The organism is Rhodobacter calidifons, from assembly GCF_011174775.1.
Classification (GTDB): domain Bacteria; phylum Pseudomonadota; class Alphaproteobacteria; order Rhodobacterales; family Rhodobacteraceae; genus Tabrizicola; species Tabrizicola calidifons.
Genome location: NZ_JAANHS010000002.1, coordinates 108,984 through 166,040, shown reverse-complemented (window position 1 = coordinate 166,040; position 57,057 = coordinate 108,984). Strand labels below are relative to the sequence as shown.

At 66.9% G+C, this 57,057-nt stretch carries 51 protein-coding genes and 1 pseudogene (2 of these 52 running past the window's edge); 14 read left to right on the top strand and 38 right to left on the bottom strand.

Translation table 11 applies throughout. The features are described from left to right. The 3 genes in view from xdhC to xdhA are tightly spaced (each overlapping or abutting the next) and all read right to left on the bottom strand, a layout consistent with a single transcriptional unit that may run on beyond the window. Nucleotides 1-731, bottom strand: partial view of a xanthine dehydrogenase accessory protein XdhC gene (gene xdhC / locus G8O29_RS03315; RefSeq protein ID WP_166401799.1) — the 5' portion only. The gene continues 226 nt to the left of window position 1, outside the view; 731 of the gene's 957 nt are visible here — the first part of the coding sequence; its start codon is at nt 729-731; its stop codon lies beyond the left edge, outside the window. Further along, on the bottom strand, nt 724-3,138 hold the full coding sequence (gene xdhB, locus G8O29_RS03310; protein ID WP_166401798.1) for a xanthine dehydrogenase molybdopterin binding subunit: 2,415 nt from the start codon (nt 3,136-3,138) through the stop codon (nt 724-726). The genes xdhC and xdhB overlap by 8 nt, the downstream gene beginning before the upstream one ends. Then, nucleotides 3,135-4,508 carry a xanthine dehydrogenase small subunit gene (gene xdhA / locus G8O29_RS03305; RefSeq protein WP_166401797.1) on the bottom strand — a complete coding sequence of 458 codons (1,374 nt, stop codon included), beginning with the start codon at nt 4,506-4,508 and terminating at the stop codon, nt 3,135-3,137. Before xdhA ends, xdhB begins: the two co-directional genes overlap by 4 nt. Before the next feature lie 244 nt (nt 4,509-4,752). Here xdhA and dnaE point away from each other — a divergent pair, with 244 nt between their 5' ends. The 3 genes from dnaE (at nt 4,753) to pheT (ending at nt 11,586) form a co-directional block, all read left to right on the top strand. After that, a complete protein-coding gene (gene dnaE / locus G8O29_RS03300; protein ID WP_166401796.1) occupies nt 4,753-8,298 on the top strand; it encodes a DNA polymerase III subunit alpha in 3,546 nt (1,181 codons plus the stop codon). A 79-nt stretch (nt 8,299-8,377) separates the two neighbouring features. Then, the gene (locus G8O29_RS03295) at nt 8,378-9,109 is read left to right on the top strand and encodes a heparan-alpha-glucosaminide N-acetyltransferase (RefSeq protein WP_166401795.1); all 732 of its coding nucleotides are present in this window, start codon (nt 8,378-8,380) and stop codon (nt 9,107-9,109) included. A gap of 59 nt (nt 9,110-9,168) precedes the next feature. Then, the gene (gene pheT, locus G8O29_RS03290) at nt 9,169-11,586 is read left to right on the top strand and encodes a phenylalanine--tRNA ligase subunit beta (RefSeq protein WP_166401794.1); all 2,418 of its coding nucleotides are present in this window, start codon (nt 9,169-9,171) and stop codon (nt 11,584-11,586) included. A 75-nt stretch (nt 11,587-11,661) separates the two neighbouring features. Here the strand turns inward: pheT and G8O29_RS03285 are convergent, their stop codons facing one another. From G8O29_RS03285 to panB, 10 genes are all read right to left on the bottom strand, one after another. Beyond that, on the bottom strand, nt 11,662-12,333 hold the full coding sequence (locus tag G8O29_RS03285) for a DUF1523 family protein (protein WP_166401793.1): 672 nt from the start codon (nt 12,331-12,333) through the stop codon (nt 11,662-11,664). 12 nt (nt 12,334-12,345) lie between these two features. Beyond that, nucleotides 12,346-12,624, bottom strand: coding sequence for a hypothetical protein (locus G8O29_RS03280; protein WP_242678857.1), 279 nt, complete (start codon nt 12,622-12,624; stop codon nt 12,346-12,348). After that, complete coding sequence (locus G8O29_RS03275) at nt 12,624-13,973, bottom strand: DUF6638 family protein (protein ID WP_166401792.1); 1,350 nt, start codon at nt 13,971-13,973, stop codon at nt 12,624-12,626. The genes G8O29_RS03280 and G8O29_RS03275 overlap by 1 nt, the downstream gene beginning before the upstream one ends. Continuing rightward, nucleotides 13,970-14,587, bottom strand: a complete 618-nt coding sequence (locus G8O29_RS18775; protein ID WP_166401791.1) for an endonuclease domain-containing protein — start codon at nt 14,585-14,587, stop codon at nt 13,970-13,972. The genes G8O29_RS03275 and G8O29_RS18775 overlap by 4 nt, the downstream gene beginning before the upstream one ends. A 16-nt stretch (nt 14,588-14,603) precedes the next feature. Continuing rightward, nucleotides 14,604-15,332, bottom strand: coding sequence for a hypothetical protein (locus G8O29_RS03265; protein ID WP_166401790.1), 729 nt, complete (start codon nt 15,330-15,332; stop codon nt 14,604-14,606). Nucleotides 15,333-15,429: 97 nt separating this feature from the next. After that, nucleotides 15,430-17,358 (bottom strand): AAA family ATPase, encoded by a 1,929-nt coding sequence (locus G8O29_RS03260; protein ID WP_166401789.1) that lies wholly within the window; start codon nt 17,356-17,358, stop codon nt 15,430-15,432. A gap of 105 nt (nt 17,359-17,463) precedes the next feature. After that, a complete protein-coding gene (locus G8O29_RS03255; protein ID WP_166401788.1) occupies nt 17,464-18,591 on the bottom strand; it encodes a hypothetical protein in 1,128 nt (375 codons plus the stop codon). A gap of 130 nt (nt 18,592-18,721) precedes the next feature. Continuing rightward, nucleotides 18,722-19,792, bottom strand: a complete 1,071-nt coding sequence (locus G8O29_RS03250; RefSeq protein WP_166401787.1) for a coiled-coil domain-containing protein — start codon at nt 19,790-19,792, stop codon at nt 18,722-18,724. A 270-nt stretch (nt 19,793-20,062) separates the two neighbouring features. Next, complete coding sequence (panC, locus tag G8O29_RS03245) at nt 20,063-20,902, bottom strand: pantoate--beta-alanine ligase (RefSeq protein WP_166401786.1); 840 nt, start codon at nt 20,900-20,902, stop codon at nt 20,063-20,065. Beyond that, a complete protein-coding gene (gene panB, locus G8O29_RS03240; RefSeq protein ID WP_166401785.1) occupies nt 20,899-21,729 on the bottom strand; it encodes a 3-methyl-2-oxobutanoate hydroxymethyltransferase in 831 nt (276 codons plus the stop codon). Before panB ends, panC begins: the two co-directional genes overlap by 4 nt. Nucleotides 21,730-21,884: 155 nt before the next feature. Here panB and G8O29_RS03235 point away from each other — a divergent pair, with 155 nt between their 5' ends. After that, nucleotides 21,885-22,226, top strand: a complete 342-nt coding sequence (locus G8O29_RS03235; RefSeq protein WP_166401784.1) for a cupin domain-containing protein — start codon at nt 21,885-21,887, stop codon at nt 22,224-22,226. Between the two features lie 158 nt (nt 22,227-22,384). On the opposite strand, the pseudogene G8O29_RS03230 reads toward G8O29_RS03235, so the two are convergent. Then, nucleotides 22,385-23,107, bottom strand: a pseudogene (locus G8O29_RS03230) (L,D-transpeptidase); the annotation flags it as partial. Nucleotides 23,108-23,391: 284 nt separating this feature from the next. On the opposite strand from G8O29_RS03230, the gene G8O29_RS03225 reads away from it, so the two are divergent. After that, nucleotides 23,392-23,646 (top strand): GlsB/YeaQ/YmgE family stress response membrane protein, encoded by a 255-nt coding sequence (locus G8O29_RS03225; RefSeq protein WP_166401782.1) that lies wholly within the window; start codon nt 23,392-23,394, stop codon nt 23,644-23,646. Nucleotides 23,647-23,681: 35 nt separating this feature from the next. On the opposite strand, the gene G8O29_RS03220 is transcribed toward G8O29_RS03225, so the two are convergent. Beyond that, the gene (locus G8O29_RS03220) at nt 23,682-24,890 is read right to left on the bottom strand and encodes an aminopeptidase P family protein (protein WP_437440796.1); all 1,209 of its coding nucleotides are present in this window, start codon (nt 24,888-24,890) and stop codon (nt 23,682-23,684) included. Nucleotides 24,891-25,293: 403 nt separating this feature from the next. On the opposite strand from G8O29_RS03220, the gene G8O29_RS03215 reads away from it, so the two are divergent. Beyond that, the gene (locus G8O29_RS03215; RefSeq protein WP_166401780.1) at nt 25,294-26,343 is read left to right on the top strand and encodes a P1 family peptidase; all 1,050 of its coding nucleotides are present in this window, start codon (nt 25,294-25,296) and stop codon (nt 26,341-26,343) included. A 35-nt stretch (nt 26,344-26,378) separates the two neighbouring features. On the opposite strand, the gene G8O29_RS03210 is transcribed toward G8O29_RS03215, so the two are convergent. The 11 genes from G8O29_RS03210 to G8O29_RS03160 all read right to left on the bottom strand — a co-directional run bounded on the left by G8O29_RS03210 (nt 26,379) and on the right by G8O29_RS03160 (nt 37,441). Beyond that, entirely contained in the window at nt 26,379-26,819 is a 441-nt protein-coding gene (locus G8O29_RS03210) for a molybdenum cofactor biosynthesis protein MoaE (protein WP_166401779.1), read from the bottom strand. 2 nt (nt 26,820-26,821) lie between these two features. Next, the gene (gene moaD / locus G8O29_RS03205; RefSeq protein WP_166402083.1) at nt 26,822-27,067 is read right to left on the bottom strand and encodes a molybdopterin converting factor subunit 1; all 246 of its coding nucleotides are present in this window, start codon (nt 27,065-27,067) and stop codon (nt 26,822-26,824) included. Further along, nucleotides 27,067-27,732: a CDP-diacylglycerol--glycerol-3-phosphate 3-phosphatidyltransferase gene (gene pgsA / locus G8O29_RS03200; protein WP_166401778.1), complete on the bottom strand. Its 666-nt coding sequence runs from the start codon at nt 27,730-27,732 to the stop codon at nt 27,067-27,069. Before pgsA ends, moaD begins: the two co-directional genes overlap by 1 nt. Nucleotides 27,733-27,839: 107 nt before the next feature. Next, complete coding sequence (locus G8O29_RS03195; RefSeq protein ID WP_166401777.1) at nt 27,840-29,135, bottom strand: M16 family metallopeptidase; 1,296 nt, start codon at nt 29,133-29,135, stop codon at nt 27,840-27,842. Then, on the bottom strand, nt 29,132-30,481 hold the full coding sequence (locus tag G8O29_RS03190) for a M16 family metallopeptidase (RefSeq protein WP_166401776.1): 1,350 nt from the start codon (nt 30,479-30,481) through the stop codon (nt 29,132-29,134). Before G8O29_RS03190 ends, G8O29_RS03195 begins: the two co-directional genes overlap by 4 nt. A 93-nt stretch (nt 30,482-30,574) precedes the next feature. Beyond that, nucleotides 30,575-31,105, bottom strand: a complete 531-nt coding sequence (locus G8O29_RS03185) for a DUF3035 domain-containing protein (protein WP_166401775.1) — start codon at nt 31,103-31,105, stop codon at nt 30,575-30,577. Nucleotides 31,106-31,167: 62 nt separating this feature from the next. Continuing rightward, a complete protein-coding gene (lspA, locus tag G8O29_RS03180) occupies nt 31,168-31,674 on the bottom strand; it encodes a signal peptidase II (protein WP_166402082.1) in 507 nt (168 codons plus the stop codon). Nucleotides 31,675-31,676: 2 nt separating this feature from the next. Next, nucleotides 31,677-33,263, bottom strand: coding sequence for a bifunctional phosphoribosylaminoimidazolecarboxamide formyltransferase/IMP cyclohydrolase (gene purH, locus G8O29_RS03175; RefSeq protein ID WP_166401774.1), 1,587 nt, complete (start codon nt 33,261-33,263; stop codon nt 31,677-31,679). Nucleotides 33,264-33,275: 12 nt separating this feature from the next. After that, the gene (locus G8O29_RS03170; protein WP_367890118.1) at nt 33,276-35,009 is read right to left on the bottom strand and encodes a heparinase II/III family protein; all 1,734 of its coding nucleotides are present in this window, start codon (nt 35,007-35,009) and stop codon (nt 33,276-33,278) included. Nucleotides 35,010-35,156: 147 nt separating this feature from the next. Continuing rightward, nucleotides 35,157-36,308 carry a saccharopine dehydrogenase family protein gene (locus G8O29_RS03165; protein ID WP_166401773.1) on the bottom strand — a complete coding sequence of 384 codons (1,152 nt, stop codon included), beginning with the start codon at nt 36,306-36,308 and terminating at the stop codon, nt 35,157-35,159. Nucleotides 36,309-36,391: 83 nt separating this feature from the next. Further along, nucleotides 36,392-37,441, bottom strand: coding sequence for a saccharopine dehydrogenase (locus G8O29_RS03160; RefSeq protein ID WP_166401772.1), 1,050 nt, complete (start codon nt 37,439-37,441; stop codon nt 36,392-36,394). 151 nt (nt 37,442-37,592) lie between these two features. Between G8O29_RS03160 and rfbC the strand changes: the two genes are divergently transcribed. The 4 genes from rfbC to rfbA are packed head-to-tail and all read left to right on the top strand — an operon-like array spanning nt 37,593 to nt 40,898. Beyond that, nucleotides 37,593-38,153, top strand: a complete 561-nt coding sequence (gene rfbC / locus G8O29_RS03155; protein ID WP_166401771.1) for a dTDP-4-dehydrorhamnose 3,5-epimerase — start codon at nt 37,593-37,595, stop codon at nt 38,151-38,153. Continuing rightward, entirely contained in the window at nt 38,150-39,187 is a 1,038-nt protein-coding gene (gene rfbB, locus G8O29_RS03150; protein ID WP_166401770.1) for a dTDP-glucose 4,6-dehydratase, read from the top strand. Before rfbC ends, rfbB begins: the two co-directional genes overlap by 4 nt. Beyond that, on the top strand, nt 39,184-40,029 hold the full coding sequence (gene rfbD, locus G8O29_RS03145; RefSeq protein WP_166401769.1) for a dTDP-4-dehydrorhamnose reductase: 846 nt from the start codon (nt 39,184-39,186) through the stop codon (nt 40,027-40,029). The genes rfbB and rfbD overlap by 4 nt, the downstream gene beginning before the upstream one ends. Further along, entirely contained in the window at nt 40,026-40,898 is an 873-nt protein-coding gene (gene rfbA / locus G8O29_RS03140) for a glucose-1-phosphate thymidylyltransferase RfbA (RefSeq protein ID WP_166401768.1), read from the top strand. Before rfbD ends, rfbA begins: the two co-directional genes overlap by 4 nt. A 68-nt stretch (nt 40,899-40,966) precedes the next feature. Here the strand turns inward: rfbA and G8O29_RS03135 are convergent, their stop codons facing one another. The 6 genes from G8O29_RS03135 to G8O29_RS03110 all read right to left on the bottom strand — a co-directional run bounded on the left by G8O29_RS03135 (nt 40,967) and on the right by G8O29_RS03110 (nt 47,874). Continuing rightward, complete coding sequence (locus G8O29_RS03135) at nt 40,967-41,194, bottom strand: formate dehydrogenase subunit delta (protein WP_166401767.1); 228 nt, start codon at nt 41,192-41,194, stop codon at nt 40,967-40,969. After that, a complete protein-coding gene (fdhD, locus tag G8O29_RS03130; protein WP_166401766.1) occupies nt 41,184-41,984 on the bottom strand; it encodes a formate dehydrogenase accessory sulfurtransferase FdhD in 801 nt (266 codons plus the stop codon). Before fdhD ends, G8O29_RS03135 begins: the two co-directional genes overlap by 11 nt. Beyond that, the gene (gene fdhF, locus G8O29_RS03125) at nt 41,981-44,857 is read right to left on the bottom strand and encodes a formate dehydrogenase subunit alpha (RefSeq protein ID WP_166401765.1); all 2,877 of its coding nucleotides are present in this window, start codon (nt 44,855-44,857) and stop codon (nt 41,981-41,983) included. The genes fdhD and fdhF overlap by 4 nt, the downstream gene beginning before the upstream one ends. Before the next feature lie 85 nt (nt 44,858-44,942). Next, a complete protein-coding gene (locus G8O29_RS03120; protein ID WP_166401764.1) occupies nt 44,943-46,448 on the bottom strand; it encodes a formate dehydrogenase beta subunit in 1,506 nt (501 codons plus the stop codon). Then, a complete protein-coding gene (locus tag G8O29_RS03115) occupies nt 46,445-46,903 on the bottom strand; it encodes a formate dehydrogenase subunit gamma (RefSeq protein ID WP_166401763.1) in 459 nt (152 codons plus the stop codon). The genes G8O29_RS03120 and G8O29_RS03115 overlap by 4 nt, the downstream gene beginning before the upstream one ends. Nucleotides 46,904-46,992: 89 nt before the next feature. Next, the gene (locus tag G8O29_RS03110; RefSeq protein ID WP_166401762.1) at nt 46,993-47,874 is read right to left on the bottom strand and encodes a LysR family transcriptional regulator; all 882 of its coding nucleotides are present in this window, start codon (nt 47,872-47,874) and stop codon (nt 46,993-46,995) included. 60 nt (nt 47,875-47,934) lie between these two features. On the opposite strand from G8O29_RS03110, the gene G8O29_RS03105 reads away from it, so the two are divergent. The 4 genes from G8O29_RS03105 to uvrC all read left to right on the top strand — a co-directional run bounded on the left by G8O29_RS03105 (nt 47,935) and on the right by uvrC (nt 51,839). Next, nucleotides 47,935-48,726, top strand: a complete 792-nt coding sequence (locus tag G8O29_RS03105; protein ID WP_166401761.1) for a S49 family peptidase — start codon at nt 47,935-47,937, stop codon at nt 48,724-48,726. After that, nucleotides 48,727-48,912, top strand: a complete 186-nt coding sequence (locus G8O29_RS03100) for a hypothetical protein (RefSeq protein ID WP_166401760.1) — start codon at nt 48,727-48,729, stop codon at nt 48,910-48,912. It abuts the gene before it with no gap. Continuing rightward, nucleotides 48,909-49,682, top strand: coding sequence for an SDR family oxidoreductase (locus G8O29_RS03095; RefSeq protein ID WP_242678856.1), 774 nt, complete (start codon nt 48,909-48,911; stop codon nt 49,680-49,682). Before G8O29_RS03100 ends, G8O29_RS03095 begins: the two co-directional genes overlap by 4 nt. A gap of 300 nt (nt 49,683-49,982) precedes the next feature. After that, nucleotides 49,983-51,839, top strand: coding sequence for an excinuclease ABC subunit UvrC (gene uvrC / locus G8O29_RS03090; protein WP_166401758.1), 1,857 nt, complete (start codon nt 49,983-49,985; stop codon nt 51,837-51,839). Nucleotides 51,840-52,136: 297 nt separating this feature from the next. On the opposite strand, the gene G8O29_RS03085 is transcribed toward uvrC, so the two are convergent. From G8O29_RS03085 to G8O29_RS03060, 6 genes are all read right to left on the bottom strand, one after another. After that, nucleotides 52,137-53,138 carry a 4-hydroxyproline epimerase gene (locus G8O29_RS03085; protein ID WP_166401757.1) on the bottom strand — a complete coding sequence of 334 codons (1,002 nt, stop codon included), beginning with the start codon at nt 53,136-53,138 and terminating at the stop codon, nt 52,137-52,139. 30 nt (nt 53,139-53,168) lie between these two features. Continuing rightward, on the bottom strand, nt 53,169-54,401 hold the full coding sequence (locus G8O29_RS03080) for an NAD(P)/FAD-dependent oxidoreductase (RefSeq protein WP_166401756.1): 1,233 nt from the start codon (nt 54,399-54,401) through the stop codon (nt 53,169-53,171). Nucleotide 54,402: 1 nt separating this feature from the next. After that, entirely contained in the window at nt 54,403-55,362 is a 960-nt protein-coding gene (locus tag G8O29_RS03075) for a dihydrodipicolinate synthase family protein (protein ID WP_166402080.1), read from the bottom strand. A gap of 82 nt (nt 55,363-55,444) precedes the next feature. Beyond that, a complete protein-coding gene (locus tag G8O29_RS03070; RefSeq protein ID WP_166401755.1) occupies nt 55,445-56,146 on the bottom strand; it encodes a GntR family transcriptional regulator in 702 nt (233 codons plus the stop codon). Nucleotides 56,147-56,347: 201 nt separating this feature from the next. Beyond that, the gene (locus G8O29_RS03065) at nt 56,348-56,791 is read right to left on the bottom strand and encodes an EVE domain-containing protein (RefSeq protein WP_166402079.1); all 444 of its coding nucleotides are present in this window, start codon (nt 56,789-56,791) and stop codon (nt 56,348-56,350) included. Then, nucleotides 56,788-57,057, bottom strand: partial view of a YciI family protein gene (locus tag G8O29_RS03060; protein ID WP_166402078.1) — the 3' portion only. 3 nt of this gene lie beyond the right edge of the window; the window shows 270 of its 273 coding nt (coding positions 4-273); the start codon falls outside the window, past its right edge — the gene reads right to left on this strand; the stop codon is at nt 56,788-56,790. The genes G8O29_RS03065 and G8O29_RS03060 overlap by 4 nt, the downstream gene beginning before the upstream one ends.

The following is a 57,057-nucleotide window of genomic DNA, read 5'->3' as shown; positions in this document are numbered from 1 at the left end:
AGCCGGTGACACAGTTCCAGGTCCAGCGCATGGGAAAAGGTCAGCACCAGATGCTCGGCATCCGGCGGCACGTGATCCGCCAGCACCGCCGGATCGCGCGCCGGAACCACCGTCACCCCGTCCGGCACCCCCTCCGGAAACCGCTCTGCCGCGACATCCACCCAGGTCAGCGCGATCCCCGGCAAGGGCGCCAGCACATTGACCAGGGCCCGCCCGACATGCCCCGCGCCCCAGACCCAGACCTGCCGCTCCGCCTCCGCCACCGGCTCCACCAGCCAGCCGGCCACCAGCCCCGGCGCGGGCCGCACCCCTTGCCCCCGCGCCGCCGCCAGGACCCGCTTCACCGCAAGGGGCATCTCGCCCACACCCCGCGCGACCACACCCGCCACGGCTTCCGGCACCGCTTGGAACACCTCGGTCCACAGCACCACCGCCCCGCCGCAGCACTGGCCAAGGCTCGGCCCCAGCGCGACCCGCTCGACCGAGGGCGCCTCCCTCCCCCCTCCGTGGGGGAGGGATGGGGTAGGGCGGCCAGCCAGCATCAGACGCGCCTTCGCCGCCGCCTCATACTCCAGCGCCCCGCCGCCGATCGTCCCCGACTGCCCCTGATCCCAGACCAGCATCGACGCGCCCACCTCGCGCGGGCTCGATCCCTCGACCCCCGCGATCACCACCCGAGCGACCCGCCCATGCGCCCGGATCGCCTCTGCCAATGCCGCAAGGTCAAACACAGCCCTCGACCCTCCTGACCGCCATCAGCACCCGTTCCGCCGTCGCCGGCGCATCCAGCGCCGGATAGACCGACCCATCCCCGCAGGCCGCCACCGCATCCGATAGCGCATAAAGCGCCGAGATCCCCAGCATGAACGGCGGTTCCCCCACTGCCTTGGACTTCCCGACCGAATCCTCGCGGTTAGGCCGCCCCCACAGCGCCACGCGGAAATCGCGCGGCCGGTCCGAACAGGCCGGGATCTTGTAGGTGCTGGGAGCATGCGTCATCAGCCGCCCCTTGCCATCCCACACAAGCTCCTCCGTCGTCAGCCAGCCCGCGCCCTGCACATAGGCCCCTTCGACCTGCCCGATATCCAGGGCAGGGTTCAGCGAGGTCCCCGTGTCGTGCAGCAGATCGGCCCGCAAAATCCGGTTCTCCCCGGTCAGCCGGTCGATCACCACCTCGGTCACGGCTGCCCCGTAGGCGAAATAGTAGAACGGCCGCCCCGTCCCCTTCACCCGGTCCCAGATGATCTTCGGCGTCGCGTAATAGCCCGTGGAGGACAGGCTGACCCGCGCCTGATAGGCCCAGGCCACCACCCGCGCCCAGTCATAGACCTCGCCCGCGACCTTCACGGTGCCATCCACGAACCTGACCGTCGAAGCCTTCACCTGATGCTTCTCGGCAATGAACTCCGCCAGCCGCCCGCGGATGGTCTCTGCTGCCGCCTTCGCCGCCATCCCGTTCAGGTCGCTCCCAGAACTCGCCGCCGTGGCCGAGGTATTCGGCACCTTCCCCGTGTCCGTCGCCGTGATCTTCACCATCCCGACGTCCAGCCCGAAGACCGAGGCCGTCACCTGCGCCACCTTCTGGAACAGCCCCTGTCCCATCTCGGTCCCGCCATGGTTCAGCGCGATGGACCCGTCCTGATAGACATGCACCAGCGCCCCGGCCTGGTTCAGCCAGGTCAGCGTGAACGAAATCCCGAACTTCACCGGCGTCAGCGCGATCCCCCGCTTCAACACCGGAGACCGCGCATTCCACGCCGCAATCTCCGCCTTCCGCGCCCGGTAGTCGCTGGTCCGCTCCAGCTCGGCCACCAGCTCGTGCCCGATGAAATCCTCCACCGGCATGTGATAGGGCGTGGTCTGCACCCGCCCGTCCGGCGGCAAGTCATGCGACCCGACAGGGCCCGCCGCACCGCGAGACGTCAGATCCGCCCCACTCCCTGCTTTCATCTGTCCGGAAATATCCCGGGGGTCCGGGGGCTGGCCCCCGGGGTCTCCCATCCCGCGATAGAAGTTGGCCTTGCGCACCTCCAGCGGCTCTCGCCCCAAGACGAAAGCCACATGGTCCATCACCCGCTCGATCCCCACCATCCCCTGCGGGCCGCCAAAGCCCCGGAAGGCCGTGGCGCTTTGCGTGTTGGTCTTCAGCCGGTGGCTCTCGATGCGGATGTGGGGCAGGTGATAGCAGTTGTCCGCATGCAGCATCGCCCGGTCCGCGACCGGCAGGCTCAGGTCCTGCGACCAGCCGCAGCGGAAGAGATGCGTGAACTCCAGCCCCAGAATCCGCCCCTCCTCGTCCACCCCGGCGCGATAGACGATCCGCAGATCATGCCGCTTGCCCGTGATGACCATGTCGTCATCCCGGTCATAGCGCATCCGGCAGGGCCGCCCCGTCAGACGCGCCGCCACCGCACAGGCAATCGCCAAGGCGTTCCCCTGCGATTCCTTCCCACCGAACCCCCCGCCCATCCGGCGCACTTCCACCCGGACCGAGGACATCGGCAGATGCAGCGCATGGGCCACCTTGTGCTGCACCTCGGTCGGATGCTGGGTCGAGGAATGGACGATCATGTCGCCCCCTTCCTGCGGGATCGCCGCCGCGACCTGCCCCTCAAGATAGAAGTGCTCCTGCCCCCCCACCTCGAACGATCCCTCGACGACGCGCGGAGCCGCCGCAATGGCCCGCGCCGCATCGCCCTTGGCCCAGATGACCGGCCCCTGCTCGAACCGGCTGTTCGCCGCCAGCGCGTCATCGACGGTCAAGAGCGCGGGCAGTTCGCGGTAAGAAACCTTCCCCAGCCGCGCCGCCTTGCGCGCCGCCAGATGGCTTTCGGCCACGACCAGAAAAACCGGCTGCCCGACGTAATGCACCTTGCCCACGGCCAACAGCGGCTCGTCATGCGCCGAAGGGCTGCAATCCGGCATGTCCGGCAAGTCCTCCGCCGACAGCACCGCCACGACCCCCGGAGCAGCCTTCACCGCCGACAGGTCGATCCCCGTGATCTCGCCATGCGCGACCGAGGACAGCCCGAAGGCCAGATGCAGCGCATTGGCCAAGGGCAGGTCGTCCACATAGCGCGCCTGCCCGGTCACATGCAGGGGTGCCGCGTCATGCGGCAGGGCTTTCCCCATGCTCATCGCGCCACCTCCAGCACCGAAACCGGCACGCCGTTCAGATCATGGAAATACCGCCGCAGAAGGTTCTGCGCCGTGAGCATGCGATAGGCCGCGCTGGCCCGCATGTCGCTCAGCGGAGTGAAGTCCCCCGCCATCGCCTCGGCCGCCGCGTCCATCGTCGCCTCCGTCCAGTCACGCCCGATCAGCGCCGTCTCCGCGCGGATGGCGCGCTTCGGCACCCCGGCCATGCCGCCAAAGGCGATCCGGGCGGATGTCACCACACCGTCCGTGACCGTCACGTTGAAACACCCGCAGACCGCGCTGATGTCCTGATCGAACCGCTTGGAAATCTTGTAGCACCGCAGCGCCGGGGCGCTTTCCGGGAACGACACTCCCGCCACGAACTCTCCCGGTCGCCGGTCCTGTTTGCGATAGTCGAGGAAGAAGTCCTCCAGCGGCATCGACCGCATCTCGTCCCCCCGCCGCAGATGCAGCGTGGCCCCCAGGGCGATCAGCGCCGGCGGCCCGTCGCCGATGGGCGAGCCGTTGGCGATATTGCCCCCGATCGTCGCCGCATTGCGCACCTGCACCGACGCATACCGCCGCAAAAGCTCGGCGAACGAGGGCAGCCGGTCCTTCACCGCCTCGCGCAGCGCGCTGATCGTCACGCAAGCGCCCACATGCAGGCTGCCCCCGCGCACCTCGATCCCCTTCAGGTCCTCGACGCCCGATAGGAAGGCCACCGGAAACTCCCGCAGCTGCTTCGTCACCCAAAGCCCCACATCTGTCGCCCCGGCCACCAGCACGGCATCCGGATTGGCCAGATACCACTCCGCCAGTGCACCCGAATCTTGGGGCCGGAACGCCCCCGCCTCTCCCGCAGCGAACGACGCCAACACGTCCCGATCCGCCTTCATCCAGTCCGGCACCGCCTCACCAGCCGCCGCCTCCGCCGCCCGCACGATGGGGGCATACCCGGTGCACCGGCAGAGGTTCCCCGCCAGCTGGTCGTCGTGATCCCGCGCCCCGTTCAGATGCGCCACTGCCATGCTGACCACGAAACCGGGCGTGCAGAACCCGCACTGACTGCCATGATGCGCCACCATCGCCGCCTGCACCGGATGCATCTCACCCTTCGGCCCCGACACACCCTCGATGGTCCGCACCGCCTTGCCATGCAGTTGCGGCAGGAACAGGATGCAGGCGTTCAGCGCCTTCGAGCCGCCCTCGTCGGTGACCATCACCGTGCAGGCCCCGCAGTCGCCCTCGCAGCACGCCTCCTTGGTCCCGGTCAGCCCGCGCTCTTCGCGCAGCCAGTCCAGAAGCGTCCGCGTCGGGGCTTCCCCCTCGATGCGAACCGGCGTTCCGTTCAACAGAAACGCAATGCTCATCTGTCAGTCCGCCGCCTTCTCCCCGGTCGAGGCACTTTGCGGGATCGCCCGATGCGGCGTAAAGCGACCCACGCGCCCCTTGTTCTGGTTGTCATTCCATCAAGCGCGGCCCGGCGATTCAAGGCAAGAACAAACTCATCGCCAAAAGGCGAAGCTGTTATCAGGATTTGCCGAAAATTCGGGCGTCGCAGCCTGAGACCAAACTGCCCTTCCACCCCCGCAAAGCCCGCGCTAGACTCCCGCCATGCCCGGCGCGAACCCCCGTTTCATCCACCTCCGCACCCACACCGAACACTCGCTTCTCGAAGGCGCGGTGCCGGTGAAGAAACTCGTCGGCCTCTGCACGGCGCAGGCCATGCCCGCCGTGGCCGTGACCGACACGAACAACATGTTCGCGGCCCTGGAGTTCTCCGTCACCGCCATGGGCGCCGGGGTCCAGCCCATCGTCGGCTGCCAGATCTCCATCGCCCATGACCCCGCCCAACCGGGCGAAAAGCCCCGCCTGCCCGCGCCCATCGTCCTTCTGGTCCAGAACGAACAGGGCTACATGAACCTGATGCGGCTCAACACGCGGCTTTACATCGACGGGGCGATGACGGGCTCGGCCAACCTGCCGCAGGTGACGCTGGACGAGCTAGCACAGAACGCTCAGGGCCTGATCTGCCTCACCGGCGGCCCCGAAGGCCCCTTGGGCCGCTTCCACGCCACCGGCCAGCACACCAAGGCCCGCGCGATCCTGGAACGCCTCGCCGCGATCTACCCGAACCGGCTTTATGTCGAGCTGCAACGCCACCCCGGCCCCGGCGGCGCGCTTCCCGAACACGAGGCGCTGGCCGAACGCGGCGCCATCGACCTCGCCTACGAACTGGGCCTGCCGATCGTCGCCACCAACGACGTCTATTTTCCAAAGGCCGAGATGTACGAGGCGCATGATGCCCTCATCTGCATCGCCGAGGGCGCCTATGTCGACCAGCAGCAGCCCCGCCGCCGCCTGACCCCGCAGCACTATTTCAAGTCCGAGGCAGAGATGGTCGCGCTTTTCGCCGACCTTCCCGAGGCGCTGGAAAACACCGTCGAGATCGCGAAACGCTGCGCCTATGCCGCCCAGAAGCGCAAGCCGATCCTGCCGCGCTTCGCCGATGACGAGGTGCAGGAACTGCGCCGTCAGGCCAACGAAGGCTTGCAGAAGCGTCTGGCCGTGATCCCCCATTCCGCCACGCCCGAGGAATACCAGGCCCGCCTCGATTTCGAGCTTGGCATCATCGAGAAGATGGGCTTCCCCGGCTATTTCCTGATCGTGGCCGACTTCATCAAATGGGCCAAGGACCACAACATCCCCGTGGGTCCAGGCCGGGGCTCGGGTGCGGGCAGCCTTGTCGCCTATGCGCTGACGATCACCGACCTCGACCCCCTGCGCTATGCGCTGCTGTTCGAGCGTTTCCTGAACCCCGAACGCGTCTCGATGCCCGACTTCGACATCGACTTCTGCATGGACCGGCGCGAGGAAGTCATCGCCTATGTGCAGGAGAAATACGGCCGCGACCGGGTGGCCCAGATCATCACCTTCGGCGCGCTTCTGTCCAAGGCCGCCGTCCGCGACGTGGGCCGCGTGCTGCAACTGTCCTATGGTCAGGTCGACAAGCTGTCGAAGATGATCCCGGTCGAAGGCGTCAAACCCGTCTCGATCACCAAGGCGCTGGCCGACGAACCCCGGTTGCGCGAGGCCGCGAAAGAGGAAGTCGTCGGTCGCCTCCTCGATTACGCCGCCAGGATCGAAGGCCTCTATCGCAACGCCTCGACCCATGCCGCGGGCGTGGTGATCGGCGACCGCCCGCTGGATCAGCTGGTGCCGCTCTACCGCGACCCGCGATCGGACATGCCCGCCACCCAGTTCAACATGAAATGGGTCGAGGCGGCGGGGCTGGTGAAATTCGACTTCCTCGGCCTCAAGACCCTGACCGTGATCCAGAACGCGATGGATCTTCTGAGGCTGCGGGGCATCGAATTCGACATCAACCTGATCCCGCTGGACGACAAGGCCACCTACGATCTCTACGCCTCCGCAAGGACAGTCGCGGTGTTCCAGGTCGAAAGCTCGGGCATGATGGACGCGCTCAGGCGGATGAAGCCCACCTGCATCGAGGACATCGTGGCGCTGGTGGCGCTCTACCGTCCGGGGCCGATGGAGAACATCCCGATCTACTGCGAGGTCAAGAACGGCCTGCGCGAGATCGAATCCATCCACCCGACGATCGACCACATCCTGAAGGAGACGCAGGGCATCATCGTCTATCAGGAACAGGTGATGCAGATCGCCCAGGTCATGGCGGGCTATTCGCTCGGCGGCGCCGACCTTCTGCGCCGGGCGATGGGGAAGAAGATCCCCGAGGAAATGGCCAAGGAGCGGCCCAAGTTCATCGAAGGCTGCGCGAAGACCCACGGGATCGACGCCAGGAAGGCCGGCGAGGTCTTCGACCTGCTGGAGAAATTCGCCAACTACGGCTTCAACAAGTCGCATGCCGCCGCCTATGCCGTGGTCAGCTACCAGACCGCCTACCTCAAGGCGAACTATCCGGCCGAGTTCATGGCCGCCGTGATGAACTGCGACATCCACCTCACCGACAAGCTGGCGGTCTACAAGCGCGAGGTGGACAAGCTGGGCATCAGGACCGTCGCGCCTTGCGTCAACGCCAGCCTTGCCACCTTCACCGTCCGCGACGGTGCCATCGTCTACGGCCTCGGCGCGCTGAAGAACGTCGGCGTCGAGGCGATGAACCTCATCGTCCAGGCCCGGATGGCACCCGCGTCATCCCAGGCTCAATCGCCCGACAGCCCGCGCCTCCCCTCCCCCCCGTGGGGAGGGGATGGGGGTGGGGGGCACCCGGTCAGCCAGACCGACAAACCCTTCACCACCCTCTTCGACTTCGCCCGCCGCGTGGACCTGAAACGCATCGGCAAGCGCCCGCTGGAGATGCTCGCCCGCGCCGGAGCCTTCGACCAACTCGACCCCAACCGCGCCCGCGTGTTCGACTCGCTCGACGCCCTCGTCGCCTATTCCGCCGCCATCCACGAAGCCGCCGCATCCACCCAGAACTCGCTCTTCGGCAGCGCCGGGGCCGACATCCCCGAACCGCGGCTCCCCTTCCGCGACGACTGGCTTCCCACCGAGCGCCTGGCCCAGGAACACCAGGCCGTAGGCTTCTATCTCTCCGGCCACCCCTTGGACGACTACATGTCCGCGCTGCGCAAGAAGGGCGTCGAAACTCTGGCCCAGGTCACCCAGAAGGCCGAACGCGGCCCCTGCATCGCCAAACTTGCCGGGTCGGTATCGTCCAGACAGGAACGCAAATCCGCCAAAGGCAACCGCTTCGCCTTCGTCCAGCTCTCCGATCCCACCGGCCTTTACGAGGTCACCTGCTTCTCCGACGTGCTGGAATCCTCGCGCGATTACCTCGACGCGGGCGAAAACGTCGTCCTCACCGTCAAGGCAGAACTGGAAGGCGACACCCTCAAACTCCTCGCCCAATCCATCACCCCCATCGACATGGTCGCCGCCCAGGCCGGGGCGCCCGACCTGCGCATCCACCTCTCCCGCCCCGAGGCCGCCATCTCCCTCGCCTCGCTGCTGTCCCGGGTCGAGGGCCGCAGCCGGGGCTCGATCACCCTCTGCATCACCGACCCCCAGGGTCGGGAAATCGACATCGCGCTGCCCGACAGCTACCCGATCACCCCGCAGGTGAAGGGCGCGATCAAGGCGATGCAAGGCGTGTTGGCCATCGAAGAGCTCTGACGCCAAGTAGGGTGGGCAATATTGCCCACCCTGCGAACCCGCCTTGCGGCCCCCACCGTTCCGCGCCACCCTCCGGCCCATGTCCAGCGCCCCCGCCCTTCTCCCGCCCGCCCGCCTTCTCGGCCTCGACATTGCGCGGACCCTCGCCGTGGTCTGCATGGTGATCTTCCACTTCACCTTCGACCTCGCCCTTTTCGGCCACATCGACCCCGGCACGATGAGCCAACCCTTCTGGTACTACTTCGCCCGTATGATCGCCGGGTCCTTCCTCTTCCTCTCCGGCATCTCCCTCTGGCTCGCCCATGGCCGCGCGATCCGCTGGCCCGCCTTCTGGCGCCGCTGGGCGATGATCGCCGGCGCCGCCGCCCTCGTCACCACCGCCTCGATCTGGCTGGTGCCCGGGGGCCCCATCTGGTTCGGCATCCTCCACGCCATGGCCGCGACCGCTCTCATCGGCCTCGTCGCCCTGCGCCTGCCCTGGCCCGTAACTCTCGCCCTCGCCGCCGTGATCTTCGCCGCCGCCTGGGGCCCGCGCTTCCCGGCCTTCGACCCGATCTGGCTCGTCTGGACCGGCCTTGCCGAGACCCGGCCCATGATGGGCGACTACGTCCCCCTCATCCCCTGGGCCGCCCCCGCGCTCGCCGGCATCGCCACCGCCAAGGCCCTGCGCCTCGACCATTGGCGCGGCACCGCACCCTCCCGCCTCGCCCATACCCTCACCTTCCCCGGCCGCCACTCGCTTATCATCTACCTCGTCCACCAGCCGATCCTCTTCGGCCTCTTCAACCTCTACGCCCGCATCGCCGCCTGACGCTTCCCCTCGCCCCCGCTTTCCGCTAATCGGAACCCCGAAGTTTGGAGGCGCCTGCGATGAAGTTCACCCTGTCCTGGCTGAAGGATCACCTCGACACCGACGCCACCGTCGAGGCCATTGCCGAGGCGCTGACCGACCTTGGCCTGGAAGTCGAAGGCATCGAGGACCCAACCGCGCAACTCGGCCCCTTCCGCATCTGCCGCGTGATCGAGGCCGTCCAGCACCCCAACGCCGACCGCCTCCGCGTCTGCCGGGTCGAGACCTTCCCCGACGGCCCCGGCGGGCGCAGCGAGGAAGTCCAGGTCGTCTGCGGCGCACCCAACGCGAAAACCGGCCTGATCGGCGTCTTCGCCCCTCCCGGCACCCATGTCCCCGGCACCGGCGTCGATCTCAAGCCCGGCGTGATCCGGGGCGTGGAGTCGAACGGCATGCTTTGCTCCGAACGCGAACTCATGCTGTCGGACAACCACGACGGCATCATCGAGCTACCTTCGGACGCACCGCTTGGAGTCCGCTTCATCGACTATCGCGGTCTCAACGACCCGGTGATCGAGATCAAGGTCACCCCCAACCGTCCCGACGCGCTGGGCGTGCACGGCATCGCCCGCGATCTGGCGGCGCGGGGCTTGGGCAAGCTGAAACCCGTCAGCGTCACCCCGGTTCCGGGCCGCTTCCCCACCCCCATCGCCGTCCACATCGCCCCCGAGCTGAAAACCAAAGGCTGCCCCCATTTCGCCGGTCGCCTGATCCGTGGCGTGAAGAACGGCCCTTCGCCAGACTGGATGCAGGCCCGCCTCAAGGCCATCGGCCTGCGCCCCATCTCGGCGCTGGTGGATATCACCAACTACTTCACCTTCGGCCTGAACCGCCCCCTGCACGTCTTCGACGCCGCGAAGGTGAAGGGCGACCTCCACATCCGCCCCGCCCGAGAAGGCGAGACGCTGCTGGCGCTCGACGGCAAGACCTACACCCTGACCCCCGGTCAGATGGTCATCGCCGACGACAACGGACCCGAGTCGCTCGCCGGAATCATGGGCGGCGAGGCCTCGGGCTGCACCCCGGAAACCACCGACGTCTTTCTGGAAAGCGCGTATTGGGACCCGATCACCATCGCCGCCACGGGGCGCGCGCTGAAGATCAACTCCGACGCCCGCTACCGGTTCGAACGCGGCGTGGACCCGGCCTTCACCCTCCCGGGCCTCGAACTCGCCACACAGATGATCCTCGACCTCTGCGGCGGCGAGGCCGGGACCGTGGTGCAGGACGGCGCGCCCCTCGACACGACCCGCACCTACCGCCTCGACCCCGCCCGCGTGGTCAGCCTCGTCGGCATGGACATCGCAGAGGCCACGCAGCGCGAGACGCTTCAGGCGCTGGGCTTCACCCTGAACGGCAACGAAGTGACCCCGCCCAGCTGGCGCCCCGACATCCTCGGCGACGCCGACCTTGTCGAGGAAGTCGCCCGCATCGCCAGCCTGACGAAACTGCAAGGCGCGCCGATGGCCCGCACCCAGCCGGGCGTACCCCGCCCGATCCTGACGCCCCTGCAAGTCCGCGAACGCACAGCGCGGCGCACCATCGCGGCCCTCGGCTACAACGAGGCCGTCACCTACAGCTTCATCGACGCCAGATCCGCATCCCTCTTCGGCGGGGGAACCGATGCCGTCCGCGTCGAAAACCCCATCTCCTCCGAGATGACGCACCTCCGCCCTGATCTCCTCCCCGGACTCCTCGCCGCCGCCGCCCGCAACCAGGCGCGTGGCTTCATGGACCTCGCGCTCTTCGAGATCGGCCCCGCCTTCCACGGCGGCGAACCCGGCGACCAGCACCTGCACGCCGCAGGCCTCCTCGTCGGCGCCACCGCGCCCCGCGACCCGCACGGCAGCCGCCGCATGGTCGATGTCTTCGACGCCAAGGCCGATGCCGAGGCGGTGCTGGCCGCCCTCGGCGCGCCGTCCCGCGTCCAGATCACCCGCAAGGTGGCCCCCTGGTGGCACCCCGGCCGCTCCGGCGTGATCGGCCTCGGCCCCAATACGCTCGCCACCTTCGGAGAGATCCACCCCCGCGTGCTTCAGGCGATGGACGTGAAGGGTCCCGCCGTGGCCTTCACCATCCTGATCGCCAACATCCCGGCGCCTAAGGCGAAAACCCCCACCCGCCCGGCGCTTGCGATCAGCGACCTTCAGGCGGTGGAGCGGGACTTCGCCTTCGTCGTCGATTCCAAGGTCGAGGCCCTGACCGCCGTCAACGCCGCCCAAGGTGCCGACAAGACCCTGATCGAATCCGTCCGCGTCTTCGACCAGTTCACCGGCGAGAAGGCCGAGGCGCAGATGGGGCCGGGCAAGAAGTCCATCGCCCTGACCGTGCGCCTGCAACCGCAGGACAAGACCCTGACCGAAGCCGAGATCGAGGCCGTCAGCGCGAAGATCATCGAGAATGTCACCAAGGCGACCGGCGGCACGCTGCGCGCCTGAGCCGGACACCCGCCCCGGACTTGATCCGGGGCCTCGTGCGGCGACCAGAGGCCCCGGGTCAAGTCCGGGGCGGGGTCATCTCTTGGCCCGCCAGGTGTTCAGCCAGGCTCCGATCCGCCCGAAGAACCCCCGCGCCTCTTTCCGGGCAGATTCGACCCGCTGCCCAGCGGCGTCAAAGGTCTCGCCCACTTCGGCCAGCGCCGGATCGACCATCCGCTCGCGGAATTGCAACCACATCTTGCGCAGCATGAACAGCACGAAGGCCAGCACCGACAGGATGATGATGTTGACCCAAGGGATCAGCGTGACATCTGGCCCCTCGACCTTGGTGATCGACACCGCATTGGGGAAGATCGAAAAGATCGGCAGCCGCCAGCCGTAATGCGTCACCGCCACCCATTGCCCCGGCGTGCGCGCGGCATTGGTCGCCTCGGCCTGCAAGGTGCTGGAATTCCACTTGAAATAGGGCGGCCAGAACCAGCCCGTATCCTCGTTCCGGTAGGTCATCGTCTTGCCGTTCGCGAAGACCGCGTCGATATAGCGGATATCGCGCGAGGTGGTTGCCGTCTCCACGCCGGTCCCGGTGTCCTCGATCGCATAGAACATCCAGTTTCCGCCGATCTGCGTGATCCGGTTGTAAGTGTTGATGATCTGCACCACGTCGCGCTGCGGCAGGGTGTAATGCAGGAACAGCCCGACGATCAGCGCCAGAAGGATGCGGATGCCCCATTTGATCCTGGTCCACATGGGAGCGTCCTTTCAGGTCCAGTTGACGAAATAGACCGTGGCCAGAAAGCCCACGGTCGGCAGGATGTAGATAAGCCACAGAAGCCGCCTTTTCAGCCCCTTGTCGTAATGCACCATCCCCGCCTCGATGAAGGCCCGGCGTTCCTCTGCCGTCAGCCCCTCGCGTGCGGGGTCGCTGTCCCATTCCTTCTCCAGCTTCTCGCGCCGGACCGACCGCGAATAGATCGAGGTCAGGAAATAGGCAATGGTCAACCCGACATACATCAGGAACGCAAGCCGCAGCCACCCCATCAGCGTCTTCCTCCCCAGGGTCCCACCACCGGGCGGGACGGTTTCGGCCCCTCCACCATCTGCGGCCGGTGCAGCGCGTCCATGCCCGGCTCCGGCCCGAACAGAGCAGTCCGGGCGCCTTCCTTGTCCACCTGATACTCCCGCGCCAGGAAATCCGCCACATAGGTCTTCTTGCGCTCGCTCCACGTTGCATACTGGGCGTAGAACAGCTCCTTGTGGGTGATGAACATCTGCCGCACGTCCATCGGCGACAGTTCCGACAGCAGCATGTTCACCAGATCCCGCTCTGGCCCCTTGCCGCGCAGCGTGTAGAAATAGGCCGGATGCTCCGAGGTTATCTTCGGCCAGGCCCCCCCGGCCTCGACCCAGCGCAAGAGCGCCGCGAGCCCCAGGAACTCCTCGGGCAGCGCGGTCCCCAGCTTGTAGGCCACCTTCCGCAGCTCTGTCCGCCGCGCGTCGCCCACCTCGATCCCCAGCCGGTCCGCCGCATCGACCAGGATGAAATCCATCTTCTGCCGCAGGATCGCCGCCGCATCCGTCCCCCGCGCCTGCACGATGGGCTCCACCAACCCATTCCGCTCCAGCCAGTCGGCGATCTGGTTGCGGTGCGTCAGGTCCATCACCTGCGCGACGGGCACCTCTCCCAGCGACCGCCAGTCCAGAGCCGAAATCGCCGCCGGATAGCGCACCCCCTGAAAGATGTAGATGCCGCCGAAATGGCTGGTCCAGAAATTCGGCTGCTGAAAGGTCATCGCGGGCAGGCTGATCGGCACCCGCGTCACGTCACCCGTCTTCTTCGCCAGCCCGATCATCTCGGCGATGAGAAGATCATCGCGCCAGCCGTCCGGCTCGGCCCGGAACCGCTCGATCAGCTTGGCCAGCTTCCCCGCATCCGCCACATGCCCGCCGATCGTATCCGCCTCGACCGTCACCTGCCGGATGTCGAACAGCCTGGCCGGCGTGTCGAAGGCATAGACCGAGTTCTGCAACTCTCCACACACCGCATCCCGCGCCGTCAGCGCAAAAAGCTGCGCCTCGTTCTTCTCGATGAACTGCGTCAGGATCCCGCGCGAGGTGGAGAACTTGATGTTGAGCAAAGGCGCATCCTTCTGCGCCGTGGTCAGCAAGATGAACTGCCGGTTCGCCCCGTTGGGGTTGAGGTAGAGGTGGTCATCGAGTTCATCGCCGATCTCGGGCGAATAGCCCGACAGGTCGATGTGGAAATCGTCGAGCTTCGTCGTCTTCCCCGTCAGATGCTTGAGCGCCCGGTTGTAGCGTTCGACAAGGGCCGGCGAGGAGACCTCGATCAGGTTCCCGAACATGAGACCGCGTTGGATGAGGCGTTTCATTCCCGTCCCCCAGTTACGCGGGTTTCTGACGGTGGCCCCCCACCCCCATCCCCTCCCCACGAAGGGGGAGGGGAGGCACCTGGTTCGTCCGTCCCACTCGACGCATCAAGGGCAGCGCCTCCCTCCCCCCGGGTGGGGGAGGGATGGGGTGAGGGGGCGTCAGCACCATGCGCTACCCGTTGTTTTTCACGCGCACCGCTCGCCCCAAGAGCCTCCCCTCCCCCCCGTGGGGAGGGGATGGGGGTGGGGGGCACGCCCTCAGCCAAGGACTCGCCATCAATTGCGTCGAAGATCACCTGCATCACACCCTCGATATTCCCCGACACCTCCGGGTTCCAGAACCGCAACATCTGAAACCCCTGCGCGCTCAACCACTCATCCCGCGCCGCATCCCGAGGCCCACCATGCCCACTTCCGTCCACCTCAATGACCAACCTTCGCCCCAGATCGGCGAAATCCGCGATGAACGGCCCAATGGGAGCCTGCCGCCGGAAGTGCAGCCCCAACATCCGGTTCAACTCCCGCAGCTTCGCCCAAAGCCTCCGCTCCTGCGGCGTCATCTCCGTCCGCAGCTTCCGCGCCCTCAGCCGTGTGATGGGATGGATTCCGGTCATCTTTCAGGCCGCGTCCTTAGCTTTCGCCCTCTGTTGCAGTGCTTCGTCGTAGTTCAACACCCAAGAAAGCGCCGCAGATATCGCTGTAGGCAAGAATGCGAAGGTGAGTGCATTTTTCATAGCGACAAGATAGTCCCACGCGCTCACTTCGGGCTTGGCTTCGATGGAAGCGCTGATTGCCGGATACCAGAAAGCGGCCACGACTATGCAAGTCAGCGCCACTGCAACGGAGAAGCTCCGAACTGACAGTGTCCAGTAGGCGATGCGTTTTCCGATCCACCAACCGATCGCAATGCAAAGGAGAATCGGGAAGATACCGCCGACTAGAAGTGCTCCAAACAGCCCGACCAATCCTGCTCCCATCACCCCTTCCCCCCTCATCCACCATCCGCATGCCCAACCGCCGGTTCATCTCCTGCGCCTTCACCAGCCAGACGAACCCCAACACCGGCCCCCACAGCAGCGCGAACAGGGCTGAGCGGCCCAGGTAGAACCCCACCCGCTGAACCGGGGCCGCCAGGATCCCCGCCACCACCCCGTCATTGATCGCCGCATACAGCGCCACCGCCAACCCGGCCCCCACGACCAAGGCCACCACAGCCGTCTTCACCACCGCCCAGGCCAGCACCCGCTGCGACAAACACCCAGCCCCCGCGAACCACCCCGGCAGCCACGCCACCAGCGCACTCAACCCCGCCAGCGGCAGGATGGAGTTCCAGAGGGTCAGTGTCAGCGGCTCGTGCACGCGGCTTGCTCCCGGGCTCTCCCGCCCCGGACCTGATCCGGGGCCTCCGTCAAGTCGAGACCCCGGGTCAAGCCCGGGGTGGCGCTCGGTCGTCCCATCACCCCTTCCCCTCCATATATCGCCGCTTCGCCTCTTCCGTCAGGCCAAAGTCGCGCACCATTGCCTCGATGGCCACCTCGTCCGACTTGTCGGCATAGCGGAACTCGGAATCGGCATAGCGGTTGATCTCCTGGATCACCATCTCCACCGTGATCGGCCGCATCAGCCCCCTTATCATCGCCAGCTTCTCGTCATAGGGCTTGAACAGGAAGAGGTCCGGCTCCTCCATCCACTCATCCGGCAGTTCGAAGTCCATCGCCCGGACCTTCACCGCATCGGTGATGTTCTTGATCGCCCGCCCGGTGAACCGCTCATCCGCCTGCTGGATCGCCTTCAGATAGGCCCCGAGCTTCGCCAGCGTGTCCAGCGGCCCGATCTCCTGCGCCACCCGGTCCCAGACCTTCAGAAGCCCCTCCTCATGCGGCTTGGAATGCCCCTCGAAGGACGCGGCAACAGCCTTCCTGATCTCCTGCGCCGCAAACAACTCATGGTCGCCCACTGGAATGGAATGGTTCTTGCCCAGCAAAAGCGAGAGGATGTCGATGTAATCCTCCTTCGTCTGCGGCCCATCGACCAGGAACCGCGCCCCGGCCCGCTGGCGCAGGGCATCGTCCACGTTCTCCGGGAAGTTGCTGAACATCCCGAAGGTGCAGTTCCCCCGCACCACCGTTCCCGCGCCGGCGAAGGCCTGCATGAAGACCGCCGTCACCTCCTGCTGGCCCGCGCTGGACTGCCGGTCCCCCCGCTTGCCCGCCACCTGGTCGATGTCGTCGATGGTCCCGAAGCCGATCACACTCGGATCAAGCACCGCATCGATGAACGCCTTCGCGTTCTGCCCCGACTTGCCCTGATAGCTGTCGATCTGGTCGATACTGAAGTTCTGATACCGGAACGGATAGCCCGCCACCTTGCAGTAATCGTGCAGCAAGCCCGCCATCATCTGGATCAGCGTGGTCTTCCCCGTCCCGGGCTTCCCGTCCCCCATGAAGGTGAAGATGAACCCGCCAAGCTCGGCAAACGGGTTCAGCCGCCGCTCGAAATCATAGGCCATCAGCATCTTCGCCAGCCGCAGACTCTGATATTTGGCGATGTGGTTCCCCACCACCTCATGCGGCTTCTTGAAGGCCATGGCGATCACGCCACCCTTCGCCGCCTTCGCGGGCTTGAACCCCGCGATGGTCAGCCCGTCGGCCTCCACCTTCCAAGACGCACCGGTAAACACGCTGACCCGAGCCCCATTCTCCGCCCGGATCTGCACCTTCTTCATCAGCGCCTCGGCAAAGGCCGACACCACCGCCACCAGCTTCACGTCATCCGTCGCCAGCGCGCCGATGTCCTGATCCAGCTCCCACAATGCGCCCTGCAAGGCCAGCGGAGCATTGTCCGTCAACACCTCCTCCACCTCGCCCAGTTCCACCGTCCCCGGCCCCACATGCGGCGCGATGAGGTACGCCAAAGCATTGGCAAAGGTGAACAGCACCACCAACGCCTCACCCTGCAACAACTCCCCGAACTCCGCGCGGCGCGCATCCGGCACCCGCCCCTCCAGGTTCGACTTCTTCAACTCGGCGAGGCCCGACTGAGCCGAAAACGTCTCCCCCATCGCCAGCGCAATCGCGAGGCTACGGCGCAAGGCATTCAGCACCGCTGCCTGCACCGGCGTCACCAGGCCATCGCCCAACCCCTCCACCCGCTCCGCCAGCCGCACCCCGCCGGGCCGCGCCGTCGTCCGCGTCGCCATCCCCGGCACCGTGGACCGGAACGTGGGCCGCGCCCCAACCCCCGGAGACCGTTCCGCCACCGCCGCCTGAACCAGAGGCTTCGCCAATCGCGGCGCATGATCGAAGCCCAGAACCATCCCCAGCGCTGTCTCATACTGCGCCCGGACCGTCTCTTCCTTCAGCTCCATCGTGTCGCGCGCGCTCATGCGATAAGCCCTTTCATCTGTCCACAAATATCCCGGGGCCGCCTTTGGTGCGCCATTGGTTCGAGAACCAAAGGCGGCGGGCAGCGCCCCCGAGGCATCCACCCCTCACAACGTCGGAACAAGCCGCCCCCCGGCCCCCACGACGAACTTCCGATAGGCCCGCAGCCCGGCGGGGTTCTGCTCCACCAGCACCTGATAGGGCCTTTCCGGCAGGATGATCATCCGGTCCTGCCGTGTCGCCCCCAGTTCCGCCCCCGCCACCGGGTCCAGCTTGTAGACCTGCCGCACGGCCGTCGAAAACCAGCCGTCCTTCACCTCTTCCTCGCGGTCGCTGACCAGATCCTCCACCGTCCAGACCAGCGCCCAATCCTCCCCTTCCGGCGCTTTCGCCCCCTCCAGAACCTTGGAGATCGGCCCGGATTGCAGGGTGAAGCTGGCCGAATACATCGGCCCCAGGATGATCCGCCGCAGCCGTTTCGGGTGCAGGTCGCTGAAATCCTTGTCGAACCCGGTGGCAATCGTCAGAAGCTTCAGCCCCCCCACCGACTGCGCCATCAGCGCCGCCTGCGCCTGCGGCCAGCGGTAGGCGTCGGTTGGCAAGGGCCGCCTGCCGCTGTCCTCCACGTCCATGAGGTAAACCACCGGCAGGTTGTTCTGCGTGTCCCAGACCGCCCAATGCACCAGGAAATGCCGCCGCGTGCCCAGATCCCGAATCCACTGCGCGTCCGGATCATTCCGCGCCCAGAAGAGACCCCCCGCCGCCAGCGCCTCATAGTAATACCGCTGCGACAGCGCGAACTGCAAAGCCGTCGGGATCGTCAGGTCCCCCACGATCTGCCGCACCATCCGGTCCTTCAGCTCGGCCTCGGAGGGCATCCCGGCCAGATGCTTCTCCGCCTGCTGCGCATCGACCGCCATGGTCATCAGCTCCTGAGCCACCGGAAACCCGCTCTCATGCCGATCGATGGTCAGCCGAGGCGCGGACTCCCCCCGCCCCGTCATCAGGTACTTGTGCGACAACGCCCGGAACGTCCCCGCCACCGCCGTCAGATACCGCCCGAGCACGCGCGCTTCGGTGCGCGTCAGCCGCCCCTCCGCCTCCACCTCCGCCGCCACCCGGCCCAGATGCCCGGTGATCCGGTCGAACTTGGCAAAATACCGCCGCGCGACGAGCGTGTCGTACAGCTCATGGTGGTCCGAGGTGAGGATGTCCTTGACGGTGGGATCAGGCATTCCATGCGTCCGCAATCACACGGACCGAGGGTCCGAAACTTGCGCCTCCCCTTCCCCGCGTGGGGAGGGGAGGGGGGTGGGGGGCGTCCGGCAAAGCCCGCACCAGGACCGGGCCACCGCCGGGGCCTCGCTACTCCCCATAGGCGTTCTTGTCGTGCTTCTCGACGATCGCCGCGAACCGGCGCGCAAAGCGTTCATCCGCCTTCGCCTTCTGCTCCAGGATCGCCCGCGCGAACACCATATGCCCCTCATGCGCTTCCAGCATGTCGGCCATCTTGTCGTTGGTCGCCGCCCCGATCGCCGCCATCGCGGTCTGGGCCTCCTGGTCGGTCTTCACCCCGATCTCGTTGATCCTGTGCGCCACGTCCTGCTGCTGGGCGGTCTTCAACGAAGACGTCAAAGCATCATACAGCACCACCCGCTGCTTGGTATCCGTCTGAAGCTTGTTGATCAGCACCAGCTGCGTCGCCGCCTGGTTCTGCAAGCTGTCCACCCAGGTCTTGCCCTTCTCGATGTACCGCTCCAGCGTCTGCGACTTCGCCAGCTTCACCTGCTCATCCTGCACCAGCGCATTGTACTGCGCATTCAGCGTCGCCAGCTCCGTCTCCAGCTTCGTCCGCGCCGCCGCGTCCTGCTCGACCGCGATCCTGTTCTCCAGCTCGATGATCTTCGGGTCCATCGCCGCGATCTCTGCCCGCACCGCTTCCAGCGCGCCCACCGTCTCTTCCCGCTCGGCCAGCGTTGACGCCAGGTTCGCCTCCACCCGCCCCTTCTGCGTGTTCAGCAGATCCAGCTGCCCCTGCAACAGCTTCACGATCACGTCCGACTTCGAGATCAGATCCTGCAACTTGTCGTCGATGGTGGCCGCCCGCATCCGCTCCTGCCGCATCGCTTCCGCCTTGGCCGGGGCGAAGATGCCGATGAAGCTCTCCATCCCCGTCTTCGACCGCATCTCGCTGAATTCCTTGGAAAATCCGGCCGTCACATCATCCAGCCCCATGATCAGTTCGGCGATGTTCGCGTTCATCAGCTCGGTGTGCTTGTGCACATCTTCCAGCGTGGCGTTTTCCACGTCCAGCTGCACGCCCTGGTCCAGCTTCGACCGCGCCGCCTCGATCCGGCTGGTGATCTCACTGATCTTCGCCTGCGCCTCGGCCACCTGAGCCTGGCTTTCCCTGATCTGCGTCTCGAAATCGGCCATCCGACCCTCCGTTGAACCACGTTTGCATCACATAGTGATGTAACAACGAATTACATCATCCCGGCGCCGGTTTTTCGGACGCCCCGAACGCGCCAAGTCTTGCAACAACTCAGACCATCCGCCAAGCGCGGAATCCCCGGCCCCTGCCCTTGCCCATGTTGCAAATACTCTGGGGGTTTGGGGGTGAAACCCCCATCAGCCGAGGAGGAGGCGAAGGCCGACGACGAGACAAAGCCGCGCGCGTCAGCGCTCAATTCGAAAACCGCCCGATCACACCGGAATGTTGTCGATCAGCCGCACCCCATCGACCCAGGCCGCCGCCAGCATCCGCCGTGGCCGCCGCGGGTCGTCGGATGGCATCAGCGTCTCGGCATCGCGCAGCTCGATGTATTCCACCCGCTCGAACCCGGCTTCCCGCATCGTCTCCGCCGCTTCGCGGATCGCCATCCGGTCGGCATGACCCGCACGGATGTCGTCCGCGGCCCGGGTGATCGCCGCATAAAGAACCGGAGCCTTCGCCCGGCCCTCCGCCGTCAGCCGAATATTGCGCGAGGACATCGCCAGCCCGTCCGCCTCGCGGATCGTCTCGCAGCCGACCACCTCCACCGGCAGGTTCAGGTCGCGCACCAGCCGCAGAACGACCTGCAACTGCTGCCAGTCCTTGTGCCCGAAATAGCCCCTGTCGGCCAGAGACATGCCGAACAGCTTCGTCACCACCGTCGCCACGCCGTCGAAATGGCCGGGGCGCATGTGGCCCTCCAGCGGCTGGGCGACGCCGGTCATGCTGACCGTGGTGATGAAGCCGTCCGGGTAGACCTCCTCGACCGGCGGCGCAAAGATCGCATCCACCGGCACCGTGGCCAGCAGCGCCGCATCCGCCTCTTCGCTGCGGGGGTATTTCTTCAGGTCCTCGGGATTGTTGAACTGCTTGGGGTTCACGAAGATCGTGGTGATGACCCGGTCGCACTCCGCCCGCGCCCGGCGGGCCAGCGACAGGTGGCCGTCGTGCAGGGCCCCCATCGTCGGGACCACGCCCAGCGTTTCGCCCTTCGCCTTCCAGCCGCGCGCAAGGGCGCGCAGGTCGGCCACGGTCCGCAGGATCGGGATCATGTCTTCACCGGAACCACGTCAGGGAAGGCATGTTCCGCCGCCGGGAAGGCGCGGCCTCGCACCTCGGCGGCATAGGTCGCAATGGCCTCGTCCGCCGCCTTGCCCAGTTCGGCATAGCGTTTCACGAACTTCGGCCGGAACTCGGTGAACAGCCCCAGCATGTCATCCACCACCAGCACCTGCCCGTCGCAGTCCGCCCCGGCCCCGATGCCGATGGTCGGGATCGACAGCTCACGGGTGATCCGCCCCGCCAGCCCCGCGGGCACCTTTTCCAGCACCACGGCAAACGCCCCCGCCGCCTCCACCGCCTTCGCATCCGCCATCACCTTCTCGGCCTCGGCGTCCCGGCCCACCACCTTGTAGCCGCCCAAGGTGTTCACCGCCTGCGGCGTCAGCCCGACATGCGCCATCACCGGCACGCCGCGCGCGGTCAGGAAGGCAATCGTCTCGGCCATCTGCACCCCGCCCTCCAGCTTCACCGCCGGGGCGCCTGTCTCGGCCATCAGGCGGCTCGCGTTGCGGAAGGCCTGCTGCGGGCCCTCCTCGTAACTGCCGAAGGGCATGTCGATCACCGGCATCGCCTTCGTGCAGCCCCGCACCACGGCGCGCCCGTGCAGGATCATCATCTCCAGCGTGACACCCAGGGTCGAGGACATGCCGTGGATCACCATGCCGACGCTGTCGCCCACCAGCGCGATGTCGCAATGCGCATCGACCAGTCGGGCTACCGGGGTGGAATAGGCCGTCAGCACCACCAGCGGCGCGCCCCCCTTGCGGGCGCGGATATCGGGGGGAAGCACAGGCCGGACAGGGGACGTGGCGCTCATCGCTAGGCCTCAGCTTTCACATTCTGCCCGCCATATGGGCACAAGCGAAACGCCGCCGCAACAGATTTGCGCCGCAGCGCAGCACCGCCGAGAGCAGCGCCCCGGACTTGACCGGACCAGCCGCTCCGGTCTGAATGCCGGCAAAGGAGACCACCATGACCCTGATCCAGCGCGTCAGCCGCGACGGCACCCCTCCGGAAATCACCCGTCCCGATCCGGCGAAGGTCATTTCCGGCGATCCCGTGCATTCGACCTGGAACCTCGAGGACCGTGACGGCCTTTATGCCGGGCTCTGGCAGTCCACCCCCGGCAAGTGGCGGGTCAGCTATTCGGAATGGGAATATTTCCGCATCCTGTCGGGATATTCCATCCTGACCGGGGCGGACGGATCGGTCACCCAGCTGCACCCGGGCGACAGCCTGATCATCCGCCCGGGCTTCGAAGGCACCTGGGAGGTCGTGCAGACCACCCTCAAGGACTATGTGATCCGGATCTAGCCAGACGTCCCCACCGTGACCGCCGTGCCCGACACCACGGGGCGCGGACATTCCTCGGCCGCGATGCCGCGGCGCTCGCAGGCGGCAAGGCGCTTGCGTTCGGCCTTTTCGGCGGCAACGCGATCCTTCGCCTCCTGCCGCGCGATTTCGGCGGCGTCGCGTTCCTTCTTGGCGATGTTCTCCGGCGTCTCGGGCACCAGGCGGCCATAGGCGTCGATCATCTGCGGGCCTTCCAGCGCCAGGCTTTCCGCCTCGGTCCGGACCTTCACGCGGGTTCCGACGGGAACGCGGTTGTAAAGGTCGATGGCATCCTGGTTGAACAGCCGGATGCAGCCCGCGCTGGTCGCATGGCCGATCGAGGCCGCGTCCGAGGTGCCATGGATGCGGAACATCGTGTCCCGCCCGCCGCGATACAGATACAGCGCCCGCGCACCCAGCGGATTCTGCAACCCGCCCGGCAGGCCGCCGGCATAGGCGGCATACAGGTCGGGCCGGGTGCGGATCATGTTCGCCGTGGGCTGCCAGGACGGCCATTCCGCCTTGCGCCCGATCACGCCACTGCCGCGGAAGGACAGCCCCTCGCGCCCGACCGCGATGGGATAGCGCGTCGCCGTGCCGCCTTCGCCGACAAGGTAAAGCTTGCGCGCATAGGTATCGACGACCACTGTCCCGGGTGGCTCGTCGCCCGCATAGGCGACCTCGGTCCGGCGATTGCCCTCGAACAGATACTGCTCGGGCACCGCCTCGATGAAGAAGGCGCCGTCCTGGATGGCTTCATAGCCCGGAACGACCTTCGGCTCTTGCGGTTTAGGGGCGCTTGCGCAGGCGGCAAGCACGGGAAGGACGAGGATCGCAAGGATCCGGGCGGGAAGAAGGGTCACTTGGCAGACTCACGGTCAGGGGCAGCTTCCGCCACTTGCGCCACGGTCGCGGCCATGCGTCAAGCCCAAAAGTGCAAGCTTTTCCGAATCTTCCCGGCCGAAGCTGGCGCTGGCAGGGATTCCTGTTCGATTCTGTACCGTCGGCCCTTTCCCGGTCTTGCGCATATCCAGCGCCCCTTGCGCAAAATCTTCCATATCTTGCGCCTGCACCCGGGAACCCGGCGGAACTTCGCGCATTGTAGAGGTACCGCTCCAATCAGAAGCGGCTGCAAAGGGGAATCCGCATGGCCATCGAAGCACTCGTCATCACCCTCATCATCGGCGCCGTCGCCGGCTGGCTTGCAGGTCAGATCGTCAAGGGCTACGGCTTCGGCCTTCTGGGCAACATCGTCGTCGGCATCGTCGGCGCCTTCCTCGCCAGCCTGCTCTTTCCTTACGCGGGCCTGTCGCTGGGCGGCGGCATCGTCGGCGCGATCATCTCGGCCACCCTCGGCGCCGTGATCCTGCTGCTGCTCATCCGCGTCATCAAGCGCGCCTGACCGAAAAGGGCCGGGGATCTCCCCGGCCCGAACCCTTATCCCACCACGTTGAACGCAGGCCCGTAAGGGTAGTGCGTGATGTCCTCGGGCGCGTCCTCGGTCACGACGAAGATGTCGTGCTCCCGATACCCGCCCGCCCCTGGCATCCCCTCGGGGATCGTCAGCATCGGCTCCATGCTGATGACCATCCCCGGCTCCAGCACCGTGTCGATGTCCTCGCGCAACTCCAGCGCCGCCTCGCGGCCATAGTAGTGCGACAACACCCCGAAACTGTGCCCATAGCCGAAGGTCCGGTATTGCAGCATGTCGCGCTCGGCCAGGAAGGCGTTGATCTTCATGGTGATCTCGGCGCAGCTGGCCCCCGGCCGCAACAGCTTCATCCCGAACTCATGGGCCGCGATGTTGGTCTGCCAGACCTTCAGGCTGGCCTCTTCCACCTCGCCCAGGAACAGCGTCCGCTCCAGCGCGGTGTAATAGCCCGAGATCATCGGAAAGCAGTTGAGGCTCAGGATATCCCCATGCCGCAGCTTGCGGTTCGTCACCGGGTTATGCGCGCCGTCGGTGTTGATCCCCGACTGGAACCAGACCCAGGTGTCGCGGTATTCGGCATCCGGAAAGCGCCGCGCGATCTCCCGCTCCATCGCATCCCGGCCTGCGATCGAAACCTCAAGCTCCGTCGCCCCGACCCTGATCGCCTCGCGGATCGCATGGCCGCCCACGTCGGCGACATTCGCCCCCTGCTTGATGAGGGCAATCTCCGCCTCCGACTTCCGCATCCGCTGCTGCATGGTTGCCGGGGACACATCGACGCCCCGCTTCGGCTGAAGGAAGCTGTTGAACTTCTCGGCCCGCTCCAGCGTCAGATGGTCCGCCTCGCAGCCCACCGCCTTGCCGGTGCCCACCACCGATACCACCGCCCGCCAGAAATTGTCGCGCGTCCAGTCGGTATAGGTGATGTTGTCCTCGATCGACCGCCGCCAGGGCTGGCCCGCGTCGATCCCGGCGCTGATCGTGACGCATTGGTCCTTCGTCACCACGCAGGCATAGGGCCGCCCGAAGCTGCAATAGAGGAACCCCGAATAATAGGCCACATTGTGCATGCTGGTCAGCACCACCGCGTCCAGCGCGTGCAGCTCCATGATGTCACGCAGGCCCGCCAGCCGGTCGTGGTATTCGGCATCGGCGAAGGGCAGCGCGTCCTTCCTGCCGCCGTTGTGAAAGCGGTACATCTCGGGGCGGTTCAATGTCATGTCCAGACCTCATCGCAGGGGGTCCGGGAACAGCCACGGGACCCCGAAAGGTCCCGGCGTACAGGACGGAAGCGGAAGCCCCTTCGGTTCGGGTCCACAAGCATCGGGGCGGATGCCCCTGCGGCGACGCCATCGCCACGGCTCACCCCTTGAATGCGCCGTCCTGGCCTCTTGCGCAAGGCCGTTTGCGACCCCTGAAACGCCGGTCTGCGACCCTTCATCGGCGGACGCCGGAAGACCGCGCCCCGAAACCATCGCCGATCCGGTGACACCGCGCTCCCGCTCGCACCGCTCCTCGTGCGCCTTCGGCTTCTCGTCGCGGGGGACAGCGACGAGCGCCGGAGGCGACGAGGAGCTTCACCTTGCGCCCAAGCCAGACTGCGCTAGCCTGACGCCCATGCGCCCCGGTCCGCGAAACCTTATCACCGATGTCCCCGGCCTTCGCGTCGGCAATGCCGACCACCCGACGCTTCGCTCCGGCGTCACGGTCCTTGCCGCCGACCATCCCTTCACCGCCGCCGTCCACGTCATGGGCGGCTCTCCCGGAACACGAGAAACCGACCTCCTCGCCCCCGACCGCATGGTGCAGGAGGTGGACGCGATCTTCCTGTCAGGCGGCTCCGCTTTCGGCCTCGATGCCGGGCAGGGGGTGATGCAGGCCCTGCGCGCGGCGGGCCGGGGCTTTGCCGTCGGCCCCGTCCGCGTGCCCATCGTCCCCGGAGCCATCGTCTTCGACCTGCTGAACGGCGGCGACAAGGACTGGACCGAAAGCCCCTACCCGGCTCTCGGCCGCCGCGCCTTCGATGCCGCGTCGCAGGACTTCGCCCTCGGCACCGCCGGCGCCGGCTACGGCGCGATGACCGGCAATCTGAAGGGCGGCCTCGGCTCCGCCTCCTGCGTCCTGCCCTCGGGCCTCACCGTCGGGGCGCTGGTCGTGGTGAACGCGCTCGGCCAGGCCACCGTGGGCGAGACCCCGCATTTCTGGGCCGCGCCTTGGGAGGAAGCCGCCGAGTTCGGCGGCCTCGGCCCCGCGCCGATGGTCGCGCAGAACGCCCCCCTGCCGCGCAAGCGTCTGGGCGAGGCGACAACCATCGCCATCGTCGCCACCGATGCCGCCCTGACCAAGGCCCAGGCGCAGCGCATGGCCGTGGCCGCCCATGACGGCATGGCCCGCGCCCTTGTCCCCGCGCATACGCCCCTGGACGGAGACCTCGTGTTCAGCGTCGCCACGGGCGGGAAACCGCTGTCGGACCCCCTGACCGACACCTTCCAGCTTGGCCACGCCGCTGCCACCTGCCTTGCCCGCGCCATTGCCCGCGCGGTCTGGCTGGCGCGCCCCGAACCCCTTGACCTGCAACCCAGCTGGCAGTCCCGCTTCGGCGCGCCGCGCTGCCCGATGCCCGCTTCCCGGTTAATCAGGGGTAAACGCCCACAACCAAGCCCTTGATTCCAAACGACCCGAAAACCGCGCCACGCGCGGCGCTACCACCGCTTCAACGCGTCCTCGTCCGCGTCCTTCGCGGCGACCCAGGCTTCTCCCCCGGCGCCCAACTCCTTCTTCCAGAACGGAGCCCGGCTTTTCAGGTAGTCCATCAGATACTCCGCCGCCGCGAAAGCATCCGCCCGGTGCGGCGCGGCCGTGGCGACCATCATGATCGCCTCGCCCGGTGCCAGCTTCCCGTATCTGTGGATCACCAGGGCATCGCAAAGCGCCCAGCGCCGGACCGCCTCCTCGGCAATCCCCCGGATCGCCTTCTCGGTCATGCCGGGGTAGTGCTCGATCTCCATGCCGGACAGGGTCCCGCCCTCGTCGCGCACGAGGCCCGTGAAGCTGACCACCGCCCCCGACCCGCGCACTCCGGCGGTGAAGGCCGATACCTCGGCCCCCAGATCGAAGGCCGCGGACTGCACCGCGATCCGCATCCTCAGCCTCCAGTCATCGGCGGGAAGAAGGCGACTTCGCGCACGCCCTTCAACGGCGCGTCGAAGGACGCCAGCTCCTGATCCAGCGCCACCCGCAGCGAGGTCAGGTCGGCAAAGGCCGCCTGATACCGTTCCTCGCGGGCGCGCAACTCCTCGACCAGTTCGGCCACCGTGGCGGCCGCGGTCTCGACCTTCTCGCGCGGCAGACCGATCCGTTCCCGGACCCAGGCGAAATACAGGACCTCGATCACTTGTCCTCCCGCAAGAATGGCAGCGACTTCACGAAATACTCCCAACCTGTGACGACCGTCAGGAAAGCCGCCACCCACAAGAGCCAGATGCCGACCAGGTTCGCATAGGACGCGCAGTCCCGCTTGCCGCAGGCGCGGATCGGGTCGGCCTCGCCGGCGATCACTGCCTCGACATACTGCTCGGTCGTCATGCCCTGCATTGCCACGCCGTTCAGATACTCGAACCCGGTGCCCAGGAACAGGACCGCAATCGCGATCATCTGCGCCGTGGTCTTCCACTTGGCAAGTCTTGTCACCTTCAGCTGACCGCTTTTCTCCCCGAGATATTCGCGCAAGCCCCCCACGAACACCTCGCGGAACAGGATCACGGTCGCAGGCAGGATCAGCCAGGGGTTCATCCCGTTGTAGCCGGTGATGACCATGATCGCGATCACCACCATCGCCTTGTCGGCAATCGGGTCCAGCATCGCGCCGAACTTCGATTCCTGCTTCCAAAGCCGCGCAAGATAGCCATCGAACCAGTCGGTGATCGCCGCCCCCACGAACAAGGTCAGCGCCAGCCAGTCGGCCCAGGGGCGATGGAAATACAGGAACATGACCGCCACGCCGGGCGCGGCCAGCAGACGAAGCACGGTCAGCGTGTTCGGGATCGTCCAGGTCATGCCGAAGTCGTAGACCAAGGGTCCGACAGGGGAAAGAGGCTTGTTGCCCGGCAAACCTCCTCGTTCGCCGAAGGCCCCTCGTCAGGACGGACGCGGCGGGTCCGGCGTCACAGTCCCGTCGGCTGGCCGACCACGACGAAGTGCAGGTCATCGGGTCGGAACAGCCGCGCGGCGACACGGCGGATGTCCTCCATCGTCACAGCCTCCACCCGCGCGTTGCGGGTGGTCACATAGTCGATCGGCATCCCGTCCATCTGCATCCCGACCAGGATTCTGGCAATCGGGCCGTTCCCGTCGAAGCGGAGCGGATAGGACCCGGTGAGATAGGTCTTGGTCGCGGCAAGTTCCTCGTCCGTCACGCCCTCGCTGACGACGCGGCCCCATTGTTCCTTCACCACCCGGATCGCCTCGGCCACCTTGTCGTTCGAGGCGGCGAACTGGCCCAGGATCATGTCGGCATGGTCCATGTTGACGATGTAGGTGCCGATCCCGTAGGTCAGTCCGCGCTTTTCGCGCACCTCGGTCATCAATCGCGCGGTAAAGCGGCCACCGCCCAGCACCTCGTTCAGCACGAAGGCTGGAAAGAAATCCGGATCGTCGCGCGGAATGCCCTTCTGTCCGAAGAACACCGTCGCCTGCGGGGTCGGGAAATCGACCACCGTGACGCCGCCCGACAGAAGCCATGGCGCAGCGCCCGGCAGCGGAGCACCGGTTGCCGGCAGATCGCCAAGCAGCCGGTCCAGCAGCAGACCCAGTTCCTCGGCCGTGATGTCGCCGCTGGCCGCGACATGGACCCGGTCCCGCGCCAGCGCCGCCTTGTGCGCCGCCGCCACGTCGTCGCGTGTCAGCGTCGTCACCGTCTCGATCGTGCCGTCCCCGGTCGTGCCATAGGGATGATCACCGAAGGCCATCGCGTCGAACGTCTCGGCGGCGATGGTGCCGGGATCCTTGGCGTTCGACCGCAGGTTCGACAGGACCTGTTCCCGCACCCGGTCCACCGCATCCTGGTCGAAACGCGGGTAGACCAGCGCCTCGCGCAGCAGGTCCACGACCTGGTCGCGGTTCTCGGTCAGGAACTTCACCGAGACCGAGACCGAGTCGCTGTTCGCATTGAAGCGGATCTTCGCCGCCAGCGCATCGCGCGCCTCGGCGAAGGCGCGGCTGTCCATCTCGCCCGCACCTTCCTCCAGCGTCGCCGCCATCAGGTTGACCGCGCCGCGCTTGTCCGGCGCATCCAGCGAGGTGCCGCCCTTGAACTGGATCTCCAGCGCGGCGAAGGGGATGTTGTGGTCCTCGACCAGCCAGGCGGTGATCCCGCCGGGAGAGGTGACTTCGCGGATCGGAATCTCGGCCTGTGCCGGCAGGGCCAGGGCAAGGAAAGCTGCAAACAGTGCGCGGATCATGGCGTGGCCTCCTGTTTGGCTTCGGGCCGGGTCAGCCACCCCGTCACCGCGTTGCGGCGGTCAAGGACCAGCCGCGCCGCGGCCATCACATCGGCCTCGGTCACCTCGCCCAGCGCTTCGTCCCAGCCGTCGATGTCGGCGACGGTCAGCCCGACGCTCAGCCCCTGGCCATAGCGATGCGCCAGGTTTTCCACGCTGTCGCGCGCATATATTTCTCCGGCGCGGACCTGGGTGCGGATCCGTTCCAGCGCGGCCGGATCGGGGCCCTGCTCCAGGAATTCGGCCAGCACCCGGTCAAGCTCGGCCTCTACCGCTTCAAGGCTGACGCCCGGCACCGGGACGACCGCCAGCCCGAAGGTCGCATCGTCGATGGTGGTGCCGTCGTAGAAGGCCGAGGAATAGACCGCCACCTTCCGGTCGAACTGCAAGGCCCGCGCCAGGACCGAGGTCTGCCCGTTGCCGCCCAGAAGCTCGGCCAGCACGGTCAGCGCGGCGGCCGTCTTCTGATCGCCCGGGTCGCGTTCCGGGGCCAGATAGGTGCGGAAGACATAGGGTTCCGACACCCGCTCGTCCGCCAGCACGATCCGGCGTTCGGCCAGTTGCGGCGGCTCCTGCGGGCGCAGGCGGGGCGCGATCCCGGCAGAGGGTTCCAGCGGGCCATAGTGGCGTTCGGCAAGGGCGCGCACCCGGTCCGGCGTCACGTCGCCGGCCACGATCAGCGTGGCATTGTTCGGCGCGTAGAAGCGTTCGTAATAGGACAGCGCATCCTCGCGCGAGAGCGCCTCCATCTCGTGCCGCCAGCCGATCACCGGGATGCCGTAGGGGCTGTTCTGGAACTGTGCCGCCCGCATCTGCTCGATCAGCAGCGCGCTCGGGTTGCTGTCGGTGCGCTGGCTGCGTTCCTCCAGGATCACCTGCCGTTCGGTTGCCACGTCCTCTTCGGTCAGGCGCAGATTGCGCATCCGGTCGGCTTCCATCTCCATCACCAGCTCCAGCCGGTCGGCGCTGATGCGCTGGAAATAGGCGGTGTAGTCCCAGCTGGTGAAGGCGTTGTCGTCGCCCCCCTGCGCCTCGACGATGCCGGAAAAGGCGTTGGGGGCGACCTTCTCGGTGCCCTTGAACATCAGATGTTCCAGGAAATGCGCGATGCCGGAATGGCCGGGAGGCTCATCCGCCGCGCCGACCCGGTACCAGATCATCTGCACCACCACCGGGGCGCGGTGATCCTCGATCACCACCACGTCCAGGCCGTTGTCCAGCGTGAAGGTCGTGACCGGCACATCCGCCGCGACAGGCAGCGCCAGGGTCAGCGCAAGGGCCAGGCCGGCGCCAGTTCGTCCAAGCATCGGCTTCTCCAGGTCCGGGAATGATGTCCTGCGGGGAACCTGCGGCGCGGCGCCGCGACAATCAAGCCCGGGCGGGCAGGGGCCACGCGGTTGTTACTCCTCGCCCTTCTTGCGGGGCGGGGCCGAGGGATTGCGCACGCCCAGCGCGCGCCAGCGGGCCAGTTCCGCCTGCTGGTCCAGCCGCTGCTTGCGGTAGGCCTTGTAATAGACGTTCACGTTGAACAGCCGTTCCAGGATGCGACCGCTGTTGTCGCGCCGCCATTGCAGGTCTTCCGAGGCCAGCGTCGCCCGGATGCCCCCATCGACGCCGAACCGGGCGGCATGGGCATAAAGCGCCGAATCCGCCGCCGGAATGCCGCCCGCGGCCGAGGGCCTGCCGCCCAGGGCAACCACGGCCTCGGCTTCGGGGTCGCGGTCGGTGCGGTTGGGCCCGCCCGGGGTCGGCTCCGGCAGATCGGCCAGATTCTTCGGCATTTCCAGGGGTTTGGGGGGCACGATGGCAAATTCGTCCGGCCCGGGGCCGGAACGCAGGTTCATCAGCTGCGGATCGCCCTTGTCGCCGCAGGCCGCCAGCGAGATCATCGTCGCAACCGCGATGATCGCCCTGCCCTGTCCTGCCCGCATTCCTGCCTCCGCCACCGTCTTTCGCCCGTCTTAGCCTAAAGCCGTGCACTCGTCACGCCCGATTAGCGCGCCTTGCGCCGGGGTTTGCCGTCTGTTGCCTTGCCCGTTGCATCGCCTTTGGCAAAGATCACCAGCCCCAGCGCCCCGGCAAAGATCGCGATGTCGGCGACGTTGAAGGCATAGGGGTTCTCGATCCCGCAGCAGGACATGTTCAGGAAATCCGCCACCGCGCCGTAAAGCACCCGGTCGATGACATTGCCCAGCGCGCCGCCGACCAGAAGTCCCCCCGCCAGTTCGGCCTTGCGGTTGCCGCTCTCGCGCCGCATCCACCAGACGACCCAGGCGGAAATCGCCAGCGCCACCGCGATCAAGCCCCAGCGCACCAGGTCCGAGCCATGCGCCAGCAGGCCGAAGTTGATGCCGTAGTTCCAGGCCATGCGGAAGTTGACGAAGGGCGGCAGCACGTCGATCTCGTGCCGGTCGATCAGGTCCAGCCCATGCACGACCGCCAGCTTGGTCAACTGATCCAGCCCCAAGGTCGTCGCCGCCGTGATCCAGAACGGCCGCATCATCAGTGCCGGAAATGCCGCTGGCCGGTGAAGACCATGGCCAGCCCGCGCGCGTCCGCCGCCGCGATCACCTCTTCGTCGCGCATCGACCCGCCCGGCTGGATGATCGCCGTCGCCCCGGCCTCGGCTGCGGTGATCAGCCCGTCGGCAAAGGGAAAGAACGCATCCGACGCCACGACCGAGCCTTGCGTCATCGGCCCCGGCAGGCCCAGCGCCTCGGCCATGTCCTGTGCCTTGCGCGCGGCGATGCGGGTCGAATCGACGCGGCTCATCTGCCCGGCGCCCACGCCCACGGTCGCGCCGTCTTTCACATAGATGATCGCGTTCGACTTGACGTGCTTGGCCACGGTCCAGGCGAACATCAGATCGCGCAGCTCCGCCTCTGACGGCTCCCGCCTCGTCACCACCTTTAGGTCGCTGGCCGAGACATGCCCCGCATCCCGATCCTGCACCAGGAACCCGCCCGCCACCTGCCGGAACGCCAGCCCTTTGGCTTTCGGGTCCGGCAGCGCGCCGGTGGTCAGAAGCCGCAGGTTCTTCTTCTCCGCAAACACCGCCTTCGCCTCGTCGGTGGCATCGGGGGCGATGACGACCTCGGTGAAGATCTTCACGATCTCTTCCGCCGTCGCCCCGTCAAGCACCTGATTCAACGCGACAATCCCGCCAAAGGCCGAGGTCTGGTCGCACTGGTAGGCACGGATGTAGGCCTCGGTCAGGGTCGCGGCCGTCGCCACGCCGCAGGGGTTCGCGTGCTTGATGATCGCGCAGGCCGGGGCATCGCCGCCGAATTCCGCCACCAGTTCGAACGCTGCGTCGGTGTCGTTGATGTTGTTGTAGCTCAGCTCCTTGCCCTGCCACTGCCGCGCCGTTGCCACCCCGGGGCGGTTCGAGCCGTCGGTGTAGAAGGCCGCCGCCTGGTGCGGATTCTCGCCATAGCGCAGCGGCTGGGCCAGTTTTCCGGCAAAACTGCGATAGCGCGGGGCGGGTTCCTTCAGCTCTTCCGCGAGCCAGGTCGAAACCGCCGTGTCATAGGCCGCCGTCCGTGAATAGGCCGTCAGTGCCAGCTTTTGCCGGAAGGCCATCGTCGTCGCCCCGTCATGCGCCTTCAGCTGGGTCAGGAGGCAGTCGTAATCCCGCGGATCGGTGACCACGGTGACAAAGCGATGGTTCTTCGCCGCCGCCCGGATCATCGCCGGCCCGCCGATGTCGATGTTCTCGATGCAGGTCGCATGATCCGCGCCCCGCGCCACGGTTTCCTCGAACGGGTAGAGGTTCACCACCAGAAGGTCGATCGGCTCGATCCCGTGCGCCGCCATCGCCACCAGATGCTCGTCGTCGTCGCGCAGCGCCAGAAGCCCGCCATGGACGTTCGGATGCAGCGTCTTGACGCGGCCGTCCATCATCTCGGGGAAGCCGGTGACATCGGCCACATCGCGCACCGCCAGCCCCGCCGCCCGCAGCATGCCGCTGGTCCCGCCGGTCGAAATCAGCTCCACCCCATATCCCGCCAGCGCCCGCGCCAGATCCAGCAGGCCGGTCTTGTCGGAAACTGAAATCAGCGCGCGGCCGATGGGGACGAGGTTGGTCATGGGGCTACCCTGTCACTCTGCCAGGGGATCCTCGGGCTCCACGCCCTCCAGATCCCGGATGGCCAGCGGAGTATCCTTTGCCTTCGCCAAGGTCCAGCCCAGGCGTGTCTCGAAGCCCCTTGCCTCGCCCCGAAGCACGATTTGCAGGCTTGGCCGGGGGTGCAATCGCCCCTTTTCCAGATAGGCAGAGGGGTCAAGCGACAGTTCGGCCGGCCCGGTGAAGCGGAAGATCCAGATCTCGCCGCTGCGCAGCCTCAGGGTCACCGCCGCGCCGCCCATGTCCAGCGCCGCATCGACATCCGGGTGCAGGTGGAACCGCACCGCAAAGCGCCCCGCCTGCATCGCCGAGGCGGTCATCACCTCCTCGAACCGCTTGCGCGCCTCGGCCTTCAGCGCGGTCAGCGCCTCGACCCCCGACAGGCGCCGCCCGTCATGGCTCAGCGTCAGGCTGCGGCTGGCGGTCAGCCCATGGGTCCGGACCCAGCCGTCATGCGCGAGGTACAGGTCGGTCCCCTCGCTGCCCATGGTCATGCGCGAGGCGGTGACGGCGGCGCGATACTGCAAGGCCTCGCCGGTCGGATAGAGGCGCGAGGACGACACCCGGTCCATCGCCAGCACAGAATGACATTCGGTCGCCCGTGCCGCCAGCCGCCACATCGGGCCGAAGGTCAGCCCCGACCCGCAGTTCACCACCACCGGCCGGCGGCCCGAGGTCAGCTCGAAGGCCGCTGTCGAGGCATGCGCCGTCTCGGCTGCCCGCCCGCCCGGCGGCGAGGAGGCATCGACGATCACCGTCGTCCGCCCGCCCGACAGCCGGGCATAGCCCATCGCGATCACCGGTGGCGCCCCGCCCCAGACACCCGCCGAGGCCAGCGCCTGCTCCAGCCGCCCTTCTGCCCCCCTGCCGCCGCCGTGAAACCGGGCCAGCGCGCCATCCGAGTGGCGCAGTGCGCGCAAGGCCGGGGCGATGCGCAGGATCGCGTCCTGCACCTGCTGCGGCACGGTCTGGCCGGCCTCGGTCAAGGCGGCGGCCGACCAGGTCAAGAGGGTCAGGACCTCCAGCAATTCCTCGGGGTTCCGTGTCGCAAGGCCGCCTTCCCCGTCGATGTCGGTCTCGCAGGCCCTGGCCAGCGCCTCGGTTGCCGGGCCGGTCAGGGCCTCCATCCCGATCAGCGAGATCCCGGCATAGACCAGGCCGGTCAGGGCCTCGAACCGCGGCAGGCCCGGGGCGGCGCCTTGCCAGCGCCGGGCCAGATAGGCCGATTGCTGCGACAGCGACTGGAAGAAGGCCTCGGTATCGTCCTGACCCCGCCCGGCCAGCAGGAAGGTGGCGTGGTGCACCCAGCGGATGATCCGCCGCCCGGTCAGGTCCGGCGTCCAGCCCGGGCCGCGGCCCCGGCCATGGCGCGCGATCCAGTCCCAGGTCCAGGCCTGGGCCCGCGCCCTGGCGTCCCGGGTGCCCAGGGCCGCAAGATCGTCCAGCCAGGCAAAGCCCTGCGCCTCTTCGGCAAAGGCGCGATCCGGTGGCTCGATGTCCCAGAACCGGCCGTCCGGCGCCTCGACCAGGTTGCCGGCCAGAAGGACAGAGCCCTGCACCAGCTGCCGGCCCCGTGTCACCAGGCCCATCGACCGCGGTTCGGGCTGCGACACGAATCCGCGCGCCGCCCGCACGCGCCGCGCACTCAGCAGGGCCAGCCGATCGGCCAGCCGGTCAAGACGTCCTGACCTCTTGCCGGTTTCGCCCACGCCCCGCCTCGCTCGCTTGCCCGGTTTTCCCCGGGTCGTGGCGGGATGATAGGCAAAACCGCACCGCGCGTCGATGCTCTCGTCAGCACCCGCCCGTCGCCCGCGACGGGAAGGCGAAGCCGAACGAGGAGCCGTCAGCGGGTGCCGTCAGCCCAGATGGTCGATCCGCCGCAGGAACTGCGCCAGATGGCCGACCTGATCCAGCCAGCGCGCCACCAGCTTCGGGTCATGTGGCGCGCCGTGGACGCCCGCCGGAATCTCGCGGTTCAGCACCGCCTGGATCGCCAGCGACACCGGGACCGAGACCAGCCGCCCCATCGCCGTCCCGCGCACATCGCCCCAGGCATCCATCGCCCAGGTCTGATGGAACACCGGCTTCCCGTCGCGCTCCGCCTTCAGTGCCACGAACAGCACCACCCGGTCGGGCTCTCCCGGCGCGTAGGCGTTTTCTTTCAACAGCGCCGCCGCCCGTGCCTCCAGCGCCGCGTTGATCTCGGCCAGCGGCTTGCCTTCCAGCGCCTCGATCTCGCGGAAGATCGGAGCCCAGGCATCGGCCCAGCCGTTCAGCCTTATCGTGCCACGAACGAAGTCCTTGACCTTCCAGTGCTTCTCGAAGCGGTATTCCTCCATGAACGGATAGCTGTCGCGGTTGGGGTAGACCTCGAAACTCTCCGGCACCGGCAGCGGTGCGTCGTAACGGCTGATCGCATCCCAGGGCCGCGCCACCCGCAGTTCGGTGAAATGCCGCAGGCTGCGGGACGGAGACCGCAACGCCTTCAGCACCCCCGCCGGAGCCCAGGAGAACTTGTAACGGAAGGCGTTCGGCTCTTTCGGCACGCCGCCGCAGTAGCTGGTAAAGCTCAGCACGTTGTCGTTGTCATAGACCTTCGACGCCCGATAGCGCGCCACCAGATCATGCGCCATCAAATGGTCGATCCCGGGGTCGAGGCCGACCTCGTTGATCGACACCAGCCCCGCCTCGCGGAAATCCTCATCCAGCGCCCGCATCTCGGGCGCGATGTAGGAGGACGAACAGAAGTTCGCCCCCTTCTCCAGACACAGCCTGGCGATCCCCACATGCTGATCCGCAGGCAACATCGACACCGCGATGTCGCCGGGCTTCAGCGCCTCGGCCAGGGTCTCCAGCGAAAACGCCCGGATGTCCTGCGTCAGGTCGCCAACCTCGGCGCGGGCCTTTTCGACCGTGCGGTTCCAGACCGTGACCGGATGCCCCGCCTCGATCAGCCGCCTCAGGCCCGGAATCGACGACAGCCCCGTGCCGCACCAGTGGATCGTCATGGTCTTTCTCCCCTCCGCTTGCCGTCTGGCGGCAAGAGTTTGCGAAAACTCTTGCAAATCTTTCCGAAAAGATTCGCCCCCGCTCACACGCCCGCGACGTGCCTGTCGAATTCCACCTTGGCCCGCCCCCAGACGCCGGAGCCAAGGTCGTTCAGCGTCAGCAGCGACGGCAACAGCTGCGCCGCATAGTCCTGCGAGGATTCCACCGGCATCAGGCTGGGCAGATTGTCGATCGCCGTCACGTCCAGCGGCGGGTCGTCATGGACCCGCAAGGCCGGAACATCCCAGTCCGTCGCCCGGTCATAGACCTTGATCGGCGAAAAGTCCGAGGTCGGATCGCAGGCGATATCCCCGATCACCGTCAGCTTGCGCGCATCCGTCTTGGCCGAGGCGGGCACGAACACCGGACAGCCCGGACGCGCAAGAATGCAGTTCAGGAAGATCTCGTGCTGCAACACTTCCGGGAAGGGCCCGCCGCTTGCCGTCTCGGCCATGTCCCACCGGGTGACCTCGACGCCCATCGCCGTGCAGAGGTCCGCCGCCCCCGTCCCCACCCGGCCCAGCGCGCCGATGATGATCGCCCGGGGCCGACCCAGCCCGGCCAACTCCTCACCCAGTTGCGCCAGCAGCGCCTCCTTCGACGCCACCTTCCTGACCGGCCCGGCAATCCCGCCCCGCTGCTGCGCCGCCCAGCATTTCAGCGAAACCGCAGCGCCGGCATAGCCCGCCCAATAGCCGAAGGCCGCCACCCGACGCCCGGTCTCGTCCACCAGATATTCCAGATCGTAAAGCGTCCCGCCGCCCGCCTTGAACCGCTGCAACAGCACCCGCCCCGCCGGCTGCCCCTTGTAGGCATGGCCGAACATGATGTGCCGGTGCGTCAGCGGCGTGCCATCCTCCGGCAGTTCCTTCAGCCCGAAGATGATCGCATCGGCAGGCGCCTTCGGCCACAGGTTCTCTTCCGCGATCTCGCAGCCCGCCGCCACATAGCCCTCCAGCGGGATCGCGCGGACCGAGGACTTCTCCACCGTCACCCGGATCCCCGCCTTGACCAGCGCCGCCGCGCCCTCGGGCGTCAGTCCCACGCGTTCCTCGTTCGGCCGCTGTTCCGCGCGCACCCAAAGATGAGTCATGTCCCGTCCTTCCCCAGACTGCGGCCCTCGTGATAGCCCAGGATGCGACCCGGCAAAACCCCGCAAACAGACTGTTTCCCGGCCATCTTGGCTTGCATTGCGCCCCCGTTCGTCGCAAGTCTGCCGCAGCCGTGCCGTCCGAGTTTCACCCATGCAGATTGACCCCACCGCATTGCCCGAGGTCCTGATCCTCACCCCCCGCCGCTTCGGCGACGCGCGCGGATGGTTCATGGAAACCTGGAACGCAGCGCGGATGGCCGATGCCGGGCTCGACCTGCCCTGGGCGCAGGACAACCACTCCTTCTCGGCCGCCAGAGGCACGCTCCGCGGCCTGCACTTCCAGTCCCCGCCCCGCGCCCAGGACAAGCTGGTCCGCTGTTCGCGCGGCGCGATCCTGGATGTCGCCGTCGACATCCGCACTGGCTCGCCGACCTACGGACGCCATGTCGCCATCGAACTGACCCCCGAAAACGGGCGGCAACTCTTCGTCCCCAAGGGCTTCCTGCACGGCTTCGTCACCCTGACCGACGACACCGAGGTGCAGTACAAATGCTCCGACCTCTACAGCCCCGACCATGACGGCGCCGTCCGCTGGGACGACCCCGCGCTTGGCATCGACTGGGGCACCACCACGCCGATCCTGTCGGACAAGGACGCCCGGGCCCCTCTGCTCGCCGACATCGGCATCCCCTTCCGCCGGGAGCCGCAATGAAACTGCTCGTCACCGGAGGCTGCGGCTTCATCGGCTCTGCCGTCGTCCGCCTGGCCGTTGCCCGAGGTCACGAAGTGGTCAACCTCGACGCCATGACCTATGCCGCGAATGCCGCCAACGTGGCCCCGGTCGCCAGCTCCAACCGCTACAGCTTCGAACAGGCCGACATCCGCGACCGCGCCGCGCTGGACCGCATCTTCGCGACCCACAGCCCCGACGCCGTGATGCACCTGGCCGCCGAAAGCCATGTGGACCGCTCCATCGACGGCCCGGCGGATTTCATCCAGACGAACATCACCGGCACCTTCAACCTGCTGGAGGCCGCCCGCGCCCACTGGATGCGGCAGGGGAAACCCGACAGCTTCCGCTTTCACCACATCTCCACCGACGAGGTCTTCGGCTCCCTCGGCCCGGAAGGCCGGTTCACCGAGGAAACCCCCTACGACCCCCGTTCACCCTATTCCGCGTCGAAAGCTGCCTCCGACCACCTCGTCCGCGCCTGGCACGAAACCTACGGACTGCCGGTCGTCCTGACCAACTGCTCGAACAACTACGGCCCCTACCACTTTCCCGAGAAACTGATCCCGGTCGTCATCCTGAACGCGCTGCACGGCAAACCCATCCCGGTTTACGGCACGGGCAAAAACGTCCGCGACTGGCTGTATGTCGAGGACCACGCCGACGCCCTCCTCCTTGTGCTGGAGAAGGGCCGGATCGGCCGCAGCTACAACATCGGCGGCGAGAACGAGCGCCGCAACATCGACCTCGTGCGCACGATCTGCGCGCTTCTCGACGAGATGGCGCCGAAGGCCACGCCCTATGCCGACCAGATCACCTTCGTCACCGACCGCCCCGGCCATGACGCCCGCTATGCCATCGACCCCACCCGCATCCGCGAGGAACTGGGCTGGCGGCCAAGCGTGACCGTGGAAGAGGGCCTGCGCCGCACCGTCCGCTGGTATCTCGACAACGAAGCCTGGTGGCGCCCGCTCCTGAACCGGCAGGGCGTGGGCGAAAGGCTGGGCCGGGCATGAAGCTCCTCGTGTTCGGCAAGACCGGCCAGGTCGCGCGCGAACTTCAGCGCCTCGCCCCCGACGCCACCTACCTCGGCCGCGATCAGGCCGATCTGATGCACCCCGCCGCCTGCGCCGCCGCCATCGCGGCTTCGGACGCCGACGCCGTTATCAACGCCGCCGCCTGGACCGCCGTGGACAAGGCCGAGGCCGAGGAAGCCGCCGCAACCGTGGTCAACGGCGATGCCCCCGCCGCCATGGCCAGGGCCGCCGCCGCCAGGGGCATCCGCTTCCTCCACGTCTCCACCGACTATGTTTTCGACGGCGCGGGCGACCAGCCCTTCGCCCCCGACCACCCGACAGCCCCGCTTGGCGCCTATGGCCGCTCCAAGCTGGCCGGGGAACAGGGCGTGCGGGCGGCAGGTGGCAAGCATCTGATCCTGCGCACCTCCTGGGTCGTCTCCGCCCACGGCGCGAACTTCGTGAAAACCATGCTTCGCCTCGGGACCGAACGCGAAAGCCTCAACGTCGTCGCCGACCAGATCGGCGGCCCGACCCCCGCCGCAGCCATCGCCGAGGCGCTGCTGACCACCGCCAGAGCCATGGCCGACGGCACCCCCGGCGGCACCCATCACTTCTCGGGCGCCCCCGACACCAGCTGGGCCGATTTCGCAAGGCGTATCATGGCCGAGGCCGGACTTTCCTGCCGGATCACCGACATCCCGACCAGCGAATACCCCACCCCGGCCAGACGCCCGCTGAATTCCCGCCTCGATTGTCGGGCATTCACCGCTGCATTCGGCCTCCCGCGCCCGGACTGGCGCGAGGGGCTGAAAGCGATCGTGAAGGAGTTGCGCTCATGACCCGCAAAGGCATCCTCCTCGCCGGAGGCACCGGCTCGCGCCTCTGGCCGATCACGCTGGGCGTGTCGAAACAGCTTCTGCCGATCTACGACAAGCCGATGATCTATTACCCGATCTCGGTCCTGATGCTTGCGGGCATCCGCGAGATCGCGATCATCACCACCCCCGAGGATCAGCCCCAGTTCCAGCGCCTGCTGGGCGACGGCCGCCAATGGGGCGTCAGCTTCACCTGGGTTGTCCAGGAACGGCCCGAGGGCCTGGCGCAGGCCTACCTTCTGACGCGCGATTTCCTGGCGGGCGCGCCTTCCGCCATGTGCCTTGGGGACAACATCTTCTTCGGCCACGGCCTGCCCGAAATCCTGCATCGCGCCAGCGGGCAGGCTTCGGGGGGCACCGTGTTCGGCTACCATGTCTCCGACCCCGAACGCTATGGCGTCGCGGCCTTCGACGCCGACGGCCGCGTCACCCGGATCGTCGAGAAACCGAAGGTCCCCCCCTCGAGCTTCGCGATCACCGGCCTCTACTTCCTCGACGGCCGCGCGCCGGACATTGCCGCGACGATCAGGCCCTCGCCGCGCGGCGAGCTGGAAATCGTCGATGTCCTGGAACACTACCGCGCCGAGGGCAGCCTCCGGGTCGAACGCATGGGCCGCGGCTTCGCCTGGCTCGATACCGGCACGCCGGGCAGCCTGCTGGATGCCGGGAACTTCGTCCGCACGCTTCAGGACCGGCAGGGGATGCAGGTCGGCTCGCCGGACGAGATCGCCTTCCGTCAGGGCTGGATCGACCGCGCCGGACTGGAACGCCAGGCGCAGGTCTTCGGCAAGTCGAGCTACGGTGCGCATCTCGCCGGCGTTCTGCGCGACTGACGCCCGCCACCGGAAATCGAACGATTTCCGGACCGGAATTCTTCTTCAGAATTCCGGCGCCCCCGGGATCAGGCCGCTGCGGGCACCGGCCGCCGGATCGCGCCGGCCGCGTCGATCACCAGCGGCCGCAGCCCCGCCCCGCCGGCATCCAGGATCTCGAACAGCTGCCGCCGCATCCGGGGATCCCAGAAATCGTTGATATGGGCCGCCAGCAGCGCCGCGCCCTCGTCATGCGGCTTCGATTCCATGAACTTCGCGATATCATTCGCCATCCGGGTGATCTTTTCAACCGACACGGGCTTCCTCCGTCACAATCCGATCCGTATGCGAGAAGACCTCGAAACGCTCCCCCCTCGCCACAGCCACAAGGGTGATCCCCGCAGCCTCGGCCAGATCCACCGCCGCCACCGTCGGGGCTGAAACCGCAATCACCATCGGCGCGCCCAGCATGGCCACCTTCTGCACCATGTCGGTCGAGACGCGGCTGGTCAGCACCACCGCACCCGGCAGAGCGATCCCCTCCCGCAGCATCCCGCCGACCAGCTTGTCCAGCGCGTTGTGCCGCCCCACGTCCTCACGGGCCAGGGCGATCCGCCCGTTCCAGAACGCCGCGCCATGCACCGCCCGCGTCGCGTCGTGCAGCCGCTGCTGCCCCGGCAGCGCCGCGACCGCCGCCAGCACCTGCGAAGGCGTCATCCGGAATGGCGAGGGCGGCACCACCGGCACCTCGCGCAGCGCCTGGTCGATCGAGTCGATCCCGCACAGCCCGCAGCCCACCGGCCCTGCCATCACCCGCCGCCGCGCCGCCAGCCGGGCCTCGGCCTCGGGGCGCAGCCAGACCTGCACGTCCCAGCCCCGCGCGACCTCGACCACCTCGACCGACAGGATCTCCTCGGGCCGGGCAATCCCCTCGGTCAGGGCGAAGCCCACACCGAAATCCTCCAGATCCGCGGGCGTTGCCATCATCACCGCCTGCGTCGTCCCGTTGAATGACAGCGCCACGGCCACTTCCTCGGGCAGCACCCGTTCTCCGGCCGCAACCGAAGTCCCGAACACCAGCCGGGGCGTGGCCCGCGCGCCCTTCATTCCGCCGCCAGAATCCGGCGCGACCGGGCGGCCTGGGCCTCGTATTCCTTCTGCCACTCGGACGGACCGTTGGACGGCGAGACCTGCACCGCCGTCACCTTGTATTCCGGGCAGTTGGTCGCCCAGTCGCTGAAGTCGGTGGTGATGACGTTCGCCTGCGTTCCGGGGAAGTGGAAGGTCGTATAGACCACGCCGGGAGGCACCTTGTCGGTCAGCGTCGCCCGCAAGGTCGTCTCCCCCGACCGGCTGGCCAGCCGCACATAGTCGCCCTCGCGGATGCCGCGGTTTTCCGCATCGTGCGGGTGGATCTCCAGCACATCCTCATCATGCCAGACCACATTCGCCGTCCGCCGCGTCTGCGCGCCCACGTTGTACTGCGACAGGATACGCCCCGTTGTCAGCAGCAGCGGGAAGCGCGGCCCGGTCTTTTCGTCCGTCGCCACATATTCGGTGCGGATGAACTTGCCCTTGCCGCGCACGAAGCCGTCGATGTGCATCAGCGGAGTGCCCTCGGGCGCCTTTTCGTTGCAGGGCCACTGGACGCTGCCCAGCGTCTCCAGCTTCTCGTAGGTCACGCCCGCGAAGGACGGCGTGGTCATGGCGATTTCTTCCATGATCTGGCTGGGATGCGTGTAACCCCAGTTCGCCCCCATCGCGTTCGCAAACATCTGGGTCACTTCCCAGTCGGCATAGCCCTGCTTCGGAGCCATCACCTTGCGGACCATGTTGATCCGGCGTTCGGCATTGGTGAAGGTCCCGTCCTTTTCCAGGAAGGTGGAGCCGGGGAAGAACACATGCGCGTAATTCGCCGTCTCGTTCAGGAACAGGTCGTGGACGATCACGCATTCCATCGCCGCCAGACCCGCCGCAACGTGCTTCGTGTCGGGGTCGGATTGCAGGATGTCCTCACCCTGGCAATAGAGCCCCTTGAACGTGCCTTCCACGGCGGCGTCCAGCATGTTCGGGATGCGCAGGCCGGGTTCCGGGTCCAGCTTGACACCCCAGGCCGCCTCATAGATCGCGCGGACTTCCGGGTTCTTCACATGGCGGTAGCCCGGCAGTTCATGCGGGAAGGACCCCATGTCACAGGACCCCTGCACGTTGTTCTGCCCCCGCAGAGGGTTCACCCCCACGCCGCGCCGCCCGATATTGCCGGTCAGCATGGCGAGGTTGGCGATCCCGATCACGGTGGTGGAGCCCTGGCTGTGCTCTGTCACCCCAAGCCCGTAGTAGATCGCCGCATTGCCGCCGGTGGCATAGAGCCGCGCCGCCGCGCGCAGCTCCTCGGCCGGGACGCCGGTGACCAGCTCCACCGCCTCGGGGCTGTGACGCGGGTCGCTGATGAACTCGGCATAGTCCAGGAACTCGTCCCAGTCGCAGCGGCTGCGGATGAACTCTTCATTGTAGAGCTTCTCGGTCACGATCACATGCGCCATGGCCGAGACCACGGCGACGTTCGTCCCCGGCGTCAGCGCCAGATGATGCGCCGCCTTGTAATGCGGGCCTTCCACCGTTTCCGTGCGCCGGGGATCGACGACGATCAGCTTCGCCCCCTGGCGCAGCCGCCTCTTCATCCGGCTGGCGAAGACCGGATGCCCGGCATGGGGGTTCGCACCGATGACCATGATGACATCGGCTTCCTCGACCGAATCAAAGTCCTGCGTGCCCGCGCTGGTGCCGAAAGTCTGCCCCAGCCCATAGCCGGTGGGCGAATGGCAGACCCGCGCGCAGGTGTCGGTGTTGTTGTTGCGGAACACCGCCCGGGCGAGTTTCTGGACCAGATAGGCTTCCTCGTTGGTGCAGCGGCTGGAGGTGATGACCCCCACCGAATTGCGCCCGTATTTCGCCTGGATGCCCTTCATCCTGGCGGCGGCGAACTCCATCGCCTCGGCCCAGGACACTTCTCGCCAGGGCTCCTCGATGGTCTCGCGGATCATCGGCTTCAGGATGCGGTCCTTGTGCGTGGCATAGCCATAGGCAAACCGGCCCTTGACGCAGCTGTGCCCCCGGTTGGCCTTGCCGTGCTTGTAGGGCGTCATGCGCACCAGCTCGTCGCCGCGCATCTCGGCCTTGAACGAACAGCCCACCCCGCAATAGGCGCAGGTGGTGATGATCGACCGGTCCGGCGTCCCGATCTCGATCACCGACTTCTCCTGCAAGGTCGCCGTCGGGCAGGCCTGCACGCAGGCGCCGCAAGACACGCAATCGCTGGCCAGCGCATTGTCCGACTTCGCGCCGAAGGACACCCGGCTGTCGAAGCCCCGCCCCTCGATGGTCAGCGCAAAGGTCCCCTGCACTTCCTCGCAGGCCCGCACGCAGCGGCTGCATACGATGCATTTCTGCGGATCATAGCTGAAATAGGGGTTGGAATCGTCGCGCGGTATATACAGCGGGTTCGCCTCGCCGCTGGTGTTGCGCGGCTTGAAATGCGTATCTACAGCCTCATACCGCACATCGCGCAGGCCCACCGCCCCCGCCATGTCCTGCAACTCGCAATCGCCGTTTGCGCTGCACGTCAGGCAGTCCAGCGGGTGGTCCGAGATATACAGCTCCATCACCCCGCGCCGCAGCTGCTTCAGCTTGCCGGTCTGGGTGTGAACCTTCAGCCCCGGCGCCACCGGCGTGGTGCAGGAGGCCGGCGTTCCTGCCCGCCCCTCGATCTCCACCAGGCAGAGACGGCAGGACCCGAAGGCCTCCAGACTGTCCGTCGCGCACAGTTTCGGAACCGAAATCCCGATCTCCGCCGCCGCGCGCATGATGCTGGTGCCTTCCGGCACCGTCACTTCAAAGCCGTCGATGGTCAGCGTGACCATGGTCTTCGACCTGGCAGCCGGAGTGCCGAAATCGCGGTCGGGGATGATGAAGTCCTTCATGCGGTCCTCCTCGGAACCTGTCCACCCGCGCGGGCCAAGATTTTTCGAAAAATCTTGGCAAAATTCTTCGAAGAATTTTGCAGCCTCATTCTGCGGCCTCCCGCTGCCGGGCGAAGTCATCGGGGAAATGCGTCAGCGCGCTCAGCACCGGATAGGGCGTGAAGCCCCCAAGCGCGCAGAGCGAGCCGAATTTCATCGTGTTGCACAGGTCGGTCAGGATCGGCAGCGCGCTGGCATCGCCCCGGGCCAGCCGGTCAATGGTCTCCACCCCCCGGGTCGAGCCGATCCGGCAGGGCGTGCATTTCCCGCAGGACTCGATCGCGCAGAACTCCATCGCAAAGCGCGCCATCTGCAACATGTCAACCGTGTCGTCGGCGACGGTCAGGCCGGCATGGCCGATCAGCCCGTCCTTCGCGCCGAACTCCTCATACCCGAAGGGCGTGTCGAACAGCGCGGGCGGGAACCAGGCGCCCAGGGGCCCGCCCACCTGTACCGCCTTCACCGGCCGGCCACTGGCCGTGCCGCCGCCGATCCCGTTGACGATCTCGCCCAGGGTCAGCCCGAAGGCCACCTCATACAACCCGCCGTATTTCACGTTCCCGGCAATCTGCAACGGGATCGTCCCGCGCGACCGGCCCAGCCCGAAGTCCTTGTAGAAGGCCGCGCCCTTCGCCAGGATCACCGGCACAGACGCCAAGGAAATCACGTTGTTCACCACGGTAGGCCGCCCCAGGAACCCCTGTAGCGCCGGCAGCGGCGGCTTGGCGCGGACCACCCCGCGCTTGCCCTCAAGGCTGTTCAGGAGGCTGGTCTCCTCGCCGCAGACATAGGCCCCTGCACCGACGCGGATTTCCATGTCGAAGGCCGCGCCCAGCACCCCGGCCTCGCGCGCGATCCGAACGGCCGCCTCCATCACCCGGATCGCCACCGGATATTCAGAACGTATATACACATAGCCCTTGGTAGCCCCGCAGGCGAGGCCCGCAATCGCCATGCCCTCTATCAGGCAGAAAGGATCGCCCTCCATCAGCATCCGGTCGGCGAAGGTGGCGCTGTCGCCCTCATCCGCGTTGCAGACGATGTATTTCTGGTCGCCCGCAGCTTCCGAGACGGTCTTCCACTTGATCCCGGTCGGGAACCCGGCCCCACCGCGACCGCGCAAGCCGGACTCCGTCACCTCGGCGACAATCTCGGCCCTGGTCATCCCCCGGGCGCGGTCCAGCCCCACCAGCCCGCCATGCGCGCGGTAGTCGTCCAGCGACAGCGGGTCGATCACGCCCACCCGGGCAAAGGTCAACCGCGTCTGGCCCTTCATCCAGGGATGCGCCTCGACCGGGCCGATGGCCTTCGGGTGCGACGCCAGATCGCTGAACAGCCCCGGCACATCGGCCAGAGTCATCGGGCCGAAGCCGTGGCGGACACCATCCACCTCCACCTCGACCAGCGGCTCCAGCCAGACCATCCCGCGCGAGCCATTGCGGACCACCTGCACCGTCACCCCGCGCGCCGCGCCCTGGGCCACAATCGCCTCGGCGATCCGGTCAGCCCCCAGCGCAACCGCCGCCGAATCCAGAGGAACGAAGACCTTCATTTCGCCACCTCCGCGCAGACGCTTTCATCCACCCGGCCCACCAGCCGCCCATCCACCATCGCCGCCGGCCCGCAGGCGCAGAGGCCCAGGCAGAACACCGGCTCCAGCGTTACGCGGCCGTCCGACGTCGTCTCGTGCCAGCCGATCCCCAACGCCCGCTTGATCCGGTCCGCCACGGCATCCGCGCCCATGGTCTGGCAGGCCTCGGCCCGGCACAGCTTCAGCACATGCCGTCCCGCAGGTTTCGACCGGAAATCGTGGTAGAAACTGACCACCCCATGCACTTCCGCCTTCGACAGCATCAGCGCCTTGGCGATCTGCGGCACCGCAGCCTCGGGGATGTAGCCGAACGCCTCCTGCACCGCATGGAGGATCGGCAGCAGCGGCCCCTCCAGCCCCTGATGGGCCTCAAGGATCTCGGCGATCCGGTCGGAATGGTCTTGGGAATCGAGCATGCGGGCAGACCTCTGGCTGGCATCCCAAGGTATACGCCCGGCTTGATACGATTTTCAATGTAGATATACCGTCAAACGATAGACGGAAACTATCGAAATAGCCGCGCCGCCTCGTCCACCAGCGCCTGCAAGACCGGAGTCTGCGGGTCCCGCCGCGCCGCGATCAGGCCCACGGTATGCTCGGCCTCCGGCTCGACGATGGGGATCGACACCAGCCGCCCATCCGCCACGAACATGTCGGCCAGCTTCTTCGGCACCACGCTCGCCCAGCGCCCGGTCAGCACATGGGCGACCAGCGCCATGGTGGAGTTCGACTCGATCATCGGCTGGGCCACCACCCCCGCCTCGCCCAGATGCTGGTTCACGATCCGCCGGTTCTGCATGTCAGAGGTCAGAAGGCACAGGGGAACAGCCGAGAGATCCGCCCAACTCACCTGCCGCCGCGAGGCCATGTCCGATCCGGGGGCGATCAGCAGCCGGTAGAACTCGGTGTAAAGCGGCACCTGAGACACCCGGCCCAGCGGCTCGTTGTCCAGATAGGTGATGCCCGCCTCCAGGTCCAAGGCCTCGATGCCCGTCAGGATCTCGATGCTCGTCCGCGACAGGATGGACACCCGCACATTCGGGTGCTTCTGCGTGAAAGGCCCCGTCAGATCGGCCACCATCGGCAGGGCCGTCGGGATCACCCCGATCCGCAGGTTGCCCGACAGGCCCGACCGCACCACCCGCATCTCGTCCTTCAACGCCCGCACGTCACCCACGATGCCCAGCGCCCGGTCCAGCACCCGCTGGCCTTCCGGCGTCAGGCCCTGGAAGCGGCTGCCCCGGAACACCAGCTGCACGCCCAGTTGATCCTCCAGCTGCCGGATCGCGCTGGACAGCGAGGGCTGCGTCACCCCGCAGACCTCCGCCGCGCGGCCGAAGTGCCGTTCCTTTGCCAGCGCGATGAACATTTCCAGCTTGTCGATCATTCCCGAACCCTGCCGCGCGCCGCCCTTGCCCGCAAGCCCTGCACGGCTTACCTGTGGCCCATGCGCCGCTTCATCCCCTTCCTGCCGAAACCCGCCATCGTCCCGGTGATCCGCCTTGGCGGCACCATCGGCACCGGCACCCGGTCCCTCAACGACGAGGCGCTGGCGCCCCTGATCGACAAGGCCTTCAAGCTGAAACCCGCCGCCGTGGCGCTTCAGGTCAACTCGCCCGGAGGATCGGCGGTGCAGTCCAGCCTGATCGCCGCCCGCATCCGCAGGCTGGCGGATGAGAAGAAGATCCCCGTCCACGCTTTTGTCGAGGATGTCGCGGCCTCGGGCGGCTACTGGCTGGCCTGCGCGGCAGATGACATCTGGGTGGATCACAGCAGCATCGTCGGCTCGATCGGCGTGATCTTCGCCAGCTTCGGCTTTCCCGAACTGATGGCCCGCCAGGGGGTCGAGCGGCGCGTGGTCACGGCGGGCAAGTCCAAAAGCTTCGCCGACCCCTTCCTGCCGCAGAAACCCGAGGATGTGGAACGGCTCAAGGCCCTGCAAACCCCGATCCATCAGGCTTTCATCGATCATGTGAAACGCTCGCGCGGGGCGCGGCTGGATCAGACGGCGGACCTCTTCAACGCCGACATCTGGGTCGGGCAGCAGTCGGTGGACCTTGGCCTTGCCGATGGCATCGCCCACATGGTGCCCAAACTGAAGGAGCTGTATGGCGACAAGGTCAAGCCGGTCCCCTTCGGCCGCAAGCGCAGCCTGTTCCAGCGTCTCGGCCTGTCGCTGGTGGACGAAACGCTCGGCGCGATCGAGGACAGGGCGCTCTGGGCGCGCTACGGCCTCTAGATGCTGTTCAAGATCATCCTCGTCTTCCTGCTGGCCATGGTCCTGATCGCCCTGATCGGCCGTGCCCTGTTCCCCGGCGCCCTGCCCCGCGTGATGCAGAAACGCCAGAAAGCCGCTCGCTGCCGCAAATGCGGGCGCTACCTCATCGGCACGACGACATGCGACTGCGGGGACAAGCGGAAATGACGGCACTGGTGACGGGGGCGGGCAAGCGGCTGGGCCGCGCGATGGCACTTTACCTCGCGGGGCGCGGCCATGACGTGGCGGTCCACTATTCGGCCTCGGCAGAGGAAGCTGAGGCAGTCGCCGAGGAAATCCGCGCCACGGGCCGCAAGGCGCAGACCTTCCGGGCCGACCTGCTTGTCGAAGCCGAGACACAGGCGCTGATCCCTGCCGTCACGGCGGCCCTCGGGCCGCTGACCGTTCTGGTCAACAACGCCTCGATCTTCGAATACGACCGCATCGACACCGCGACCCGCGAAAGCTGGGACCGGCACATCGAATCGAATCTCCGCGCGCCCTATGTCCTGACGCAGGGCTTCGCCCGCCAGTGCCCCCAGGCCACCACCGACGAAAACGCGGAACCCCTCGCCCGGGGCCTGATCGTCAACATGATCGACCAGCGCATCCTGAAACCGACGCCCGAGTTCAGCACCTACACCATCGCCAAGATGGGCCTCTGGGCGCTGACCCGCACCGCCGCCCAGGGCCTTGCGCCCCATATCCGCGTCAACGCAATCGGCCCCGGCCCCACGCTTCAGGGCGCGCGCCAGTCGGCCGAACACTTCACCCGCCAGCGCGCCGCCACCATCCTGCGCCGCGGCGCGAACCCCTCCGACATCACGGCCGCGCTGGGATTCTTCCTCGACAGCCCCGCCGTGACCGGCCAGTTCATCGCAGTCGATGGCGGCCAGCATCTGGGCTGGCAGACCCCTGACGTGCTGGGCGTGGAATAGCCTCGCCGGCTACCCCGACGGCAAGTTGTCCACTTCTCACGTCCCTGTCACAGCTTCGTCATAATTCGCTTGGGATTTCAGGGATTTGCCAAGAGGACAAATTTCTTTCTTTTGATATCAATGACTTGCAATTGTGCCTAAAAATTAGGCAACCTCACGAACCGGGCCGAAAACAACGGAAAATTGACATTCGCGAAAACTTCTCCGCAGAGTTATCCCCAGATTCCGTGGACAGCTTTGCTCTTGCCTCGCCCTTCGGTTGGTGGCAGCCCGAACCCGAGAATCGACAGACTGTAAACCATGGACGACAAACCGCGCAGCGGACATGAGGTGATCCAGGATTACCTCCGCACTCTCGACGGCTCGCCCGGCGTCTACCGGATGCTGAACGCCGCCTCCGAGGTGCTCTATGTCGGCAAGGCGCGCAATCTGAAGGCGCGGGTGGCGAACTACGCCCGGCCCACGGGCCATTCGGCGCGGATCGCCCGTATGATCCAGGAAACCGCCTCGATGATGTTCCTGACCACGCGGACGGAACTCGAAGCGCTGCTTCTGGAACAGAACCTCATCAAGCAGCTGAAGCCGCGCTACAACGTGCTGCTGCGCGACGACAAGTCCTTCCCGAACATCCTGATCTCCTCCGAACATCCCTTTCCGCAGATCAAGAAGCACCGCGGCAAGAAGTCGGAGAAGGGCGCCTACTTCGGCCCCTTCGCCAGCGCGGGCGCCGTCAACCGGACCCTGAACCAGTTGCAGAAGGTGTTCCTCCTCCGCAACTGCTCGGATTCCATGTTCGAATCCCGCACCCGCCCCTGTCTGCAATACCAGATCAAGCGGTGCAGCGCGCCCTGCGTCGGCAAGATCAGCGCCGAGGGCTATGCGGGGCTGGTCGAGGACGCCAAGCGCTTCCTCGAAGGCAAGACGACCAGCGTGCAGGCCGATCTCGCCCGCGACATGGCCGCTGCGTCGGAGGCGATGGAATTCGAACGCGCCGCCGCCCTGCGCGACCGGATCAAGGCGCTGACCCAGGTGCAGCAAAGCCAGGTCATCAACCCGCAGGGCGTCTCGGAAGCCGATGTCGTGGCCCTTCACCTCGAACACGGCCAGGCCTGCGTGCAGGTCTTCTTCATCCGCGCCAACCAGTCCTGGGGCAACCGCGACTTCTACCCGAAAACCGGGGCCGGGGCCGAGGCGCCCGAGATCATGGAGGCCTTCCTCACCCAGTTCTACGACGACAAGGACCCGCCGCGCCTGATCCTCCTCTCCCACACGCTCGACAACCCCGACCTCGTGGCCGAGGCTCTGACCGCCCGCGCCGGGCGCAAGGTGGAACTCGCCGTCCCCCAGCGCGGCGAAAAGGCGGAACTGGTGGAAAATGCGGTCAGGAACGCCCGCGAAAGCCTCGCCCGCCGGATGGCCGAGTCCACCACCCAGAACAAGCTCCTCCAGGGTCTCGCCGAGGCCTTCGACCTCGACGCCCCGCCGCGCCGGATCGAGGTTTACGACAACTCCCACATTCAGGGCACCAATGCCGTGGGCGGCATGATCGTCGCGGGGCCCGAGGGCTTTCTGAAATCGCAGTACCGCAAGTTCAACATCAGGTCCGAGGCCGGGGCGAACTCGGACGATTTCGGCATGATGAAGGAAGTCCTGACCCGCCGCTTCGAGCGTCTGTTGAAGGAAGACCCCGACCGCAAGACCGAGATGTGGCCCGACCTCCTGCTGATCGACGGCGGCGCGGGGCAGGTGTCAGCCGTGGCCGAGATCATGGCCGAGCTTGGCGTCGAGGACATCCCCGTGGTCGGCGTCGCCAAGGGCATCGACCGCGACGCCGGGAAGGAAGAGTTCCACCGCCCCGGCGAACGCCCCTTCGCCCTGCAACGGAACGACCCCGTCCTCTACTTCATCCAGCGCCTGCGGGACGAGGCGCACCGCTGGGCCATCGGCGCCCACCGCGCCAAGCGGGCGAAGGCGGTCAGCCTGACCCCCCTCGACGACATCCCCGGCATCGGAGCCGCCCGCAAACGCGCCCTCCTGCAACACTTCGGGTCCGCCAAAGCCGTGGCGCGGGCGGGGGTGGAAGACCTGCAAGCCGTGGACGGGATTTCGCAGGCCATGGCCAGGACCATCGCGGATTACTTCTCGGCAAAGGGTTAGGGGACCGCCCCTTCGCCCTTTCCCTGCCGCCAGTATCGCGCCGGCGGCCTTCGACGCGTCTGCCGGGCGCGACCCCACCCGCAGCGGCCGACCGACTTGCCAGGCGCCGCCCCTCCCCCTCCGTGGGGAGGGGATGGGGGTGGGGGGCATTCGCCCGAACCCGATTCGCGACAGGTGGTTAACGCGACAGAGGCCATCCGCGCGTCTGGACGGAAGCCAGACGCCTGCCAGACAGATGCCAGACGCCGTATCTACAGCCAACCCCTTGATCTAACGCTGCGAACGCCGGAACGGCCGCTATTTCACCACGAATCCGTGCGCAAACGGATCGCGGTCGTCGATGAAGATCGTGTTGATCCCCGTCTGCCGCGCCCACCCGGCGATGGAGGGCACGATCGCTTCCCGTCCCGCCACCGTCACCGCCGCCTCGACCCGCCCCTTGAAGATCGACCCGATGATGCTCTCATGGTGGAACTCGTCCCCCACGCGCAACTTCCCCTTCGCCGCCAGTTGCGCCATCCGGGCCGAGGTTCCCGTCCCGCAGGGGCTGCGATCAATCGCTTTTTCCCCATAGAACACGGCGTTACGGGCATGCGCCCCCGGCACCGTGGGCTTGCCCGTCCACAGGATATGGCTCAGCCCCCGGATCGCCGGATGCTCGGGATGCACGAACTCATACTTCGCATTCAGCGCCGCCCGCAGCTTCGGCGACCACCCCAGCAGCTCCCCCGCCGTATGGTCGGCCAGATCGCGGAAGCACTTCTGCGGCTCGACAATCGCGTAGAAGTTCCCGCCATAGGCCACGTCTACCACGACCTCGCCCAGACCCTCAACCTCCGCCGTAAGCCCCTCAGAATAAAGGAATCCCGGCACATTGGTCAGTCGCACTTCCTCGACGAACCGCCCGTCCTGTATATACGCAACCTCCACCTTCCCCGCCGGAGCATCCACCGCCAACTGCCCCGGTTCGCGCGGCGTAATCAACCCGTTCTCGATGCCCATCGTCACCGTCCCGATCAACCCGTGCCCGCACATCGGCAGACAGCCGGAGGTCTCGATGAACAGCACCCCAACGTCGCAATCGGGCCGCGTCGGCGGATAGAGGATCGACCCCGACATCATGTCATGCCCCCGCGGCTCGAACATCAGTCCGGTCCGTATCCAGTCGTAATCCCTCAGAAAATGCGCCCGGCGCTCCAGCATCGTCGCACCTGCCAACCGGGGCCCACCACCGGAAACCAGCCGCACCGGATTGCCGCAGGTATGCCCGTCGAGGCAGGAGAACGTATATACGGCCATGTCAGAACCTCCGCGGGCGTAGGCCCGCATCTAGAAGCGTTGCGGCGAGAACGGGGTCAGGTTGATCGCGGGCGCCGCATCGGTCAACAGGTCCGCCGCCAGCCGCGCGGTCCCGGCGCTTTGGGTCAGGCCCAGGTGGCCGTGACCGAAGGCATGGACAATGTGCGGCGAAGCCTTGGACCGGCCGATGGCCGGCAGGCTGTCCGGCAGCGAGGGGCGGAAGCCCATCCACGGCCTTCCGCCTTCGGTGTTCAGCGCAGGAAGAAAAGCCTTTGCCTTCCGCAGCATGGCCTCGGACCGCCTATAGTTCGGCGGCAGCGACAATCCACCCAGTTCCACCGCCCCGCCGACCCGGATGCCCGTCGAAAGGCGCGAGATGACAAAACCATGGCCGCCGAAGGTGATCTGGCAGCGCAGGTCCAGCGCGTCGAGGGGCAGCGTGGTGTTGTAGCCGCGTTCGGTCTCCAGCGGGATGCGCTCGCCCAAGGTGGCGGCAATGCGGTGCGAAAAGGCCCCGGCGGCCAGGACGACCCTGTCGGCCGTCAGCGTCCCGACCTTCGTTCGTATATACACGCGGCCGTCCCGAGGGCTGAGGCCGGTGACTTCGGCGGTGTCGATACGGCCGCCCGCAGCGCGGAAGCGGTCGGCGAGGGCCTGTACATACAGCAAGGGGTCGGCGATGGACCACCAGCCGGGAGTGAAGGTGCCACGGATGAACCGGGAGGAGAGACCGGGTTGCAGCGCGGCCATCTCCTCCGGCCCCATGTGGCGGAAATCGATTCCGTGGGCGGTTCGCGCCTCCCAGCCGGGAAGAGAGGCGCGGAATTCGGCTTCGGTCTCATAGACCTGAAGGTTTCCGTCCTTTCTCAGCATTCCCAGGGTGCCGGTTGCCGCCAGAAACGGTTCCAGCTCCGCCCGGGACAGGTCCATCAGCGCGGTCTGCGCGGCGGTGGAGGCGGCGACGGCGCGGGGGGAGCAAGCGCGCCAGAATCGGTAGAGCCATGGCGTGATCTGCACGGCATAGGCCGGCGGGATGGTCAGCGGGCCAAGCGGATCCAGCAACCATTTCGGGGCCTTGCGCAGGAGTCCGGGTGAAGCCAGAGGCAGGATGTCCGTGAAGGCAAAGGCCCCCGCGTTCCCGGCCGAGGCGCCCGCAGCGGGGCCTTCGCGGTCAACCACAGTGACCGAAAGCCCCCGCGCCTGTGCCATCAGCGCGGCGGAGAGGCCGATCACCCCGGCCCCGATGACGATGACTTCGGTCATGTCAGGCGGCGTATTTGCGCGCCTCCGGCTGCCTGGCCCAATCGGCATACCAGGCGTCGAACATCTTCAGTTGCGCCTCGATGAAGCCCTTCTGGCTGGCCGTCAGCTCGTCGCCTTCGTTGAAGTGGTGTAGATACGCGGTCTCGCCGCGCAGGACCATCATGTGCTTGAAGAACAGCACCAGGTCCGGCCCGGCATCGACTTCCGACAGAACCTGCATCGCCTGGTCCAGCTCCCAGGCCAGCCGCCGCGCCACGGCATCCCCTTTCCGGGCGGCCTTGCACAGCGCGACCAGATGCAGCACCTCGCGCGGGAGCACGTTGCCGATCCCGGTGATCGCACCATCGGCGTTGCAGTTGACGTAGCCGTGGTAGACGGCTGTATCGACACCGATCATCAGCCTGAGGTCCGGCGACGCCCCGGTGATCGCATTGGCCGCATAGGACAGGTCGGCATAGCCGCCGAATTCCTTGAAGCCGACCAGGTTCGGATGCTCGGCCCGGAGCTGGAAGAACAGGTCGGCCTTGGTGGAATAGCCATAATAGGGGCTGTTGTAGATCACGGCGGGAAGGTCGGGCGCAGCCGAAAGCACGGTCTTGAAGTGCAACCGTTGCGCCGCGACGACCGTGCCCCGCGACAGCAGGCGCGGAATCACCATCAGGCCATGCGCCCCGACTTTCCGGGCATGGGCCGCAATGGCCGCGGAAGTGGCCGTATTTACAGCACCTGTCCCGACGACCACCCTGATCCCCGCCCTCACCAGACGTTCGACACCTTCCATCCGCTGCTCGGTCGTCAGAAGCGGCCAGTCGCCCATCGAGCCGCAGTAGACCACCGCCGACATGCCCAGACCGATCAGCTCTTTCGCCTTGGCAACGAGGACATCGAAGTCGGGCGTGCGGTCTGCCTTGCAAGGCGTCATCAGGGCCGGGATCGTGCCCGAGAAGATGTCCGAATTCATGCGCCGCTCCTCGTAGCCAAGTGCGAATCCCGTCGTCACCTGCCGAACGATATCTGTTGTATTTTGTTTGTCGACAAGAATCTCACAACGCGACGTCCCGCCGGTGATCGCGCGCGATCATGGTCTGGATCTGCTGCACGATCCCGTCTGCATGTTCCCTGGCCAGCCGGTCGCAGGTCTCGATATCCCGTTCCGCGATGGCGGCGATGATGGCTTCGTGCTCTTGTATATACGGATGCGGCAGCCGCGGCTCGAACGTGGGGTAGTAATACAGCCCCAGGATGCGCCGCCCCTCGTCCAGAAGCCGCGCGAAGAGTTGCAGGTAATAGGGATTGCGTCCCGCTTCGGCGATGGCGATGTGAAAGTCGCGGTTGCGATGGATCATTCCGGCGGTATCCCCGGACAACACGGCGCGCGAGTAGTCCAGCTGACGGTCCCGGATGGTGGCAAGTTCGGCCTGGTCATGAAACTCGGCCGCAAGCCGGGTGGTCATGCGATACATCAGGGTCAGCGCGTCGAAATAATGGTGCAGGTTCGGGAAATCGATCTGCGCCACGATGGTCGAGCGATTGGGCAACAGCGTGACCAGACCGTCGGCCGCCAGCCGCACCAGCGCCTCGCGCACCGGCGTGCGGGACATGGACAGCCTCTCGGCCAGACCGATCTCGTCCACGGGCTCGCCCGGAAGCAGGACCAGATCAAGGATCTCCTCGCGCAAGGTCTCATAGACGAAACGGGCGCCGGTCCCGCGCTTGCGCTCGTGCAGGTCTTCGCTGATCTTCATCTGGTCACCCGATCAAGCAACGAATACAGCACCGGCCCGGCAGAGCAAGGAAATCGTCCGGACACGGGAACGCTGACAGCCATCGACCCGACAGGACCTTGATCAGCCGGGATCCCCGGGTTCCTGCACCAGATGAAACCTCTGACCAAGGTCGGCCGGCATGCAGTCTAGCAGAGTTCCGCCTGCGGGTAATCCGATATCCTATCCGTCCGGTCCTGCCGCACCCCAGGGTTCCACGCCGCCAAGCCGGCAGATGATCTGCCATTCCTCGGGGCGGACCGGCTGCACCGACAGGCGCGTGTTGTTGACCAGCACCATGTTCTCAAGGCCGGGCGTGACCTTGCATTCGTCAAGACTGATCGGCCGGGTCAAGGGTTTCACCGCCCTGATCCAGACGCAGTCCCAGCGCGGATCATCCGTCGTGCTGTCCGGCGCGCTTTCCCGGCAGACTTCGACGATACCGACGATCTCTTTCCCGATGTTGGAATGGTAGAAGAAACCGCGGTCCCCCAGCTTCATCGCCCGCATGTTGTTGCGGGCCTGATAGTTGCGCACGCCGTGCCATTCCTCGCCGGCCTCGCCCCTCGCGACCTGGTGGTCCCAGCCCCAGACATCGGGTTCGGACTTGAACAGCCAGTAGTTCATCCGATCACCCGCTTCCATTCCTGCACCATCACCGACTGGAACAGCCCGGCCTTCGCATAGGGGTCGCCGGCGGCCCAGGAGTCGGCTTCGGCCTTCGAGCCGACCGACAGGATCACCAGGCTGCCGCACATCTGTCCCGCCGCGTCGATGAAGGGGCCGGCCTGCTCGACCACGCCGGTCGCCTGTATATAGTCCAGATGCGCCTGCCGGTTCTCGGTGCGGGTCTGAAGGGCATTAGGCTTGTCGATACAGATCACGGCATAGCG

Bases quoted from the DNA above. Each gene is read 5' to 3' on its own strand.
- xdhB (WP_166401798.1), bottom strand. From the start codon at position 3,138: ATGAGCATGGGGAAAGCCCTGCCGCATGACGCGGCACCCCTGCATGTG.
- xdhA (WP_166401797.1), bottom strand. From the start codon at position 4,508: ATGAGCATTGCGTTTCTGTTGAACGGAACGCCGGTTCGCATCGAGGGG.
- dnaE (WP_166401796.1), top strand. From the start codon at position 4,753: ATGCCCGGCGCGAACCCCCGTTTCATCCACCTCCGCACCCACACCGAA.
- G8O29_RS03295 (WP_166401795.1), top strand. From the start codon at position 8,378: ATGTCCAGCGCCCCCGCCCTTCTCCCGCCCGCCCGCCTTCTCGGCCTC.
- pheT (WP_166401794.1), top strand. From the start codon at position 9,169: ATGAAGTTCACCCTGTCCTGGCTGAAGGATCACCTCGACACCGACGCC.
- G8O29_RS03285 (WP_166401793.1), bottom strand. From the start codon at position 12,333: ATGTGGACCAGGATCAAATGGGGCATCCGCATCCTTCTGGCGCTGATC.
- G8O29_RS03280 (WP_242678857.1), bottom strand. From the start codon at position 12,624: ATGGGGTGGCTGCGGCTTGCGTTCCTGATGTATGTCGGGTTGACCATT.
- G8O29_RS03275 (WP_166401792.1), bottom strand. From the start codon at position 13,973: ATGAAACGCCTCATCCAACGCGGTCTCATGTTCGGGAACCTGATCGAG.
- G8O29_RS18775 (WP_166401791.1), bottom strand. From the start codon at position 14,587: ATGACCGGAATCCATCCCATCACACGGCTGAGGGCGCGGAAGCTGCGG.
- G8O29_RS03260 (WP_166401789.1), bottom strand. From the start codon at position 17,358: ATGAGCGCGCGCGACACGATGGAGCTGAAGGAAGAGACGGTCCGGGCG.
- G8O29_RS03255 (WP_166401788.1), bottom strand. From the start codon at position 18,591: ATGCCTGATCCCACCGTCAAGGACATCCTCACCTCGGACCACCATGAG.
- G8O29_RS03250 (WP_166401787.1), bottom strand. From the start codon at position 19,792: ATGGCCGATTTCGAGACGCAGATCAGGGAAAGCCAGGCTCAGGTGGCC.
- panC (WP_166401786.1), bottom strand. From the start codon at position 20,902: ATGATCCCGATCCTGCGGACCGTGGCCGACCTGCGCGCCCTTGCGCGC.
- panB (WP_166401785.1), bottom strand. From the start codon at position 21,729: ATGAGCGCCACGTCCCCTGTCCGGCCTGTGCTTCCCCCCGATATCCGC.
- G8O29_RS03235 (WP_166401784.1), top strand. From the start codon at position 21,885: ATGACCCTGATCCAGCGCGTCAGCCGCGACGGCACCCCTCCGGAAATC.
- G8O29_RS03225 (WP_166401782.1), top strand. From the start codon at position 23,392: ATGGCCATCGAAGCACTCGTCATCACCCTCATCATCGGCGCCGTCGCC.
- G8O29_RS03215 (WP_166401780.1), top strand. From the start codon at position 25,294: ATGCGCCCCGGTCCGCGAAACCTTATCACCGATGTCCCCGGCCTTCGC.
- G8O29_RS03210 (WP_166401779.1), bottom strand. From the start codon at position 26,819: ATGCGGATCGCGGTGCAGTCCGCGGCCTTCGATCTGGGGGCCGAGGTA.
- pgsA (WP_166401778.1), bottom strand. From the start codon at position 27,732: ATGACCTGGACGATCCCGAACACGCTGACCGTGCTTCGTCTGCTGGCC.
- G8O29_RS03195 (WP_166401777.1), bottom strand. From the start codon at position 29,135: ATGATCCGCGCACTGTTTGCAGCTTTCCTTGCCCTGGCCCTGCCGGCA.
- G8O29_RS03190 (WP_166401776.1), bottom strand. From the start codon at position 30,481: ATGCTTGGACGAACTGGCGCCGGCCTGGCCCTTGCGCTGACCCTGGCG.
- G8O29_RS03185 (WP_166401775.1), bottom strand. From the start codon at position 31,105: ATGCGGGCAGGACAGGGCAGGGCGATCATCGCGGTTGCGACGATGATC.
- lspA (WP_166402082.1), bottom strand. From the start codon at position 31,674: ATGCGGCCGTTCTGGATCACGGCGGCGACGACCTTGGGGCTGGATCAG.
- purH (WP_166401774.1), bottom strand. From the start codon at position 33,263: ATGACCAACCTCGTCCCCATCGGCCGCGCGCTGATTTCAGTTTCCGAC.
- G8O29_RS03165 (WP_166401773.1), bottom strand. From the start codon at position 36,308: ATGACGATCCACTGGTGCGGCACGGGGCTGTCGTCGATTCCGGGCCTG.
- G8O29_RS03160 (WP_166401772.1), bottom strand. From the start codon at position 37,441: ATGACTCATCTTTGGGTGCGCGCGGAACAGCGGCCGAACGAGGAACGC.
- rfbC (WP_166401771.1), top strand. From the start codon at position 37,593: ATGCAGATTGACCCCACCGCATTGCCCGAGGTCCTGATCCTCACCCCC.
- rfbB (WP_166401770.1), top strand. From the start codon at position 38,150: ATGAAACTGCTCGTCACCGGAGGCTGCGGCTTCATCGGCTCTGCCGTC.
- rfbD (WP_166401769.1), top strand. From the start codon at position 39,184: ATGAAGCTCCTCGTGTTCGGCAAGACCGGCCAGGTCGCGCGCGAACTT.
- rfbA (WP_166401768.1), top strand. From the start codon at position 40,026: ATGACCCGCAAAGGCATCCTCCTCGCCGGAGGCACCGGCTCGCGCCTC.
- fdhD (WP_166401766.1), bottom strand. From the start codon at position 41,984: ATGAAGGGCGCGCGGGCCACGCCCCGGCTGGTGTTCGGGACTTCGGTT.
- fdhF (WP_166401765.1), bottom strand. From the start codon at position 44,857: ATGAAGGACTTCATCATCCCCGACCGCGATTTCGGCACTCCGGCTGCC.
- G8O29_RS03120 (WP_166401764.1), bottom strand. From the start codon at position 46,448: ATGAAGGTCTTCGTTCCTCTGGATTCGGCGGCGGTTGCGCTGGGGGCT.
- G8O29_RS03115 (WP_166401763.1), bottom strand. From the start codon at position 46,903: ATGCTCGATTCCCAAGACCATTCCGACCGGATCGCCGAGATCCTTGAG.
- G8O29_RS03110 (WP_166401762.1), bottom strand. From the start codon at position 47,874: ATGATCGACAAGCTGGAAATGTTCATCGCGCTGGCAAAGGAACGGCAC.
- G8O29_RS03105 (WP_166401761.1), top strand. From the start codon at position 47,935: ATGCGCCGCTTCATCCCCTTCCTGCCGAAACCCGCCATCGTCCCGGTG.
- G8O29_RS03100 (WP_166401760.1), top strand. From the start codon at position 48,727: ATGCTGTTCAAGATCATCCTCGTCTTCCTGCTGGCCATGGTCCTGATC.
- G8O29_RS03095 (WP_242678856.1), top strand. From the start codon at position 48,909: ATGACGGCACTGGTGACGGGGGCGGGCAAGCGGCTGGGCCGCGCGATG.
- uvrC (WP_166401758.1), top strand. From the start codon at position 49,983: ATGGACGACAAACCGCGCAGCGGACATGAGGTGATCCAGGATTACCTC.
- G8O29_RS03085 (WP_166401757.1), bottom strand. From the start codon at position 53,138: ATGGCCGTATATACGTTCTCCTGCCTCGACGGGCATACCTGCGGCAAT.
- G8O29_RS03080 (WP_166401756.1), bottom strand. From the start codon at position 54,401: ATGACCGAAGTCATCGTCATCGGGGCCGGGGTGATCGGCCTCTCCGCC.
- G8O29_RS03075 (WP_166402080.1), bottom strand. From the start codon at position 55,362: ATGAATTCGGACATCTTCTCGGGCACGATCCCGGCCCTGATGACGCCT.
- G8O29_RS03070 (WP_166401755.1), bottom strand. From the start codon at position 56,146: ATGAAGATCAGCGAAGACCTGCACGAGCGCAAGCGCGGGACCGGCGCC.
- G8O29_RS03065 (WP_166402079.1), bottom strand. From the start codon at position 56,791: ATGAACTACTGGCTGTTCAAGTCCGAACCCGATGTCTGGGGCTGGGAC.